This window comes from Flavobacterium seoulense (genome assembly GCF_000695795.1).
Taxonomy (GTDB): Bacteria; Bacteroidota; Bacteroidia; order Flavobacteriales; family Flavobacteriaceae; genus Flavobacterium; species Flavobacterium seoulense.
Window position 1 is genome coordinate 1 of record NZ_JNCA01000026.1, and the last position, 57,671, is coordinate 57,671.

The 57,671-nt window shown below is 34.0% G+C and carries 40 protein-coding genes, 1 tRNA gene and 1 pseudogene (1 of these 42 running past the window's edge); 24 read left to right on the top strand and 18 right to left on the bottom strand.

The features are described from left to right. A pseudogene (locus FEM21_RS13085) lies at positions 1–2,355 on the bottom strand (SprB repeat-containing protein); the annotation flags it as partial. A gap of 817 nt (positions 2,356–3,172) precedes the next feature. Then, on the bottom strand, positions 3,173–4,321 hold the full coding sequence (locus tag FEM21_RS16315; protein WP_152547411.1) for a tetratricopeptide repeat protein: 1,149 nt from the start codon (positions 4,319–4,321) through the stop codon (positions 3,173–3,175). A 757-nt stretch (positions 4,322–5,078) separates the two neighbouring features. Between FEM21_RS16315 and leuC the strand changes: the two genes are divergently transcribed. The 4 genes from leuC to leuB all read left to right on the top strand — a co-directional run bounded on the left by leuC (position 5,079) and on the right by leuB (position 9,953). Continuing rightward, positions 5,079–6,473, top strand: coding sequence for a 3-isopropylmalate dehydratase large subunit (gene leuC, locus FEM21_RS13095; RefSeq protein ID WP_035661116.1), 1,395 nt, complete (start codon positions 5,079–5,081; stop codon positions 6,471–6,473). Positions 6,474–6,599: 126 nt separating this feature from the next. Then, positions 6,600–7,196 carry a 3-isopropylmalate dehydratase small subunit gene (gene leuD / locus FEM21_RS13100; RefSeq protein WP_035661120.1) on the top strand — a complete coding sequence of 199 codons (597 nt, stop codon included), beginning with the start codon at positions 6,600–6,602 and terminating at the stop codon, positions 7,194–7,196. A 142-nt stretch (positions 7,197–7,338) separates the two neighbouring features. Beyond that, positions 7,339–8,862 (top strand): alpha-isopropylmalate synthase regulatory domain-containing protein, encoded by a 1,524-nt coding sequence (locus FEM21_RS13105; RefSeq protein ID WP_035661123.1) that lies wholly within the window; start codon positions 7,339–7,341, stop codon positions 8,860–8,862. Positions 8,863–8,897: 35 nt separating this feature from the next. Further along, positions 8,898–9,953 (top strand): 3-isopropylmalate dehydrogenase, encoded by a 1,056-nt coding sequence (leuB, locus tag FEM21_RS13110; RefSeq protein ID WP_035661126.1) that lies wholly within the window; start codon positions 8,898–8,900, stop codon positions 9,951–9,953. 96 nt (positions 9,954–10,049) lie between these two features. Here the strand turns inward: leuB and FEM21_RS13115 are convergent, their stop codons facing one another. Both FEM21_RS13115 and FEM21_RS13120 read right to left on the bottom strand, forming a co-directional pair. Next, positions 10,050–10,394 carry an RNA recognition motif domain-containing protein gene (locus FEM21_RS13115; protein WP_035661128.1) on the bottom strand — a complete coding sequence of 115 codons (345 nt, stop codon included), beginning with the start codon at positions 10,392–10,394 and terminating at the stop codon, positions 10,050–10,052. 157 nt (positions 10,395–10,551) lie between these two features. Continuing rightward, positions 10,552–11,031: a DUF6252 family protein gene (locus tag FEM21_RS13120; protein ID WP_035661130.1), complete on the bottom strand. Its 480-nt coding sequence runs from the start codon at positions 11,029–11,031 to the stop codon at positions 10,552–10,554. A gap of 197 nt (positions 11,032–11,228) precedes the next feature. On the opposite strand from FEM21_RS13120, the gene FEM21_RS13125 reads away from it, so the two are divergent. The 4 genes from FEM21_RS13125 (at position 11,229) to FEM21_RS13140 (ending at position 14,414) form a co-directional block, all read left to right on the top strand. Further along, positions 11,229–11,786, top strand: coding sequence for a 30S ribosomal protein S16 (locus FEM21_RS13125; RefSeq protein ID WP_035661133.1), 558 nt, complete (start codon positions 11,229–11,231; stop codon positions 11,784–11,786). 14 nt (positions 11,787–11,800) lie between these two features. Next, positions 11,801–12,325 (top strand): ribosome maturation factor RimM, encoded by a 525-nt coding sequence (gene rimM, locus FEM21_RS13130; RefSeq protein WP_035661136.1) that lies wholly within the window; start codon positions 11,801–11,803, stop codon positions 12,323–12,325. A gap of 78 nt (positions 12,326–12,403) precedes the next feature. Beyond that, complete coding sequence (locus FEM21_RS13135) at positions 12,404–13,111, top strand: tRNA1(Val) (adenine(37)-N6)-methyltransferase (protein ID WP_035661139.1); 708 nt, start codon at positions 12,404–12,406, stop codon at positions 13,109–13,111. Between the two features lie 124 nt (positions 13,112–13,235). Continuing rightward, entirely contained in the window at positions 13,236–14,414 is a 1,179-nt protein-coding gene (locus tag FEM21_RS13140; protein WP_035661141.1) for an acyl-CoA dehydrogenase family protein, read from the top strand. A gap of 159 nt (positions 14,415–14,573) precedes the next feature. Here FEM21_RS13140 and FEM21_RS13145 read toward each other — a convergent pair whose 3' ends face one another. From FEM21_RS13145 to FEM21_RS13170, 6 genes are all read right to left on the bottom strand, one after another. Beyond that, the gene (locus FEM21_RS13145) at positions 14,574–15,722 is read right to left on the bottom strand and encodes a cytochrome-c peroxidase (RefSeq protein ID WP_035661144.1); all 1,149 of its coding nucleotides are present in this window, start codon (positions 15,720–15,722) and stop codon (positions 14,574–14,576) included. A gap of 48 nt (positions 15,723–15,770) precedes the next feature. After that, on the bottom strand, positions 15,771–17,246 hold the full coding sequence (locus FEM21_RS13150) for a hypothetical protein (protein WP_035661146.1): 1,476 nt from the start codon (positions 17,244–17,246) through the stop codon (positions 15,771–15,773). After that, a complete protein-coding gene (locus tag FEM21_RS13155; RefSeq protein ID WP_035661150.1) occupies positions 17,233–18,717 on the bottom strand; it encodes a RagB/SusD family nutrient uptake outer membrane protein in 1,485 nt (494 codons plus the stop codon). Before FEM21_RS13155 ends, FEM21_RS13150 begins: the two co-directional genes overlap by 14 nt. Before the next feature lie 3 nt (positions 18,718–18,720). After that, positions 18,721–22,083 (bottom strand): SusC/RagA family TonB-linked outer membrane protein, encoded by a 3,363-nt coding sequence (locus FEM21_RS13160; protein WP_035661153.1) that lies wholly within the window; start codon positions 22,081–22,083, stop codon positions 18,721–18,723. A gap of 13 nt (positions 22,084–22,096) precedes the next feature. After that, the gene (locus tag FEM21_RS13165) at positions 22,097–23,200 is read right to left on the bottom strand and encodes a FecR family protein (protein ID WP_035661156.1); all 1,104 of its coding nucleotides are present in this window, start codon (positions 23,198–23,200) and stop codon (positions 22,097–22,099) included. A gap of 68 nt (positions 23,201–23,268) precedes the next feature. Further along, a complete protein-coding gene (locus FEM21_RS13170) occupies positions 23,269–23,868 on the bottom strand; it encodes an RNA polymerase sigma-70 factor (RefSeq protein WP_035661158.1) in 600 nt (199 codons plus the stop codon). Positions 23,869–24,066: 198 nt separating this feature from the next. Here FEM21_RS13170 and FEM21_RS13175 point away from each other — a divergent pair, with 198 nt between their 5' ends. From FEM21_RS13175 to FEM21_RS13210, 8 genes are all read left to right on the top strand, one after another. After that, on the top strand, positions 24,067–24,435 hold the full coding sequence (locus FEM21_RS13175) for an MmcQ/YjbR family DNA-binding protein (RefSeq protein WP_035661162.1): 369 nt from the start codon (positions 24,067–24,069) through the stop codon (positions 24,433–24,435). 112 nt (positions 24,436–24,547) lie between these two features. After that, positions 24,548–25,555 carry a LacI family DNA-binding transcriptional regulator gene (locus FEM21_RS13180; RefSeq protein ID WP_035661165.1) on the top strand — a complete coding sequence of 336 codons (1,008 nt, stop codon included), beginning with the start codon at positions 24,548–24,550 and terminating at the stop codon, positions 25,553–25,555. Between the two features lie 101 nt (positions 25,556–25,656). Then, the gene (locus FEM21_RS13185) at positions 25,657–26,799 is read left to right on the top strand and encodes an iron-containing alcohol dehydrogenase (protein WP_035661168.1); all 1,143 of its coding nucleotides are present in this window, start codon (positions 25,657–25,659) and stop codon (positions 26,797–26,799) included. Positions 26,800–26,806: 7 nt separating this feature from the next. Then, positions 26,807–27,733: a dihydrodipicolinate synthase family protein gene (locus FEM21_RS13190; protein WP_035661172.1), complete on the top strand. Its 927-nt coding sequence runs from the start codon at positions 26,807–26,809 to the stop codon at positions 27,731–27,733. Beyond that, a complete protein-coding gene (pdxA, locus tag FEM21_RS13195) occupies positions 27,733–28,773 on the top strand; it encodes a 4-hydroxythreonine-4-phosphate dehydrogenase PdxA (RefSeq protein ID WP_035661175.1) in 1,041 nt (346 codons plus the stop codon). Before FEM21_RS13190 ends, pdxA begins: the two co-directional genes overlap by 1 nt. A gap of 3 nt (positions 28,774–28,776) precedes the next feature. Next, the gene (locus tag FEM21_RS13200; protein WP_035661179.1) at positions 28,777–29,928 is read left to right on the top strand and encodes a four-carbon acid sugar kinase family protein; all 1,152 of its coding nucleotides are present in this window, start codon (positions 28,777–28,779) and stop codon (positions 29,926–29,928) included. 11 nt (positions 29,929–29,939) lie between these two features. Further along, positions 29,940–31,508 carry a sodium:solute symporter gene (locus FEM21_RS13205; protein WP_035661182.1) on the top strand — a complete coding sequence of 523 codons (1,569 nt, stop codon included), beginning with the start codon at positions 29,940–29,942 and terminating at the stop codon, positions 31,506–31,508. A 193-nt stretch (positions 31,509–31,701) separates the two neighbouring features. Continuing rightward, complete coding sequence (locus tag FEM21_RS13210) at positions 31,702–32,379, top strand: PH domain-containing protein (RefSeq protein ID WP_035661185.1); 678 nt, start codon at positions 31,702–31,704, stop codon at positions 32,377–32,379. A gap of 163 nt (positions 32,380–32,542) precedes the next feature. Here the strand turns inward: FEM21_RS13210 and FEM21_RS13215 are convergent, their stop codons facing one another. Both FEM21_RS13215 and FEM21_RS13220 read right to left on the bottom strand, forming a co-directional pair. Further along, complete coding sequence (locus FEM21_RS13215; protein ID WP_035661188.1) at positions 32,543–33,937, bottom strand: hypothetical protein; 1,395 nt, start codon at positions 33,935–33,937, stop codon at positions 32,543–32,545. 18 nt (positions 33,938–33,955) lie between these two features. Beyond that, the gene (locus FEM21_RS13220) at positions 33,956–36,232 is read right to left on the bottom strand and encodes a TonB-dependent receptor plug domain-containing protein (RefSeq protein WP_051627600.1); all 2,277 of its coding nucleotides are present in this window, start codon (positions 36,230–36,232) and stop codon (positions 33,956–33,958) included. 140 nt (positions 36,233–36,372) lie between these two features. Between FEM21_RS13220 and FEM21_RS13225 the strand changes: the two genes are divergently transcribed. From FEM21_RS13225 to FEM21_RS13245, 5 genes are all read left to right on the top strand, one after another. Further along, positions 36,373–37,446, top strand: a complete 1,074-nt coding sequence (locus FEM21_RS13225) for an AraC family transcriptional regulator (RefSeq protein ID WP_081824704.1) — start codon at positions 36,373–36,375, stop codon at positions 37,444–37,446. 142 nt (positions 37,447–37,588) lie between these two features. Further along, positions 37,589–40,399, top strand: a complete 2,811-nt coding sequence (locus FEM21_RS13230) for a TonB-dependent receptor (protein ID WP_035661192.1) — start codon at positions 37,589–37,591, stop codon at positions 40,397–40,399. 70 nt (positions 40,400–40,469) lie between these two features. Next, positions 40,470–41,528 carry a phytase gene (locus FEM21_RS13235; RefSeq protein WP_035661194.1) on the top strand — a complete coding sequence of 353 codons (1,059 nt, stop codon included), beginning with the start codon at positions 40,470–40,472 and terminating at the stop codon, positions 41,526–41,528. A 202-nt stretch (positions 41,529–41,730) separates the two neighbouring features. Next, complete coding sequence (locus FEM21_RS13240; RefSeq protein WP_035661197.1) at positions 41,731–42,084, top strand: type II toxin-antitoxin system RelE/ParE family toxin; 354 nt, start codon at positions 41,731–41,733, stop codon at positions 42,082–42,084. Further along, complete coding sequence (locus FEM21_RS13245) at positions 42,074–42,364, top strand: helix-turn-helix transcriptional regulator (RefSeq protein WP_035661259.1); 291 nt, start codon at positions 42,074–42,076, stop codon at positions 42,362–42,364. The genes FEM21_RS13240 and FEM21_RS13245 overlap by 11 nt, the downstream gene beginning before the upstream one ends. 120 nt (positions 42,365–42,484) lie before the next feature. Here FEM21_RS13245 and pckA read toward each other — a convergent pair whose 3' ends face one another. Next, the gene (gene pckA / locus FEM21_RS13250) at positions 42,485–44,074 is read right to left on the bottom strand and encodes a phosphoenolpyruvate carboxykinase (ATP) (RefSeq protein ID WP_035661200.1); all 1,590 of its coding nucleotides are present in this window, start codon (positions 44,072–44,074) and stop codon (positions 42,485–42,487) included. A 68-nt stretch (positions 44,075–44,142) separates the two neighbouring features. Beyond that, on the bottom strand, positions 44,143–44,535 hold the full coding sequence (locus FEM21_RS13255; protein ID WP_035661203.1) for a DUF423 domain-containing protein: 393 nt from the start codon (positions 44,533–44,535) through the stop codon (positions 44,143–44,145). 418 nt (positions 44,536–44,953) lie between these two features. Between FEM21_RS13255 and FEM21_RS13260 the strand changes: the two genes are divergently transcribed. Then, positions 44,954–46,312, top strand: coding sequence for a saccharopine dehydrogenase family protein (locus FEM21_RS13260; RefSeq protein WP_035661207.1), 1,359 nt, complete (start codon positions 44,954–44,956; stop codon positions 46,310–46,312). Positions 46,313–46,424: 112 nt separating this feature from the next. On the opposite strand, the gene FEM21_RS13265 is transcribed toward FEM21_RS13260, so the two are convergent. Beyond that, positions 46,425–47,813, bottom strand: a complete 1,389-nt coding sequence (locus FEM21_RS13265; protein ID WP_035661211.1) for a dipeptidase — start codon at positions 47,811–47,813, stop codon at positions 46,425–46,427. A 115-nt stretch (positions 47,814–47,928) separates the two neighbouring features. Here FEM21_RS13265 and FEM21_RS13270 point away from each other — a divergent pair. After that, positions 47,929–48,010: transfer RNA gene (locus tag FEM21_RS13270), tRNA-Leu, on the top strand. Between the two features lie 37 nt (positions 48,011–48,047). Here the strand turns inward: FEM21_RS13270 and FEM21_RS13275 are convergent. The 3 genes from FEM21_RS13275 to FEM21_RS13285 all read right to left on the bottom strand — a co-directional run bounded on the left by FEM21_RS13275 (position 48,048) and on the right by FEM21_RS13285 (position 54,495). Then, on the bottom strand, positions 48,048–49,043 hold the full coding sequence (locus FEM21_RS13275; RefSeq protein WP_051627601.1) for a family 43 glycosylhydrolase: 996 nt from the start codon (positions 49,041–49,043) through the stop codon (positions 48,048–48,050). A 145-nt stretch (positions 49,044–49,188) separates the two neighbouring features. Next, positions 49,189–51,291, bottom strand: coding sequence for a RagB/SusD family nutrient uptake outer membrane protein (locus tag FEM21_RS13280; RefSeq protein ID WP_051627602.1), 2,103 nt, complete (start codon positions 51,289–51,291; stop codon positions 49,189–49,191). A gap of 33 nt (positions 51,292–51,324) precedes the next feature. Next, complete coding sequence (locus FEM21_RS13285; protein WP_051627603.1) at positions 51,325–54,495, bottom strand: SusC/RagA family TonB-linked outer membrane protein; 3,171 nt, start codon at positions 54,493–54,495, stop codon at positions 51,325–51,327. A 551-nt stretch (positions 54,496–55,046) separates the two neighbouring features. Here FEM21_RS13285 and FEM21_RS13290 point away from each other — a divergent pair. Then, a protein-coding gene (locus FEM21_RS13290) for a glycosyl hydrolase (RefSeq protein WP_035661218.1) crosses the window boundary here: on the top strand, positions 55,047–57,671 show its 5' portion. Its footprint extends 114 nt past the window's final position; the window shows 2,625 of its 2,739 coding nt (coding positions 1–2,625); the start codon lies at positions 55,047–55,049; its stop codon lies beyond the right edge, outside the window.

The following is a 57,671-nucleotide window of genomic DNA, read 5'->3' on the forward strand; positions in this document are numbered from 1 at the left end:
ACCCTGACATCCATTAGCATCGGTTATTGTACAAGTATAAGTTCCTGCAGCTAAACCTGTAGCTGTAGCAGCAGTACCTCCTGACGGAGCCCAAGAATAGGTATAGGAAGGAGTTCCTCCTGTTGGAGAAACCGTTGCAGTACCATTCGAACCTCCATTACAAGAAACATCTGTTTTGCTTCCTGCTGTAGTGTTTAAAGCGGATGGTTGCGTAATTGTGAAAGACTTTGTGCCCTGACATCCGTTTGCATCAGTTACTGTTACAGTATAAGTTCCTGCTGCAAGTCCAGTTGCTGTAGCAGCAGTACCTCCTGATGGAGCCCAAGAATAGGTATACGATGGAGTTCCTCCTGTTGGAGAAACCGTTGCAGTACCATTCGAACCTCCATTACAAGAAACATCTGTTTTACTTCCTGCTGTAGTGTTTAAAGCGGATGGTTGCGTAATTGTGAAACTTCTTGTAGTTTGACAATTATTTGCATCAGTAACAGTACAAGTATATACACCTACTGCTAAACCAGTTGCTGTAGCAGCAGTACCTCCTGATGGAGCCCAAGAATAGGTATATCCTGGTGTACCTCCTGTTGGAGCAACTGTAGCTGTACCGTTTGAGCCTCCATTACAAGAAACATTTGTTTTTCCTCCTCCTGTAGCTGCACTTAAAGCAGAAGCGGGCTGATTAATTATTATTGTTTTAGTAATTTGACAACCAATGGCGTCCGTAATTGTTACAGTGTAAGTTCCTGCAGCTAGACCAGTTGCGATGGAAGCCGTACCTCCTGAAGGTGACCAACTGTAAGTATAAGAACCAATTCCTCCACTTGGAGAAACAGCAGCAGAACCAGTCGAATTCCCAAAACAAAGTACATCATTTTTTGCAGTAGATGAAGTAATATTAGAAACATTTAATGTTCCTGAATTAGAATTCGTTATACAAGAACCATCCTTAGCTACGCAACGATATAGATAACCATTCATGCTGGCAGTTGCTCCTGTAATTGTTAAAGTGTTTGTTGTGGCATTCGAATAAGTGCTACCATTAGTAATATTCGTAAAACCTGAACCCGAGTTTACCTGCCATTGATAAGCTGTTGCTCCTGTAGCTGTACTAGAAAATGTGGTATCGCTTCCAGCGCAAATAGATCGGTTAGAAGGGTTTCCGGTTATGGTAGGTGGTGTACATGAAGTAACATTTCTTAATATCCATATATTATAATTTGCAGTTCCCTCAGTATTATTAATCAAAAAACCCAAATTATCATTTGTATCATTAAAAGGAAGCACAGTCGCATATTCATCTAAACCAGAAAAACAGTTAGAAAGATCAGATATTAAGTTGCAGTCGAAGTCATATTTTTCAAGAAAAGATTTTGCTCCTAAACCAGGTCCATATCCGAGGTCATTATACACAGATGATAAATAAAAGCCAGTAGGAGTAACTACCGGTTTATAAATTGCTCCCCAGGAATAAAGTTGTCTAATTACTTTTTGGTCAACCGCAACTGAGCCATCCTCATTATAAACTTTCAATGCTAAACTTCTTGTTTCAGTCCCTGTTCCTGTTTGAATTTGATATGCTAATAAAAATTTATTATTAGGAAGTGCTACTATATTTGGAATTTTATCCACATGTTGTCCAGATATACCCGCAGTTGCTGCTGTAAAAGAATTAGCACCATTAACCTGAATAGGAGTTGTTGCATCATTATTGAAAATCATAGCCTTATAAACCAAACTGTAGTAATCAATCAAAATCATGAATTTACCATTTGAGTTCGCCGCTATTTTATAAGCATATTGAGACTGTCCTGTAAGTCCGGCAAGGCTTGTTAATGATATTTGATTAGTATCTACTGCTATACCTGTCTGAGTAAATCTTCTCATAGAATAATCTTGTCCACCCGTTGCCCAAGTAAAAACGATATTTCCATTTGATAACTGTTCAGATTCTACAAAACGATTCAATGAACCTGCAAGAGTATTTATTTTAGTTGGTCCTACAATTTGTATTCCAGAGGAATTAATTATTTTGAAATAAGCATCTGTGAATCCGGTTCCCGATGATGAGGAATACCAGTAAACCAATACATTTCCATTAGACAAACCTTTATAAATTACAGTGTCTGAATTATCATTCGTACTTGGACTGATTGAAGTGGAAAGCATATCGGATACACTCCCATTTTCATTTACAATCTTGTTTTTTGTTTCCCATGTATCTGTATCTAAGTAGCTTACTAGGATGTTGTTTCCCAATTTAGATACCTCAGGATAACCAGAATTCAGATTAGTAGTTTCAATATCAACTCTTGTCGTACCAATATCGGAGCATGTTTGTGCTACTATGTTTTGCATCGATATTAATAAGAAAAAGAAGAGCCATAAAAATAGTCTTATTTGGAGTTTAATTTTACTCATAAAATAGTATTAAATTTAAGTTTTGGTAATTTAAGTACTCCCTAAACTTCATAGTCATTACCTCTTACATAAAATTATTTAAAATATAAGTATTTTTTTATATAATTAATATGCAACAAGAGTCGTTAATTAAAAAAAGAAACACTCAAGCTAACATAAAATTATTATTAAAAAATAATTTCATTCAATGAATTAAATTCATAAAGAAGTAAAAAGTAGATTTAGGGATTTGATATTCTGCTTCATTAAGCAGCTATCTGTGAAGAGTATTTATTTAATCATAAGCAGTTGGTTTTAATTTGTTACATTAATTATAATATGAAAATAAAAGGACTATATGGTTAAAATGTTTAGCAATTTGTACATTTTAAATAATGATGACTAAATTAACAAAATATTAATAAGGGAATATGAAAGGTGGTTAATTTGATAAAAAAACACAAAACAAGCTTTATTGTTATATATAAAATATTTTTTAGCTACATTTAATTGTTTTTGTTGTTGAATTAGTAATTTTAATCATTTTATTTGAATTATATTTTGCTAAGAAAAATATTGTTAAACATGTTTTTCTGTCTAAGTATCTAAAAAAATATAAGATTCTATTCTACTTTTGTATTGATTTTTATGTGGTTTTTTTTTGATTTTATCTTACAGAATTTAAAAATTGACTAAGTGGTTTATGTAAGGGAAAAGAATTAATGTAGTATAACTTAGAAAGAAAAAAACATTTATTGTATTTGAAAAAAGAAAATTATTCCACCAATTTATTGAATTTTTCAATCATAGCATTCCCTTTTTGAAGGTTTCCGGTCTTTTTCAATGCTTCTCCGTAACGGTAATAGTAGATGGGTTCCAGTTCTGAGGTCATTGCGAATAATTCACCGTACCATTTTACGGCTTTGTCCATTTGGTTTTTAAAGAAGTAACTATTGGCCATTTCCTTGAACATGTAAGTTGATTTGTATCCTTTTTGAGCAACTCTTTCGTAAACATCAACAACGTTTATCGAAACGTAATTTTTTACTTCTGATTTAGGTTCTTCTTCTTTTGAAAGAGTTGGTTCTTCTGTTGTCGAATTGTTATTGTTAGTTGCTAATGAGGCTGTGTTGGTTTTCTTTTCTTCAGTTTTTTTGTTTTCAACTGGAACTGTGGTGATTTCTTTTGGTTTTTGAATTTCAGGAATTTTAGCTTTTGTATTGGAAACTACGATATCTTCAGTTTTTTGAATGTTTTCGCTCTTATTTATGACTCTGAAAGGATTATTTGGATCTAGATTTTGCGCGCTGTTAATTTTCTTTTTAGTAATTGACGCTGCAACAATATTTTTTACTTCTGATTTTTCGGTATTTTTTATATTATCCGTAATTCGGGAAGAGTTTATTGCTCTTTGATTTTTTTCAGGATTTGTATTCGAATTATCTGTACTCAGAATGTTTTTTTTCTTTGTATTGTTTGTTTCCTTTTCCTGAGAGGTTAATTTATCAATAGCCAATGCTAATGAAATTTTCTCCATTTTTGTGTTTTCGGGAATAACAATATTGCTATTATCAATTTTGATTTCTACAAGATGTGTTGGCTCTTGTGTTTTTGCAGAATCCTTTTGTAGATTTCTGGTTTCGATATAATAGCTTTTTTTTCTAAAGTTTTTGTCTTTATATATAGGTGTAATAATCCTGATATTATCAGGGCCTAAATTTACTTTACTGATAAGGCTTAGGTCTGACACAGTGTAATGTGTGGTGGTGCCGCCAAAAGTCATTTTTACAATCTCTTCCACTTTATAGTAGAGAACGTTTTTAGTTTCTATATTACTGTAGCCACTATTTGTCTGGCTATAACCGGTAAAGGAATATAGCGTACTCAAAATTATGAATAGTACTAGTGTAATGTTTTTTTTCATGATTATACTGTAAAAGTATTTTTATGCTTTTAACTTGTGTAGGTACTATTATCTGGGGCATTTGAGTTTTAATCGAACAAGTAGAAAATTATATTGTTTCTTGGGGAAAACAACTAATAATCAGTGTTGTGAGAATTGATTGAGAATTAAAGTACAAAGATAGTTCTCTTCTAAAAGAAATGAAAATATATTTCATTTAATCTGCTTATAATGATTGTTTTGAATTAGATGAAAATACTATTGATTGAAAGTTATTTAATATAAAATGATTATAAAGTAGCGTTTCAATTTGACTTTCTTATTCTTTTGGTTGTCGTAATATTTTATTGGAATAATGTTCCTTTAAAAAAAATATTCGATTCTGTTTTTTCGAAAAAAAAGAAGATAATATCAGAGGTTTAAATGGTAATAAAATCTTATTGATTTTTTTGTTTTTAAGTAAACATTTAATGTTTTGTTAAACAAAACAATGTAATTCTCTCAAAATGTATAAAAATTCATAAAATATAAATGAGATTCTATGTTGTTAAAAAAAGTAAGTTTTAGAGCGAAAATTAGAAATAAAAAACTAACTCTCTAAAACACAACTAAGAAAAATAAAAGAACATAATCTTATTAATATAGTTTGGGTATCGTATATAATCGATAATATTAATTGAATACATGATTTCATTTTTATACTTTTGCGTCCTTGTTACCACCTTGTTGCAAAATAGGGCAGTGCAAAAGACAGAAATACACTAAAAAAAACTAAAAAATGAGCAAGACATTATTTGACAAAGTATGGGATTCGCATGTTGTGCGTAAAATTGAAGACGGACCAGATGTGTTTTTTATTGATCGTCATTTCATTCACGAAGTAACAAGTCCTGTGGCTTTCTTAGGATTGAAATCAAGAGGCGTTTCAGTATTATATCCTGAACGTACATTTGCAACAGCCGATCACAATACACCTACTATTAACCAACACTTGCCTGTTGAAGATGCTTTATCTGCTAATCAGTTAAAAGCATTAGAAACTAACGCAGCTGAATATGGTATCTCTCACTGGGGATTAGGTCATCAAAAAAATGGAATTGTACACGTAGTAGGTCCTGAGAATGGAATTACTTTACCTGGTTCTACAATTGTATGTGGAGATTCACATACTTCTACTCATGGTGCTTTTGGTGCTATTGCTTTTGGAATTGGTACTTCTGAAGTAGAAATGGTTCTTTCTACTCAATGTATTATGCAGCCGAAACCTAAAAAAATGCGTATTAATGTAAACGGAAAATTAAGCAAAGGTGTGGGGCCAAAAGACGTTGCTCTTTATATTATTGCTCAATTAACAACATCTGGAGGAACAGGTTATTTTGCTGAATATGCAGGAAATGTATTCGAAGAAATGACTATGGAAGGTCGTATGACTGTTTGTAACTTAAGTATCGAAATGGGTGCTCGTGGAGGAATGATTGCTCCTGACCAAACTACATTTGATTTCTTAGAAGGAAGATTATACGCACCAAAAGGTGAAGCTTGGACAAAAGCAGTAGAATATTGGAAAACTTTAAAAACGGATCCGGATGCAGTATTTGACGCTGAGTTAAATATTAAAGCTGAGGATATCGAGCCAATGATTACTTACGGTACAAATCCTGGAATGGGAATTGGTATCACTAAACATATTCCATCTGCTAAAGAAGTAGAAGGAGGTGAGGAAACTTACAAAAAATCATTAGCTTACATGGGCTTTGAGGAAGATGATGTAATGATTGGTAAACCAATTGATTATGTTTTCTTAGGAAGTTGTACTAATGGTCGTATCGAAGATTTTAGAGCTTTTGCTGAAATTGTAAAAGGTCGTAAAAAAGCAGATAACGTTACTGCTTGGTTAGTTCCGGGTTCTCACGTTGTTGAAGCACAAATTAAAGAAGAAGGAATTTTAGATATTCTTACTGAAGCTGGATTTGTATTACGTCAGCCAGGTTGTTCAGCTTGTTTAGCGATGAATGATGACAAGGTACCTGCTGGAAAATATGCAGTAAGTACTTCTAACAGAAACTTTGAAGGTCGTCAAGGTCCTGGTTCAAGAACATTGTTGGCTTCTCCTATTATGGCAGCAGCAGCAGCAGTTACAGGAAAATTAACTGACCCAAGAGATTTGTTGTAATTGAATTTTAACAGCAATAACAATTTCAAAAAGAATTAAAAAATAAAAAGATTTTAATATTCATGATTTGTTTCTTTTAATAGATAATCTAAAATCTGAATTCTGAAATCTAAAATCTAAATTAAAATGGCATACGATAAATTTAATATACTTACCAGTAGTGCAGTGCCACTACCTATTGAGAACGTAGATACGGATCAAATTATTCCGGCTCGTTTCTTGAAAGCTACAAAACGTGAAGGTTTTGGAGATAATCTTTTCAGAGACTGGAGATACAATGGAGACGATACTCCAAAAACTGATTTCGTATTAAACAATCCAACTTACAGCGGAAAAATCCTTGTAGGTGGAAAAAACTTTGGTTCAGGTTCTTCTCGTGAGCATGCTGCATGGGCAGTTTATGATTACGGATTCCGCGCTGTAGTTTCTTCTTTCTTTGCTGATATCTTTAAAGGAAACTGTTTAAACATCGGAGTTTTACCGGTACAAGTTTCTCCTGAATTTTCAGAGAAAATCTTTGCTGCTATCGAAGCTGATCCTAAAACAGAATTAGAAATCAACTTACCAGAGCAAACAATTACTTTGTTAAGTACTGGCGAAAAAGAATCTTTTGATATCAACGGATATAAAAAGAACAATATGATCAATGGTTTTGATGATATTGATTATTTACAAAGTGTAAAAGAAGAAATTGTAAGTTTTGCTGACAAACTTCCTTACTAAAATATAATTACAATATATAAATGCAGCTGCTAAAACATTCTTCACTGAATTATTAGCAGCTGCTTTTACCGTTTATAAAACACACAATAAAATGATTTCAAAATACTGAAATCAGAACCTTTTTTTAGCATCAAAATTTATAATGGGAAAAAGAAAAATTGAAATAATGGATACGACACTTCGTGATGGTGAACAAACCTCAGGAGTATCATTTTCTGCTGCAGAAAAATTAACCATTGCCCAATTATTATTAGAAGAGTTACAGGTTGATCGCATCGAAATTGCTTCGGCTCGTGTAAGTGAGGGAGAATTTGAGGGTGTTAAAGGAATTATGAGCTGGGCAGAAGCTAAAGGCTATGCCGATAAAATAGAAGTATTAACTTTTGTTGATAAAGGGCTTTCTATTGAATGGATGAAAAAATCAGGAGCTAAGGTTCAAAATCTTTTGACTAAAGGTTCGCTTAATCATCTTACACATCAATTAAAAAAAACACCGGAACAACATTTCGCTGAAATTGGGGAAGCTATTGCCTTAGCAAATGAAAACGGAATTGCTACCAATGTGTATTTGGAAGATTGGAGTAATGGTATGCGTAATTCTTCGGAATACGTGCACCAATATTTGGATTTTATTAGTACACAAGGAGTAAAAAGAATATTACTTCCAGATACTTTAGGAGTACTTATTCCGTCTGAAACGTTTCAGTTTATTTCAGAGATAACTCAAAAACATCCAAATATTCATTTTGATTTCCATGCTCACAACGATTACGATTTAAGTGTTGCCAATGTTATGGAGGCTCTAAAAGCGGGTGTTCATGGATTGCACGTTACCGTAAACGGAATGGGAGAACGCGCCGGAAATGCGCCTTTAGCCAGTACAGTTGCTGTAATTAATGATTTTATGCCGGAAATTGAAATTGGTGTAAAAGAAACCTCTTTGTTTTCTGTTAGTAAATTGGTTGAAACTTTTACAGGATATAGAATTCCTGCTAACAAACCTATTGTAGGTGATAATGTTTTTACTCAAACGGCTGGTATTCATGCTGATGGAGACAATAAAAACAATTTGTATTTTAATGATTTACTTCCAGAGCGCTTTGGAAGAAAAAGAAAATATGCTTTAGGGAAAACTTCCGGAAAAGCAAATATTGAAAAAAATCTTCAGGAATTAGGATTGCAACTAAATCAGGAAGATTTAAAATTGGTTACCCAAAGAATTATCGAATTAGGCGATAAAAAAGAAACCGTAACTAAAGAAGATTTGCCTTATATCATTTCGGATGTACTGGATAGTCATACGTATCAGGAAAAAATAACAGTTGAGTCGTATTTATTATCTCATGCAAAAGGAATGCGTCCTTCAACAACGATTTGTTTGAAAATTGATGGGCAAATTATTGAAGAACACGCTCAGGGAGATGGTCAGTTTGATGCTTTTATGAATGCTTTGACAAAAATTTATAAGACTAAAAAAATGACTTTACCTAAACTTACTGATTATGCAGTAAGAATTCCTCCGGGAAGTAGTTCAGATGCTTTATGCGAAACCATTATTACCTGGGTAAACGATGGAAAAGAATTTAAAACCAGAGGTTTAGATTCTGACCAAACAGTAGCAGCTATTATTGCAACCCAAAAAATGTTGAATGTAATCGCAGTTTAAATTAGAAAATAATAAATTAATATAAATATAAAATAATGAAGTTAAATATCGCACTTTTAGCAGGGGACGGAATCGGACCGGAAGTAATTGATCAGGCAGTAAAAGTATCAGATGCAGTTGCACAAAAATTTGGACACGAAATCACTTGGAAACCAGCTTTAACAGGAGCTGCTGCCATTGATGCAGTAGGTGAGCCTTATCCGGATTCAACACATGAAGTTTGTAAAAATGCTGATGCAGTTCTTTTTGGAGCTATTGGTCACCCTAAATACGATAATGATCCTTCTGCGCCTGTAAGACCAGAACAAGGTTTGTTAAAAATGCGTAAAAAATTAGGATTGTTTGCTAATGTACGTCCTACATTTACATTCCCTTCTTTATTAGATAAATCTCCATTAAAAAGAGAAAGAATCGAAGGAACTGATTTAGTTTTCTTAAGAGAATTAACAGGCGGAATTTACTTTGGTGAAAAAGGAAGAAAAGATAACGGAGATACTGCTTACGATAACTGTGTTTACACAAGAGAAGAAGTACAGCGTTTAGCTAAAAAAGGTTTCGAATTAGCAATGACACGTTCTAAAAAATTATGTTGTGTTGATAAAGCTAATGTTTTAGAAACATCACGTTTATGGAGAGAAACTGTTCAGGCAATGGAAAAAGATTATCCAGAAGTTGAAGTAAGCTACGAATTTGTTGATGCAGTTGCTATGCGTTTAGTTCAATGGCCAAACTCTTATGACGTATTGATTACTGAAAACTTATTTGGAGATATCTTAACTGACGAGGCCTCTGTAATTTCAGGATCTATGGGATTAATGCCATCTGCATCTATGGGAGCTGAAGTATCTTTATTCGAACCTATCCACGGTTCTTACCCACAAGCAACAGGATTAAACATTGCTAACCCAATGGCTACTGTTTTATCTGCTGCTATGATGTTTGAAAACTTCGGATTAGCTGAAGAAGGAAAAGCAATGAGAGATGCTGTAAACAAAGCTTTAGAAGCTGGAGTTGTTACTGAAGATTTAGCTAATGGAGGTAAAGCTTACGGAACTAAAGAAGTTGGTGACTGGTTAGCTGCTAATATCTAAAAATAAAATCCACTTTTAGTTCCCTCGGGCGGAGGGAGAGGAAATAAAAAAGGGGACAATGTAAATTGTCCCCTTTTTGTATATAAAGAAAAAATATTAATATCCTCCTCTGTTTCCACGGTCTCCACCACGGTTGTTACCATAACCACCACGAGAATCTCCACCACGGTTGTTATTGTAACTTCTTCTTTCGCCTTCTGGTTTTGGCTCAGATTTGTTAACCACAATTGTGCGTCCTGAAACGACAGCTCCGTTCAATTCATCAATTGCTTTTTGAGCTTCTGCGTCATTTGGCATTTCAACAAAACCAAATCCTTTGCTTCTTCCAGTAAATTTATCAGTAATAATCTTAACTGAATCTACTGCTCCGTAAGCCTCAAAAGACTCTCTTAAATCTGCTTCCTCAATACTGAATGGAAGGCTTCCAACAAAAATATTCATATATACTTATTTATAATAGTTCTCACAAATGTAGTCTTATTTTCTTATAACGCACTATAAATAAGCTTATTTATATTGTTATTAAAAAGGAACTCTAAATTAATTTTCGAAACAGAATAAAATAATTTAGAAACCTATGCATTACGCAGGTTTTGGCTTAATTGATTGTAACGGGGATTTTGTAAAAGACTCCATTTTGAAAGTTTAAAGTAGGCGCTGCTAAAGGATCGTTAAAAGTATTTTCTAAATTAAATTTAAAAGTTCCTGAAATAGTTTTGTCCACCTGATTGTATTCGGTAATTACAATTTGACCGTCGCCAACTCCAAAACCAGATGAATAAGTAATACTTTCTTTAGTAATAGGGTCAGTATAAACATAGCTTGCAGTACTGGTTGGAGTTGTGCCAATAAAATAAGTTCCCTGCGCAGCCGAACTTGTTTTTAAAGTAACAATTTCTGTTGCAGTATAAGCTTCCATGACTAATGTTCCTCCCGAATTGACTCTTGCTGTAGTTTGTGTGGCTCTCCAAAAAACATTGTCTTTTGTTCCCTGAAAAGAAGGATTATTGAACTTTACATTTTCCTCACAGGAAAATAAAGAAAAAAGTACTGCTAACAACAAAAGAAGCTTTTTCATAATAAATAAGAAATTTATAAACAAAAATAAACTATTATAGCTAAAATCATTTGGTTGCTTCAAAAAAAGAGTTTAAAAAGGAGCTAAATAATTATATATCAAAATACTAAATTAATGTTGGACGTGTGAAAAAATAATCTATCTTTGCAGCCTTAATTAATCGAGGTCGTGTACCTCAAAATTTAATCATAAAGATTATGTCAGTAAAAATTAGATTACAAAGACACGGTAAAAAACAAAAACCGTTTTACTGGGTTGTAGCAGCAGATGCTCGCTCAAAAAGAGATGGTAAATACTTAGAGAAAATCGGTACTTACAATCCAAACACAAACCCTGCAACTATCGAATTAAACTTAGATAGCGCTGTAAAATGGTTACACAATGGTGCTCAGCCAACTGATACTGCTAAAGCAATTCTTTCTTACAAAGGAGCTTTATTGAAACACCACCTTGATGGAGGAGTTCGTAAAGGTGCTTTGACTCAAGAGCAAGCTGATGCAAAATTAGCTGCTTGGTTAGAGGCTAAAGCTGGAAAAGTTGATGCTAAAAAAGACGGTTTATCAAAAGCGCAAGCTGATGCTAGAGCTAAAGCTTTAAAAGCAGAACAAGAAGTAAACGCTAAACGTATCGCTGCTGCTGCACAAGCTGAAGCTGATGCTATTGCTGCTGCAACTCCTGCTGTAGAAGAAGAAACTGAAGTTGTTGCTGAAGAAGCTGCTACTGAAGAAGAAAACAACGAAGAAGCTCAAGCTTAATTTTATCAGCGAAAATGCGTAAAGAAGATTGTTTCTATTTAGGTAAAATCGCTAAAAAATTTAGTTTCAAAGGAGAAATCTTGGCTTATTTAGACACAGATGAACCTGAGTTATACGAAAACTTGGAATCAGTGTTTGTTGAACGCAACAAACACTTGGTTCCTTTTTTTATTGAAAGTAGTTCAATGCACAAAAATGATTTTCTCAGAATGCGTTTTGAAGATGTAACTACTGAGGAAGAAGCTGAAGCTTTGTTAGGAAGTGATTTATATCTTCCATTAAAAATGTTACCGAAACTTTCCGGTAATAAATTCTATTTTCACGAAGTAATAGGTTTTGAAGTAGAAGACAAACGTTTAGGAATTGTTGGTGAAATTCAGTCTATCAACGATACTACTGCACAGCCACTTTTTGAAGTTTTAAAAGACGGTACCGAAATCCTGATTCCAATGATTGACCATTTCCTGATCAAAGTTGATCGTGAAAACAAAAAAATCATCATGGATTTACCTGAAGGGTTAGTAGAGATGTATCTTTAGTAAAAAGGTTTAATCGGTTATTTGTTTATTCGGTAAATCGATGAAAATCTGAAATCAAATTTTCAATCTGAAATCTTTATGTTTTCATTCAAACAATTCTCTATTCATCAGGATCGATGTGCTATGAAAGTAGGGACCGATGGTGTTTTACTTGGTGCCTGGACTCCTATAAATAATAATCCGTTTAGTATTTTAGATATTGGAACCGGAACCGGAATTATTGCTTTGATGCTGGCTCAGCGAAGTGGTGCTGAACAAATTGATGCTTTAGAAATCGATGAAGAAGGTTATGAACAAGCCACAGATAATTTTGAAAATTCTCCTTGGAATGATCGCTTGTTTTGTTTTCACGCAGGTTTAGACGAATTTGTGGAAGAACCAGAAGATGAGTATGATGTAATCGTTTCTAATCCTCCCTTTTTTTCTGAGGATTATAAATCGAATAGTGAGCAACGGGATTTGGCACGTTTTCAGGATGCCATGCCTTTTGACGAACTCATTGAAGCTGCAGATTTATTGCTATCAGAAAACGGTATTTTCTCCGTAATTATTCCTTTCAAAGAAGAAGAGAAGTTTTTGGCTCTTGCCAATGAATACGAATTATATCCGTTAAAAATTACCCGGGTAAAAGGAACTCCAGCTTCTGAAATTAAACGCAGTCTTTTGGCTTTTAGCCGAAATGAAATTACAGATTTCCTTGTTGATGAATTAATTATCGAAACCGAAAGACATATTTATACTCCGGAATATATCGCTTTGACGAAAGATTTCTATTTGAAGATGTAATCGATAAACTTTTCATTTTATCAAAATTTAACTCCTTTTTTCATCATTGGTTAACTTGCTTTGTGTAAATTTATGATATGCCTTACAATTAGGTACATTATTAAATTCCATAAAAGCAGTAATCATGAAACCAGATTTATTCCAAGCTCCGGATTATTACAACTTAGACGAATTATTGACGGACGAACATAAACTAGTTCGAGATGCCGCACGCGAGTGGGTCAAACGTGAAGTTTCTCCTATCATCGAAGATTATGCTCAAAAAGCGGAATTTCCTAAACAAATCATTAAAGGTTTGGCTGATATTGGTGCTTTTGGACCTTATATTCCCACTGAATATGGCGGTGCCGGATTGGACCAAATTTCGTATGGCTTGATTATGCAGGAAATTGAAAGAGGTGATTCGGGTGTGCGTTCTACGGCTTCGGTGCAGTCTTCGTTAGTAATGTATCCTATTTGGAAATATGGCAGCGAAGAACAACGTTTGAAATATTTACCCAAACTGGCTTCGGGAGAATGGATGGGCTGTTTTGGCCTGACCGAACCTAATTATGGTTCTGATCCCGGAAGTATGATTACTCATTTTAAGGATAAGGGCGATCATTATTTGTTAAATGGTGCTAAAATGTGGATTTCGAATGCGCCTTTTGCAGATATTGCGGTGGTTTGGGCAAAAGATGAAAACGAAAGAATTCATGGTTTAATTGTAGAACGTGGCATGGAAGGTTTTTCGACTCCTGAAACACATAATAAATGGTCACTTCGTGCTTCGGCGACAGGTGAATTGATTTTTGATAATGTCAAGGTACCAAAAGAGAATTTGTTGCCAAATAAATCCGGATTAGGTGCACCGTTAGGCTGTCTGGATTCCGCTCGATACGGAATTGCCTGGGGCGCTATTGGAGCTGCAATGGATTGTTATGACACGGCTTTACGTTATGCGAAGGAACGAATTCAATTTGATAAACCCATTGCCGGAATGCAGCTGCAACAGAAAAAATTAGCCGAAATGATTACCGAAATTACTAAAGCTCAATTACTAACCTGGCGATTAGGAGTTTTGAGAAACGAAGGAAAAGCCACTTCGGCACAAATATCGATGGCAAAAAGAAATAATGTCAATATGGCGATTCAAATTGCTCGTGAAGCAAGACAAATATTAGGCGGAATGGGAATTTCGGGCGAATATTCGATTATGCGTCACATGATGAATCTGGAATCGGTGATTACTTATGAAGGAACTCACGATATTCATTTATTGATTACCGGAATGGATATTACCGGAATTTCGGCCTTTAAATAGAATAATACCATCTACTATTTAGTATTACAGGAATCTAAAATAGTGCATTTTTATTGAACCATTAAGAGATTTAAGTTCATTAAGCTCTTAATGGTTCAAGATTTCAAAAACAGTTTTTACTTTTAGCTACATATTATAAAAGCTAAAAAAAGGCATCAACTATTTAGGAAGTTCAGGAATCATGATTCTTCTTGTAGGTGTGCTTAATGTTTCGATAAAAGCTAATAAATCACTCATTTCTTCTTTGCTTAAATTTAGTTTTTTAAGTAAAGGGTCTGGTTTTGGAATTAGAGAATCTCGTACTGTCCCTAAATATTTTTTCTGAATAGGTGCTGGATTTCCTAAATTATACAATTCTACAACATCCAGCAAAGTTGGGAAATGACCATGATGCATCCACGGTTTTGTATTGACAACTTCTCTCAAAGTTGGGGTTCTAAATTTACCAATGTCTTTTACATCTTTAGTAACATTATAGCGTCCAAAATCTTCATTTTTGGTACCAAATAAAGTCTGCCCGTCATTATGAAACTGATTGTCGCTAAAATAAGGCGTGTTGTGACAATTGATACATTGGGCTTTGGTTCTAAACAAATGTAAACCTTTTACCTGAGCATCGGTAAATGCTTCTGATTTTCCGCTAACGAAATTGTCAAATTTGCTTTTTGGACTGTTTATTGATCTTTCGAAAGTTGCAATGGCATACTGAATGCGCTCGAGAGATACTTTTTTATCTCCAAAAGCAGCTTCAAAAAGCGGTCTGTAGCCTTTTATTTTAGCAATTTTATCTACAGCAATGGTTAGTTTTTCATTCATTTCCAATGGATCACTTACCGGAAATTGCGCCTGATCTTCTAAACTTTTAGCACGACCATCCCAAAATAAAGAAGTAGCGTAAGCGGAATTCAGAATGGTCATTGAATTACGTTTTCCTGTTTGGCGATCGTGACCAAAAGAGCGTGTTAAATTATCCGTCCAGCCTAATTCAGGATTATGACAGGAAGCACAGGCAATTTGTCCGCTACGGGATAATCTTGGATCAAAAAATAAAAGTTTCCCTAAACTTTCCTTTTTCTTAGAATACGGATTATAATCAGGATAGGGAACAGCAGGCAGCACTCCAATATCCTGAAATTTAGATTTATCGATACTCTCATGTAATTCAGCAGCAGGCCATTTTGATGAATCACCACTGGAATATACTTTTCGTAATTCCTGAATATCAATATAGTCTGGTTGTTCTACACTTTTATAAGCGGTTAAACTTATTAGGAATAAAATTAGAAAAGCTATGTTTTTTAATTTCATAATTAGAAATTCATTTTTTAATATTCTTGTAAGTTCTTGAGTTTTTTATCAAAGATTAATTGGTTCAGGTTTTGGACAATTAATATTTAAAGGTGTTGGTTTGGTATAAGCTTTATAATTATACATTCGGTATTGCGTAGAAACAGTACCTTTAAAAAGAGCTTCATTTGTTAATTTTAATTCAAAAGCAATTTCAAATAAACCTGGACTGGTTTCCTTATAGGTTCCTTCGCCTTCGATGGCAATTATATGGTTCTTTTCTTTGCTTATACCAATTGTTATATCTTGTGGAATTACAAGGACTTTTCCACTAGTTTTGCTATTTCCATTTTCAGGGAAAAATTCTAAAGCAGAAGTAATATTAAATCCTGGAGAGATGTCTGCTTTAGAATTAGCACCGGTAATCCATCTTTTTAGAGCAAAAGAATTAACTGTGTTGTCTCCTGTAGCTGTATTGAAACCTATTTTGAAAGCATCAATATAAACATCGTCAGAAGTATCTGCTGTATTTTGTCCACTATATTGAATAGCATTTTCAGCATCTTTATCAACTATAACAGGAAATGTTAAAGTAGTAGAAGGTTGCCAAGCACATGTACCACTTTTATCAAACCATTGTTCAAGATAGGTTAGATAGAAAGGCGTTGCAAGATTAGAAAAATTTGAAGCAGGATTTGTTTGAATATCACGTGGTATTTTTGTAGGTTTTACAATTCGTAAAATAGAATTCCCGGCTTTTGTATAGTTTACATTATCAATTAGTCCTATTTTAGTTTCATATCTAAAATCATCATTTTTAAGGTTTTCTAAAAGAGTTAAGTGATAGGTTATTGAGTTTCTGTTGTCTCCATAATCATCATGTGTCAATGAATAATCAAATCCGTTTGAAAAATTAAAAATAGGAAGGTTTTCAATTTCAGATGGAATAAATCCATTAGAAAAATTGACTTTGAAATCGATTTTTTCACCTACTTCACCTTTCAAGGTCAATTGATTTACAGGAAAAGAATAGGTCGTTTTTAAATCACCTAAGTTAATAGTGAAATTATCATTTGCAGCTGAAGTGTTCAAATTTCCAATATGAATATTAGAATCCGAAACACCTTCCAGTTTTAATGTAATTGAATCTTTTTTAGTCCATCTTTTATCAAAAGAAACAAAAATAGTATCCGTTAGTTTATTTCCTCCAAACAATAATTCGTTAGTTGGCTCAATACTAAAAACATTTGTGTCTCCTGAAGTTACTGTACTAAAATTAACCCGAACATCTTCTTTTAAAGTTGGCGAACTTAAAGCAACAGGGATTTTTAAAGTTTTAATCGATTTATTTTCATAAGTAGTTACGGGAATACGAGTGGTACTTACAGCCGGATACTCTAAAGGAACGCCTGCTGATGTAGTTAAAAAATTAAAACGAACAAAAGGATCTACACTTTTCGTATCTAATTTATAATCATCTTTAGAGCAAGAAACAATTATTGCTATAACAATACTTAATACGGATATAATTTTAATACGATTCATTTTTTTCTAAGTTTGGATTAACATTAAGATTGGCGCGAGGTATTGGCAATACAAATTTTAAAGACGGATATGTCATGTTGCAGCTAAGGGAAATACAGCCATCATTTCGAGAAACACTTTTATGATTTCTGGCTATATCAAAGAATAAATGTCCTTCAAAACACAATTCTTTTCTTCGCTCTAAAAACACTACTTCGGCAAGATTATTTGTATCGTTTAATAATGTGGCATTAGCTCTCGCTCTAATAGTGTTAATGTCTGATTTTGCCTGCTCTAAATTAGGGTTGTCTAATCCTAAGGCTGCTTCGGCACGAATTAAATACTGCTCACTTAATCTAAAAGCAACATATCCTGGATTTCCTTGAAATTTTTTAGTGAAATAATAATTTCGGGGATCTTTTTTCGAATCGATTAAAGTGGAAATCGATTGTGTTAAAAACAACTGTTTTCTAATATCGTTCGTTTCATATAGATCCAATAAATCTTGTGAGGCTACATATCTTCCATAAACAGTTGAAGAAGTATAACCAAAAAAAGTTGATAAAGATCCTCCAACTGTTCCATCATTACCTTTAGGAATACTAAATTCTAACAGAATTTCGGAAATAGGAAGGTCTGGTTTTTCCCATTCTGAAATATAATTAGCCGAATTTACTAAGCTCACTCCCGAATTTGTAATTACATCATTGGCAGTTTCATAGGCATTTTTATAATCTTTTTTAGATAAATAGACTCTTGCCAGTAAAGCTTTTGTATTGGTTTTGTTAAAAAAAGAATAAACAGGACCACTTAAAACTAAATTATCTGAATATAAACTTAAAGCATCAGTTATGTCTTTTATAATTAAGGAATAAGTATTTGCAGCTGTTTCGCGGGCAGGATATTGAATTCCTTTAGTGATTGATTGTGTGTTGTAAACAATTCCCTTATGAGAAGCATCAGAGGTATAGCCATAATTCTGGCTATATACTTCGCTCAATAAAAAATGTGTATAAGCTCTAATGCTTAAAGCTTCGGCTTTAAGTTGATTTTTTTCTTCTTGGGTTGCATCAGTTAAGGCATCAGTAAACTCTAAAATTAAATTGGCTTGATTGATGATGTCATAACTTTCACTGTAAAAAATAGCATAATTTGAAGCATCTGATTGATCATCAAAAGAATAAACATTTGCTATATTGGTAGGAATATTAATTTGTCCTAAAGAACTTGAAGTTGTTGAAGGTGTAAATTTTATATTACCACCTTGTAAATCAGCATAAACTGCAAAACGTTCTCCTCTTACATTAACTTCTACATCAGAATATAAACCATTTAAAGCAGTCATTACACCTTGTTTGGTTCCCAGCTGTTCCGTAATTGATACTTGTGTTCCCGGCTCTTGTTCCAGGAAATCACTACAAGATTGCAATAATCCAATCAAAATAAATAAGACGGAAAATGAAATTAGGGTTTTATTATTGAAATTTTTCATCTTTTAAAAACGGGTATTAATTCCGCATGAAATAGTTCTAGCCTGCGGATAGTTGAAACTAAATTCTCGTATGCCATTCATTCCTGATGGGCTTTTTTCTCTGTACCAATACAATAGATTCGATACATCGGCAAAAATGGTGACTGTATCAAAAAATGTTTTCTTTATAGGAAGATTATAACTTAAATTAACATTGCTGATTTTTATATAAGTAGCATCATAAACATATTTACTCATATTAGCTAAGAGCGTATTATTAGAAGGAGCTGGCTGAGATACCATGTCTCCTGGATTTCTCCAATAATCAAAAGCATTAACCGACATATTTCTGTTTGATGTATTTCTAGATTTAGAAATTATTTCATCTGAGATTAATCGGTCTCCACCCCATTGAAAAGCACCGGTAATCGATAAGCTAATACTATTATTAAATGAAAAACGATTACTAAAACCTCCATTTGCTTTTGGTTGTGTATTGCCAATTGGTACCCAGTCAGCTTTGGTAAATAGTTCGTTGTAAGTTGCTGCATCATAAACCTGACCGTCTTTTCTAATTAAATCACGTCCTGTTGCCGGATCTACACCTACCCAGTTTACTCCCCAAATAGTGGTAGTGCTGAAGCCTATTTTTTGAGCCAGAGCTAAATTTGCTTCAGAATAATCGCTTCCTAAGCCTACTAAATCAGTTACTTTATTATCTACAGTAGCAATGTTAAAAGAAGAAGTCCATTTGAATTTTCCTTTTTGAAACCATTTAATTCTGGTTGAAAATTCAAATCCTTTATTGTACATACTCGATGCATTTAACTGAACGGAACTATATCCGTTTTCTGTTGGAATATCACGAGAAGCAATCAAATCAGACAAACTATCATAGTAATATTCTAACGAAAGTTCTACAGTATTAAAAACATTAAAATCTAATCCGGTATTGAACTTTAGATTTTTTTCCCAACTTAAATTTCCGTTTGGAGCTACGCTTGGTCTTGCGTCTAAGTAGCCATTATATCCATTTTGAGAGATAGTATATAATCCTTTAGATCGATAAGAACCAATTCTGGAATTACCCGTTGATCCATAACTAATTTTAAACTTTAAGAAATCTACCCAGGAACTTGTATTAAGAAAATCTTCGTTACTAAGTATCCATGCTAAACCAACTCCACTATTTAAAGCTACATTAGAATCTGTTCCAAAAACAGAACTTTCATCGCGTCTAATATTAGCCAGGGCGTAATATCTTTTTTTATAATTGTAGTTTACCTGAGCAAATGCAGAAACTCTGGAAGCATTGCTTATTTCAGCTCCTCTTACTTGTCTTCCTAAAGTTTCATCTATATTAGGAGTTTCCGGATTATCATCTTGTAATGATTCCTCAACATTATGAATCACATTTGGGTTTACAAAACCTGATGCCGATGCATAATTAAATTTGCCTTTTTCTTCAGAAAGTTCAAATCCTAAAACTCCATCAATTTTATTATTCTTATTAATTTCTTTGTCAAATAAAACTTGTCCTTGCCAGTTCCATCTGGTTGAGTTCCTGTTATTAAAAAGCCTTCTTCCTGAGTTTGGATAAGTAACTCCGTCTAATACAAATGTTCCGTTGTTTTGTCCACTTTCATTTTCACCCGAAAACCAACGATCCTGTTCTTTATCTACATAATCTAAACCAAATAAGGTTGAAAATTTAATGTTCTTATTTAGTTCATAGCCTAAATTAAAACTTCCTAAAATGCTCGATGTAGTAGTTCTGTTTCTATTTTGTTCAATGGCAGCTAATGGGTTTCCTCCTGTGTTACCACCAGAGACTCCTACATTAGAATAACTTCCATCTTCGTTATAAGGAGAAATAGTTGGTATATAAACAAAATCATAAAACGTATTTGGGGCATCTTTTTTAATGAAACTTGGGTTTAGAGATAAATTTACATTCCACTTCGAATGGTTGTATCCTAAATTAATCCCTGCATTAAGCTGTTTTGTTGTATTACCCACTTGAGGTTCATCAATATTTAAATAACCTAAATTAGTACGATAAGAAAATTTTGAACCTGCTCCTGAAACACTAAAATTATATTTATTATAAATTCCCGTTTTGTTTAATAAGTCAAACCAATTAGTATTTACTCCATTATAAGGAAGTAATGCTGTACCCGGAGAAGTATTTTTTAAATAATCATTTCTAAGTTCAGTATATTGTTCTCCGCTTAAATATTTAATTTGATTAACAGCTGAAGAAATTCCCAATTGATTAGAAAATGTAAATTTGGTTTTTCCTTGTTTTCCTTTTTTAGTTGTAATTAAAATAACACCATTAGCTCCATCCGCTCCATAAATACCTACTGCCGCAGCATCTTTAAGAACAGTGAAGTCTTCAATATTATCAGTAGAAATCATAGCCAGAGGATTCGATAATCCTTCTGCCAGTCGCCCGCCATCAAAATAGGGATGATCAATTCCTGATTGTTCACTCATAATTACACCATCAATAATAATCAATGGTTGGGTAGATGTTCCTAAAATAGAATTGGTTAGTGATTTTAAAGTTCCCTGTCCACGAATGTTAATTTTTACAGGCCCACCAACTCCGGAAGTGTTTTCGATTAAAACACCTGCAATTTGTCCTTCAAGCATTTTGTCAATACTTTCAGATGCTTGTTGAACCGGAATATCTTTAGCATTTATAGTAGAAATACTTCCTACGATTTCTTCTTTTAATTTTTTAGTTCCATAAGAAGAAGTAATTACCACCTGATCTAATTCGTCTATAGCTTCTTCAAGATAAAATACAAATTCGGTTTTGTTTTCTACTTTTTGAGTCTGCGTTTGCATTCCCAGATATTCTACTTCCAGTTCAATAGAATTGCTGTTGTTTCCTTCTAAATCATATATAAATTTTCCATTAGCATCAGTAATGGCTCCCATTCGCGTACCTTTTATACGAACGGTTGCTGCAGCAAGAGGCAGTTTGCTTTTCGCACTAAATACAGTTCCTCTTAGATATCTTTCTTTATTTTGAGACTGTGATTTTACGGTTTCAGCTGAAGTTGTATTGGTTAATAAAACCTGCTTTTTTTGAATGTAAAACGAAATGTTTTTTCCCTTTAACAACTGCGTTAATACAGTTTCTAATGTGGCGTTGGAAACATTAACATCTGCTAATTGATCAGCATCAATTTTTCGAGCATTATAAATGATTCTAAAATCAGTTTGCTCTTCAATCGATTTGATAATTAGACTTATAGGTTTGTTTTTTACATGTAATGTAATGTTTTTAGTTTGCGAAAATCCTTTAAAATTAGATATAAGCAGGGCTAAGAAAAACAATGTTTTCCTCAAATGAAAAGGTATAAAAGAAGTCATATTTTAACTAGGGTTATGGAAGATTTGTAATTCTGATAGTGTTTTTATTAATAGAATAATTAAAGGGTGTGTCACGTTTTAGAAGTTCTAAAATGTTTTCGACACTTGATTCGCTAATTTTAATAGTACCAGTGAAATTCTGTCTGGCCAAATCAGAATTTTCATTGATAATTTCAACGTCGTAGGTACGTTGGATTATTTTAGCAATTGTAGAAAATGGGGTATCTTTAAAAGCAAGTTCTCCTTGTATCCAGGCGGTATAAAAACCTGTATCGATTACTTTTGTTGTAATTGTTTTCGAATTGTTGTGCCAAGTCGCCATTTGGTCTGGCTTTAATATGATGGCATTCGATTCATTTTTAGTTTCAAACATTTGAATGCTTCCTTCAACAAGCGTACTATTTACAGTTGGATTTTCAGGATAAGCACTTACATTGAATTTTGTTCCCAGAACTTTAATGTCAACCTGATTAGCGTTTACAATAAAAGGATGTTCTTTGTCTTTAGCAACTTCAAAAAAAGCTTCTCCGGTTAAGTAAACAGTTCTTTTTCCTTTGATTCCAAATTGCTCCGGATAGCGTAATGTACTTCCCGAGTTGATATTTACAATAGTTCCGTCAGAAAGTGTCAGTTTGAATCTTTTTCCGTAAGGCACTTTAAGCGTGTTGTAAACTATTTTATCATCATTTACTTTACCGAAATAAATAATTTGATTAGGGAATTTTTTTGCTACTAAATCACCATTAGCATTCAATAATTGTGTTTCGTTGTTCTCAACAAAATATTCTGATTGTCCATTGCCTAATTCTAAGACGATTTCTTTTGACAGTTTTGTTTTTTCATTGAAATCGAAAGCTAGTTTGGCTAATCCTGCAAAAACTAAAAATACAGCGGCATATTTAAAACAAGAAATAAAGTTTCTTTTTCGCTGGATCTTAATTACAGGAGCAGCATCGCTTGTAGTTGTTTTTGAAAGCGAAGCTAGTGCCCAGGTTTTTTTAGCATTTATAAAATACTTTTTATTCTCTTCTGAGGCTTCAATCCATTCAAAAAGTCTTTGCACTTCTTGTTCTGTAGCTTCGTTAGACAGGTATTTATAAATTAAATCAGATATCATATTTTGAGTTTTTTATAAGGGCTCTTTAGTAAGTACACCTGAACCCTAAAAAACCCTATGTTCTATTTTTAATTATTATAAATAAAAAGTAAAATTAGAGTCAGATAGTCCGATAAACTATTTCTTAAAAGCTTCAAAGCCTTTGTCATATGGGCTTCTACAGCTTTTAGAGTAACTTGCATTTCTTCGGCTATTTCTACATTTTTTTTCTGTTCGAAACGTTTTTTTATAAAAACTTCTCGTGTTTTAGGCGGAAGATTACTTATCGAACCGTTAATTAAATGCTCTAATTCGGAAATTTCTAAAGTATCAAATGAAATCGAATTCAGGATTTCTGTATCTAATTCTTTTTCTTTTTGATTAAGAATATCATCTTTAAAACGATCTTTAACTTTATTATGCCTGATGATATTTAGGCATTTAGATTTGGTATAAGTATATAAAAAAGAAGTAATTCCGTTAATGGATTCAATGGTATCTCTGTTTTCCCATAGGTGCAAAAAAGCTTCCTGAGTTACATTTTCGGCTTCTTCCTTGTCATAAATAAATGAAATACTAAAAGCCTGAATTTTTTTAAAATAACAATCATAAAAATAGGCAAACGCTCCCTGATCTCCTTTTTTGAAAGATTCAAAGTGTATTGATTCAAGGTCGTTTTTTATTATCATTGAAGTAAAATACTTTGGATAGAGATAAGCTATTTAAAAGTGCTGCAAATATAAATGTTATTTAAATTAGTTCTAAATTATTGATTGTTTTTTACATTCTAAAAAGCAATCATAAGCTTTTAGTAGTATTTTTGTTATTATCATTATATGTTTAAAAATTAATTTTAGGTACATTCGATAATCTGTAAAAGCGAAAATATGAATTTAGAAACTTTTTATGAATATTGTCTTTCGAAAAAAGGAGTGACTGAACATTTCCCTTTTGATCAGGATACTTTAGTTTTTAAAGTTGGAGCTAAGATGTTTGCTTTGTCATCACTAAAGCAATGGGAACTGGGAAATCCGTCAGTGAATTTAAAATGTAATCCTGATTTAGCTAAAGAATGGAGGGCTGAATTTGAAGCGATACAGCCAAGTTTTCATATGAATAAAAATCATTGGAATACTGTTACAATAAATAATAGTATTTCAGATTCATTTTTGAAGCAAATGATCGACCTCTCTTATGATTTGGTTTTTAATAGTTTGACTAAAAAAAACCAGCAAGAGATTTTAAATTTAGATTGATTTTATTCTTTTTAAGTTAATTTTTGTAATACTCTAAAATAAAAGTTAATAAAGTTTGTAAGTTAAAATTTAATTCATCATATTTGTGATGTAAACGTTTACATTTATCATTTTGTCAAATCTAAAAGCAGTCGCTGAACATTCTAAGGTTTCTATAGCCACAGTATCTAGGGTCATTAATAACGATCCTAAGGTAAGCAAAGAGACTATGCTTAAAGTTCAGGCTTCGATAACTGCTTTAGAATATAAACCCAATCGCGTTGCACAACGTTTAAGAAGTACTAAAAGCAAAACAAAATTGCTGGGCTTAGTAATTCCTGATATTCAAAATCCATTTTTCGTTGATGTTGTTAGAGGTGTCGAAGATTACGCTTATCAAAACAATTTTGCTGTTATGATTGGCAATTTTGGACAGGACGAGAAAAAAGAAAAATTATATCTTGACATTTTACAATCAGAGAATATTGACGGATTAATTGTTGCTCCAATTCACGGAAGAGATAAAGGAGTTGAAAATCTGGTTAAAAAAAATATTGCAGTTGTTTGTATAGACAGGGGATTGACAGAAGTTGATGTTGATATTGTAAAGGTAGATAATGATGAAGGTGCTTTTAAAGCTATTGATCATCTTTTAAGTATTGGACATAGACGTATTGCGTTTATTTCGGGAAATTTTAAAATTCCAACTTATATTGATCGTTTGGCCGGTTATAAAAGAGCATTAAGTAAATACGGAGTTCCATTTGACGAGAGTCTAATTTTTGTAAGAAATACTGATTATAAAAGTGGATTTGAACTTGCTAATAGGATTCTGGATTTAGAAGAACGCCCATCGGCTATTTTTTCAGGAAATAATCTATTGACATTAGGAGCTCTGGAAGCAATTCATGGCAGAAATATAAATATTCCGGAAGAAATTTCGATTGTAGGATTTGATGATATGCCATGGTCCATTTCGTTAAATCCGCCATTAACAGCCGTACGTCAGCCAGGTTTTGATATGGGACGAAAAGCAGCCGAAATGCTGTATGAGCGAATTTTAAATCCTAGTAATAAAAAAGAAAAAGTAATATTAGATACTGAGTTAATGCTCAGAAAATCAACTACTCCTATTGAGTAGTTTTTTTTAACCCAAAAATGTAAACGTTTACATTTATGGGTCAGAAGTAAAAAAAATGGTCATTTATTTGGTTTGTAGCGGTTTATGTAAAAAGGAAACGAATGAAAGAAATTGTGATTTTAAATCCTAATCGTGTTGTTTTTGGGGAGGGAAGCATTCAGCGGTTTGTAAGCGATTTTATAGAAAAAGGATATAAGCGGATGTTTTTAGTAACTATTACTGAGATACAGGATGCTTTAAAACCTTTTCTGGAAAGTTTACAATCGGAAGGAATTGCAATTGAAATGGATTTATCCATAGTAAAAGAACCCACATTTGAGGATTTTAGTAAAGTTTTAGAAAAAGCAAAGACTTTTAATGCTGACAGTATTGTTGGTATTGGAGGTGGAAGTGTGCTGGATGTGGCTAAATTAGTTGCTGCTCAGTTAAAAAATACACAAACTTTAGAAGAAATAAAAGGAATTGGAAATCTTAAAGAAAGACAAACTTATGTGGTTTGTGTTCCTACAACTTCGGGAACCGGAAGCGAAGTTTCTCCCAATGCCATTTTTGTTAATGATCAAGGAGAAAAAGTAGGTGTTATAAGTCCGTATCTGGTTGCAGATGCTGCCTATATCGATCCTCTTTTGACGATTTCTATGCCAAAAGACGTTACAGCAGCAACAGGAATCGATGCCTTAACGCATTGTTTAGAAGCTTATACCAATAAATTTTCGCATCCTTTTGTCGATTTATATGCCCTGGAAGGCGTACGCTTAATTGCAAAATATTTAAAAAGAGCCTGCGATAATGGAAATGATATAGCAGCAAGAACTCAGGTTGCATTAGGAAGTTTGTATGGCGGAATGTGCCTGGGTCCTGTAAATACTGCTGCCGTACATGCTTTGTCTTATCCCTTAGGTGTTGAATATCATATTTCGCACGGACTGTCAAATGCATTGTTACTGCCTCATGTAATGGAATTTAATATCGAAACTAATCCCGATAAATACGAACGTATTGCTGAGGTTTTAGGTGCTGAAAAGAAAAACAATTCGAAAGAAACAGCCTTAGAAGGAGTAGAAATATTAAAAAAATTGATTGTCGATTGTGGATTGCCAATTTCTTTGAGTCAGACCGCAGTAAAAGAAGAATCAATTGCTAAATTAGCCGAGGAAGCCGTGAAAGTGCAGCGATTATTGAAAAATAATATAAGAGAAATTGCTGTAGACGATGCGGTTGCAATTTATAAATCAGCTTTTTAGTAAATAAATGAAAAATAGTAAAAAATATCACGGAGTTGTTGTGCCAATGGTTACGCCTTTTGGTACGGATTTGAATATTGATTTAAACGCAGTAACTGTTCTTGTAAATCATTTAATTGATGGAGGCTGTCATCCATTTGTACTGGGAACAACCGGAGAATCGAGTTCTGTTTCTTTCGAAAATAAAATAGCATTAGTTAAAAAAACAGTTGAAGTTGCTAAAGGAAAAGCTACCATTTATGCTGGAATTGCCGGGAATTGTTTTCAGGAATCTTTAGATCAGGCAAAGGCGTTTACTGATTTAGGAGTTGATGTTCTTGTGGCTCACGTTCCGTATTATTATCCGTTAAGTCAAAACCATATTTTAAATTATTTTAATCAGTTAGCATCGGCGGTGTCGTTGCCGCTTATTGTTTATAATATGCCAATGACGACTAATATGTCTATTGATTTAGAAATTGCCGACCAGTTGAGTCAACATCCTAATATTGTTGGTTACAAAGAATCTGAAAGAGGAGAAGAAAGAATGGAAAAAGCAATCAGTCTTTGGAAAAACAGATCAGATTTTTCTTATTTATTGGGTTGGGCAGCTAAATCGTATGAAGCTATGTTGCTTGGAGCTGACGGATTAGTGCCAAGTACAGGAAATTTAACACCGCAATTGTACCATACGATTTATCAAAGTGTTTTTGATGGAAACAATGCTTTGGCACAAAAAGCACAAGTAAAAAGTGATGCTATTTCGAAAATATATCAGGAGAATCAAATTTTGTGCAACTCAATTCCAATTTTGAAATATTTATTATCAAAATATAATTTGATTACCAAAGAAGTTTTATTGCCAATGATTGCTGTAAATGCAGCAGAAGAAAAATTGGCAACAGAAAAAATAAACAATTACGGAAGCAATCTAAAAAGCCTGAACAGTATATAATGAAGAATGTAAAGCCAATTTTAGGGATAACAATGGGAGATCCTGCAAGTATAGGACCCGAAGTTGCTGTAAAGGCATTGTTAGACCCTAAAGTTTATGAAGTGAGCCGACCTGTTTTGGTAGGTGAAGCTGCTGTTTTCGAGCAAGCAATTCAGTTTTGTGGATTGGATTTAAAAGTAAACCGAATTTCGAAAATTGCCGACGCTAAATTTGAAAAAGGATTTGCTGATGTTTTTGATTTGAATTTAATGAATATCGCCGATTTAAAGTTGGGCGAAATTACAGCCGAAGCAGGGGATGTGGCTTTTAAAACAGTAGTTAAAAATATCGAATTGGCTCTCGCTGGAGAAATTGAAGGAACAGTTACGGGGCCTATTCATAAAGAATCGATTCAAAAAGCAGGGCATGTTTTTGCAGGTCATACGGAGATTTATGCTCATTATACCAATACTAAAAAATACGGAATGTTATTGGTGGAAGAAAATCTAAGAGTTATTCATGTTTCAACCCATGTTTCTTTGAGACAGGCTTGTGATTTGGTCAAAAAAGACAGGATTCTGGAATGTATTTCTCTTATTGACGAAGCGTGTAAAAAGTTAGGAATTACAAAACCTAAAATTGGTGTCGCAGGATTAAATCCGCATGCGAGTGATGGAGGTCTTTTTGGTTATGAAGAAGAGCAGGAAATTTATCCGGCGGTTCAGGAAGCACTAAAAAAAGGATTTAATGTTGAAGGCCCCATTCCTGCCGATACTTTATTCTCAAAAGCAGTAGGCGGAATGTATGATGGCTGTGTGGCGATGTACCACGACCAGGGGCATATTCCGTTTAAAACGGTAGGTTTTAATTGGGATCAGTCCAAAGGAAGAATGAAAAGCGTAAAAGGTGTAAATATAACATTGGGTTTGCCTATTATTCGAACATCAGTAGATCATGGAACAGCTATGGAAATTGCCGGACAAGGTATTGCAAGTCCAGATGCGATGGTTCTTGCGATAGAATATGCAGCAAGATTGCACAAGAATAAAAATAATAATTAGTAAATGATAGCGGTTATATCAGATGACTTTACAGGAGCTGCCGAGATAGGCGGGATTGGTATTCGTAACGGATTTTCGGTTACGATAGATACCAGCGTAAATTCAAATTACGACTGTGAAGTTTTAGTAATCGCTACTAATACAAGATCCTTGGATAAAACGGAAGCTCAGAAGCAAATCCAGCAAGTTACCAAAGAATTATTGGCACTAAAGCCTGATTTTATTTATAAAAAAACAGATTCCTTACTCAGGGGAAAAGTTGGAGACGAATTGACTGCCCAACTAGAAATATCCGCAAAGAAAAAAGTGTTATTAGTTCCTGCTAATCCTTTGTTGAAACGAACAGTGGTAAATGGTATTTATTATATTAATGAAATTCCGTTAATGGAATCTAATTTTTTTAATAATGATTTTGCTAAAGGGACAACTTCAAGTGTATTAGATATGATTGGGAAGGATTATAAAGAACAATCATTTTCAGTTTCACTCGGACAGGAATTACCTAACAAAGGTTTTATAATTGGCAATACTCCAACTAATGAAGATTTAATGGGATGGGCTAATCTTCTTGATGAAACAATGCTTCCGGCGGGAGGTGCAGGCTTTTTTGATGCGATTTTGAAAAAAATTAAATCAGAACAAAAAAAAGAATTATCTTCCCTCGTATTTGGAAAAAAAGCTTTGTATCTATGCGGGAGTAATTATCAGCCTAGCAGGGCAGTAGTGAAGAGGGCTAAAGAAAACGGAGCTTCGGTTTCTTATATGCCAAGTACCATTTTTAATAATATTGATTATGAAAATGTGATACAAAAATGGGCCAATGAAATTGTGAAAATTATTCAGAAAAAAGATAAAGTTGTTATAGCTATTGACGAATTAGAATGTAAAGATGTAGAAAACGTTTCTAATAAAATTAGTTATATATTTGGAGTGTTGATAAAAAAGATACTCGAAAAAGTAACTTTGGAAGAGTTATTGATAGAAGGAGGGGCAACGGCTTATTCTATAATTGAACATCTGGGATATAAAAAGTTCTATCCGGAACAGGAACTATCTCAGGGTGTTATAAGGATGGAAATTGAGCAAACAACTAAAATGCATCTAACATTAAAGCCAGGAAGCTATCAATGGACTGATTCGGTCTGGAAATTTTAAAACTATAAAGCATGAATGAATCTTCGTTACACTTTATTGACTATTTGATAATAATCATATCATTATTAGTTACGTTAGGAGTGGGAGTAAGATATTCTGGAAAAAATACTAATACACAACAATATTTTGCAGCAGGAGGGAATATTCCTGCCTGGGCTATTGGAATGTCCATTTTTGCAACATTAATTAGTAGTGTAACATTTTTAGCTTATCCGGGTGAGGGTTATAATTCCAATTGGATATTGCTTATCCAGGGTTTTATGGTACCTGTTGTGCTTTTTTTCTCCATACGGTTTATTGTGCCTTTGTATCGAAATGTAATTGGGTTAAGTGCCTATGAATATTTCGAAAAAAGATTCGGCTATCTTGCAAGAGTTTATGGTTCAATAGGGTTTATTTTCGCTCATTTTTCTAAAATGGGCTCGGTATTATTCTTATTGTCATTAGCCTTAAATTCTATGACAGGAATCGATTCGATGACTATTCTTTGGGTCATCGGAATTTCGATTATATTGATTACACTTTTAGGAGGAATGGAAGCTGTAATTTGGTTAGACGTTATTCAGGGATTTTTACTTATTTTAGGAGGATTATTAGCAATAGGAGTTATTATTTTTAAAACTGATGGCGGACTCGGAGCGATTTTAAATCATGCCATTAATCAGGATAAAATAGGATTTGGACCCTATGATTTCGATTTTGTAAACCTTACTTTTTGGGTAATGTGTGTTAATGGAATATTTTATGCTATTCAAAAATATGGAGCCGATCAAACTATTGTGCAGCGTTATCTTACCGCAAAATCCGATAAAGAAGCTATAAGAGGATCTATAATAGGAATAGCCATTACAGTGCCTATATGGGCTTTGTTTATGTTTATAGGGACAGCCTTGTTTTCGTTTTATGCCATCAATAATTTAGATTTACCAGTTGGAATAGACCCGGATGCCGTTTTTCCGTTTTTTATAACAACACAATTACCGCCAGGATTAGTTGGACTAATATTATCGGCACTTATTGCTGCTGGAATTTCCAGTTTAGATGCCGATTTGAATTCTCTCGCAGCTGTAGGAGTAGATGATTATTATAAACGATTGAATCCAAATAGTTCAGGAAGACAACAGCTTAATTTTGGTAAATTATTAGTTGTTATTGCAGGTTTGGGAGCCATTTCTATTGCTACTATTTATATAAAATTAGATGATGAAATAGGGATATTATCTACCGTTTTTATGCTATATGCCATTTTTTCCGGTGGAATTGCAGGAATGTTGTTATTAGGACTTTTTGTGAATCGTGCTAATAAACAAGGGCTGTATATAGGTATTATAGCTTGTGTAATCTTTACAAGTTATGCTTTGTTGACTTCGACTTTTACAGATCATGGAACTCATAGAGAACTTCTTTTAGATTTAGGTTTTTATAATTTTACACAGCATAAATACATGTTAGGCGTGTATAGTCATATTATATTGTTTTTTGTAGGCTGGGGGGCTAGTTATTTTTTTCCAAAAGCTGAGGTGCCTAATAATCTTACGTATTATGGCTATTTAGATAAAAAAAGAAAAGGGTTAATATAACTTTAATAATGAAAGTAAAAATCAAAAGTCTTAGTTATTTGGAATAAAATAGCTAAGACTTTTTTGTGTATTTTTATCAAAATAATTAGAAATTAAAGTTAGAATAATTAACTTCTATTTATGAAATTTGATTTTACTTTTGTGTTGTAAAACAAATGATTATCCAGTCAGTAAAAATAATATTAGCTAAATAATGAAAGATCAAATAAAGAAATTTTTAAACGAAGAGCAAGATCCAAAAGCCATTGAAAAAATCACTTCAAAGCTGAATGATTTGTTGATGAAAAATGAAGAAATAGGTTATATTGGTGTCCAAAAAAAACCGGCAATTACAGTTTTTCCGGATAGTATTGTTTTAACCAATAAAAGAATTATTATCTGTCAGCCTAAGAATTTAGGATTATCAATGGATTTTGTTGATTATACCTGGGATCAGATAGAAGGTACTTTTGTAAAAGAAAACATTTTGGGTTCAGAGTTTTCTTTTTCAACTAAAACAGATATTACGGTTTCTATTGATTATATTCCAAAAATTCAGGCTAGAAAGATTTATACTTTTGCTAAGGAACAATTGGATTTATTAAAAAACACAGCTGTTTCTAATACAACTATAATTCCTGAAGAAGTTTCCATTATTGAAGACGAAATTGAAGAGGTAGAAACCGAAGAAGTAAATGATTTTGCCGAAATTCTTCCGACAACTCCGCCTGTATTTGTAGCTAACGAAGCTTCAAAAGACAATGATCTAAAAGGTTTGTCGCAGGATGAGCTTTTTGAGAAATTACAAAACTATAAAAAACTCCTTGATAACGGATTAATTTTACAAGGCGAATACGACGCTTTCAAAAAAGAAATTCTGAGTTTGATGTAAGGAATAGTCAACTTTTTAGGACGATAAAAATTAAAAACCCCGGCAAGTTCTCAATTTGTCGGGGTTTTAGTGTTATGATAAATAAATAGGGAGAAATTAAATCAGATTGCACTAAAATAATTTCGGATTAGCAGCTGTTTCCCTAACTCAGCCTGCTTTTTTATTAGTAAGCTCCTAAGAAGAAACTTCCTGTAGCAGTTTTTAATTTTGCTCCTTTTTTAATTTCTTTTGTTTTAGTATTTATGATATAAATATTACCATCTTTTCCTGAAGGAGTTAACGGAAGATATACATTGTCTCCAACAAGACCTATGTTTTGGAATTGACCAAATGTAGAAGCTAATGCTGCGTCTGTTTCAATTTCTGTAGTTAATTTAGTTGCAGTTTTATCATTTAAATTTATTAAAGCAACGTACCCACCTGTAGCACTTGATGTTGTGTATAATACTACAGCAAGTCCATCTTTAATATATCTCCATGCTTTAATTTGAGCTCCAGTAATACTTAAAGCAGTATTTAAATTAAAGTGGTAATTTTGATCATATTCACCAGTTGCTTTACTAATACGTAAGATATCTGGACCAGAAGTAGCGGTTGCTTGGTAAAGATTTCCATCAGTACCAACATATTGTGTTAATGTACGGTATCCTAAATTGTCAATCTTACTGTTATTAGAAATAATAATTTTAGCATTTGTTAATCTTGGATAATCTACTACATAAGTAACAGTACCTAAATCTCTTACTTCAGTAGATAATTGCCATCCATTTATAGCACCACTAGTTGTATTTGTAGTTACTGTACCATTAACGTTATGTCTTCTAATACCTAAACCAATATAAAGTTTAGTTTTATCTTGATTCAATACAGGTACATCAGCTCTCCATACATGATATCCTTTAGCTTCTAATTCAGTTCCAAGTTCGATATTGATACTACCTGTATTTGTAATGGCAGTACTATTTAAATCGATATTGGCAATTTTTATTGTACCTTTTGGATGACGGTATTTATAATTAGGTGCTGTTCCTGTGTAAGGATCTAATGCTTCACCGAAAGAAACTCCAACACCAATACCTTCAGCTGCTTTTACCCAGCGTGGAGATGTTCCTAAAATTGTTGCAGTATTTAATTCAAACCCTACTTCTTCATATTTACCTTCACCATTTACTTTGTATTTATTAAATACTCCACCTTCTGTTCCAGTATATTGTATGTTGTATAAGAATTTACCATCTTCCGAAGCTTGAACACGAGCAGTACGACTTGATTTTAGGGCAAAACCATTTACATATTTTTCACCTTCCATTTTAAAAAGATCAACTTCATAATTTGGATCAGCTGCATTTTCTTGAGTTATAGCATAAGCACGAGTGCCTCCGTTTCCTGCAGTTCCACCAGCATCTGGAAAAGATCCAGTTAAAGTAATCCAACGAGTTCCATCATCTCCACCATTGTTTCCAGAATCGTTGTTGTTATCATCATTATTACAGCTTCCTAATGTCAGACCTGCAATAACAGTACTCAATAATGCTATTCTAAATAGATTTTTTTTCATGATATTAATTTAATTTGATTATAAAAATTTACTAAAAGTGTAATTTAATTTGAAGTAGATACCTCTACCTGGTTTTTGTATTTGAAAATTATCATATACTTCTGCATTAAGTATGTTTTTTACGTCTATACTAGCAACTAATTTTTGAGCAGGGAAACGATAACTTAATCCTAAATCATGTGAAAACTGAGTTGGTGTTATAGAAAATTGAGGTTGCCCTCTAACGGTGAAATATTCGCCTACATATCCAGCATTATAGTAAGTGCTTAATGTCGATTTCTTCTGAAAAAGATTCTTAAAAGTATATTGCATATTCATGTTCATCGTAAAAAAAGGCTCGTTAATTACCTGATGATTATAATATCTATTTGGTCTCCCTTTTTCATCGAATTCACTTTTATCAAGATTATTGAATTTTGAAATATTAAAAGAAGTGTTTAATCGATTATTATAGATGTAAATAATTTCAGCTTCAAATCCTCTTGCCTGTGTTCTTTGAAGATTTACATATCTTGAAACTTGTATATCTGCACCTGATTCATCTTTAATATCTGCATCAGCTACAGTCTGGATAGTAATTTTATCATAACCATTACGCCAAAATGCATTAGCATAAAGAGATATTTTGTGTTTACCAAAATTTGATGGATTCCAACGAAATCCTAAATTGTAATTGATATATCTTTCTCCTTTCAGTTGGAGATTAGGTAATATGTTTCTAGAAGGATCACCAAAAAGTTGAATTTCATCTGGCATTATGTATGAGTTTTCTGTTGACCCAATAAGAAATACATCAGAAATTACATTATAAGATATTGTACCGCCATAGCCAAAATTGCTGTCAGTGGTAGAATTAATCTCTTCAGCAATAGAATTTACTCCATCTGTAGTTATGATTCTTTTGCGTAAATCGTTGGTACGATTGATTGTATACTTTCCTAAAATATTAGTTTTTAATTTTCTATTGAAAGTTTCCGCCTCATAATTCATTGAAATAATATTTTTATAAATATCACTTTCTGTAGCTAAATCACTAGCACCAGGTGTCAATAAATCCTCTTCTATTCTGCTAGTTCCTTCAATTTTATGATTCAGAGAGGCCCTATGACCATCGGTAATCATATATCCCAGATTAGTACGGGCATTAATTACCTTTCTATCTATATTTGAGATAACTTTTTTTCCTTGCTGTCCTCCATCTTTTGTACGTAATTGTACAATTTCTTCATTTACAATGGCTTCTCTTATTTTACCATTCCAATTGTAGGCCCAACCTACGGTATCCTGTAAATAGGTACTGCGTTCGCTTCGTGCTGCAATAACACTTAAGGTTAAATCTTTTGTTAAGAAATTTTTCTTGTTATAGTTTAGTATAAATGCATGAGCTTCAGTTTCATTAAATCGACCTACATAAGGTACCGACATTGTGATTCCGTGTGGGATTTCAGTATAATTGCTCGATCCGTTATACCCAATAAAAAATTGATCAGCCCATTTAGTGTCAGTGAAACCTACTTCAAAACGTCCTGCTATGTTTTTATAAGTATTGTTAAATCGTTTAACCTTATAATTTCTTATAATTTGCTGGAATTCATTTACATATGTTGATGAGTGACCCCAGGTTTCATAGCTGTTGTCTGTATAGATGTAAGCACCTGAACCTCTAAAAGAAAGACCTGATTTTTTTTCACGAAGCATTACACTAAGATCAGATTGAAACGTATTGAATGAACCATAAGAAACAGCAGCTGTTGCATTGTTTTGTGATACATCTTTTTTCAATACTACATTGATAGCACCGCCTACATAATCTCCTGTCAAATGAGAAGGTAATACACCTTTGTACACTTCTATACGTTCAATCATAGAAGGAGGTATGTTATTTAAGTTGAAAGATTGTCCAAAAGTTGAAACTTCTATTCCATCTAAAAATATTCCAACAGTACTTCCGGACATTCCATTAAGGTTGTATTCAACATTAGAACCTATTCCTCCGTTTTGTCTTACACGTACACCTACTGATCGGTCTAATAATTCGTTAGTGGTTAGGTTTCTTAACGATGCTTCTTTAGTTTCTATAATGGCTACTGCAAATCCGGAAGTTTCAACTTTTTGCTTTTTTGATTTTCCTTTAACGCTTACATCGTGTAGTTCTTCTGCTTCTTCAGGATCTTTTTTCGCTGGTTTTTCTTTTTTCTGTTCTTTTTGTGCTTTTTCATTATTTTTTGTTTCCTGTGAAAAAACAGAAACTGAAAGCAGGAAAAATAACACGTAATAAGGTAGTTTTGTGTTCATTACTAGGATAATATGTTTTTTTATTAAAAAACTATACTTAATTAGATTTATTATAAATAAATTTGTGCAAAAATAGTCTCTCAATAGATGAAAGAGATAGGGAAAAACGGATTATTACTTTGTAAAAACGGATTATTATTGTGAAATTTAAATCGAGTATTGTAGGACGGGAAAATCCCATTACAGTAATAGAAACTGATTGGGATTACAATCAGAAAAGTCATTTTGTTGAAGAAAAGACCGCTATAAAAGAGGATGATGTAGAGCAAATCACGATTAATAACCTGATTGCTGAGGGAATTTTGATTGTTGATACAAAGATGTTTTTCGCACAAGAACAAATCATTAAAACAGAGATGATTGGGGAAGCAATAGTAATGAACTTTATTTTTTCCAACAATTTAGAATCTCATATTGATCAGGTGGAGGAAGATGAATATTCTATTGAGAACACTCATAATATCTTATATGCTTCCAGACTGAATGCAACGTTTAAAATTCCGGCCTTAGAAGAAATAAATTATCTGTCTATTATTTTGTCTCCTGAGTTTTATTCGAAAATGATTAATGAAGATTGGGGAATTCATAAAAAATTCTCTAAAAATATCATCGAGAAAAAAACAGGTTATTTAACTCCTAAATATGCTCCATTCAATTCAGGAATACAATGGATTATTCACGAAATAAAAAAATGTACTTACGAAGGTTCGATGAAAAAAATGTATTTGGAAGCCAAAATCAAAGAATTGCTGATTTTTCAATTGGATTCTTTGATCGAAAAACCTAAAAATACAGAACAAATAGGAGAGGAAGATTTAAGTAAGTTGATGAAAGCCAAATTAATTTTGGAAAAAAACTTTACTAATGCACCATCGCTTCCGGAACTTGCGAGATTAATTTCGCTGAATGAATTCAAATTAAAGAAAGGTTTCAAGACTTGTTTTAAAACTACAATTAAAAGTTATGTAACTCAACTAAGAATGGAATATGCTAAGGACTTATTTAAAAATGAGACTTCAAACGTAGGTGAGGTGGCTTATAAATGCGGTTATAAAGATGTATCTCACTTTTCGGCGGCATTTAAATTTTTCTATGGATTTACTCCGGCGAGTTTCAGGAAAATCAATATTGGTACAAAAATATACCTTTTATACTGGAACTTTTTTGATACTTTTTATTTAGATATTCTTTCTTTCGAATGTTATTTAGTGTAGTTTTTTAAATACAAAATGTTAGCTTATTGTTATTAAAACACAATTCGTTCTGGGGATTGATAACAATAGCTTAATTTTTTTCAGGGTTTTAGTTAATGCTTGAGGTTTAGTTTTGCCTCAAAATTTAATTAAAATAAACACAATGAGAAAAAATTATTTTGTAATGTTATTTTTTTTACTGGCTCTGGTAGGTTATGCCCAAAATGGCGTAATATCAGGAAAAGTATTAGATGCGGTAGATAAAATGCCATTACCAGGTGCAATGCTTCAGTTAGAAGGAATGAATAAATATACCGTTTCTGACTACAATGGGCGTTATGAATTCTTAAATGTTCAGGAAGGTTCTTATACCGTAAAAGTTACTTATATAGGATATGCTGCTGGTTCAACTACACTTACAGTAAGCAAGGGAACAAACTCAGTTCATAATTTTGCGCTTGTAACTTCAGGAACAGAATTAAACGAAGTGGTTGTTGGTGATATATTAAAAGGACAAGCCAAAGCTTTAAATCAACAAAAACATAATAAAAATATTGGAAACGTAATTTCTTCAGACCAGGTAGGACGTTTTCCGGATGCTAATATTGGGGATGCCTTAAAACGTGTTCCTGGTGTTACTATGCAAAATGACCAGGGTGAAGCAAGAAACATCATCATTAGAGGTTTAGCTCCATCATTAAACTCTGTTACATTAAATGGAGACAGAATTCCATCTGCAGAAGGAGATAACAGAAATGTACAAATGGACTTGATTCCATCGGATATGATTTCGACTATCGAAGTGAATAAAACATTAACATCAGATATGGATGCTGATGCTATTGGAGGATCAGTAAACTTAATTACAAGAGCGACTCCTAATGGGGAAAGAATCTCGGCTACAGTAGCAGGAGGTTATTTACCTATTCGTGACAAAGCTTCTTACACTGCAGGTTTAGTTTATGGTAACCGTTTTTTCAATGACAAATTAGGAGCTGTTTTTAGTGGCTCTTATAATAATGTAGATTACGGTTCAGATAACGTAGAAAACGAATGGGTAAAAGATGATTTTGGTAACGAATTCATTCAGGCTGCCGAAATTAGAAAATACGATGTACAACGTATTCGTAGAAGTACTTCGCTTGCATTAGATTATAAATTTGATGATAACAATACCATTTTTGCTAATGCTATTTACAACTGGAGAGATGATAGAGAAAACCGTTTCAGAACAACGTATGATGATATCGAAGCGATTTACAATGGTGAAAATATTGTAGGTTTTGAAGGTCGTGCAAGACGTCAAACTAAAGGTGGTATTGACAACAACAGAAATAAAAACAGAAGGTTAGAAAGACAAACGGTTCAAAACTATTCATTACGTGGTGAGCATTTGATTAATTCGAAATTAGATTTAGATTGGTCTGCTAATTATTCTAAAGCAAGAGAATACCGTCCGGAAGAGCGTTATATCGAGTACCGTCAAAAAGGAGTGGATATTTTTCAGGATTTTTCAGAAAGCAAATTTCCTTTAGTAACTTCAGGTGGAGAAGCATTAAATCTGTTAGCATTTGATTCGGCTTCTGAAAATACCGATGATACTTCAGAAAGTGAATTTGGAGCCAAAGTAAATATCCGTATTCCTTTTACTATTATTCCTGAAGAAAAAGGAAGATTCAGAACAGGTCTTAGACTTCGTATGAAAGAAAAAATGAGAAATAATAACTTCTTTACTTACGAACCAACAAATAGCAATATGGATTTGTTGTCTAATGTTCCAACTAGCTTTTTTGACGGGAAAGGATACAATCCGGGAGATAAATATGTACCGGGAACTTTTGCTTCAGCAAGTTTCTTAGGAAATTTAGATTTGAACAATGCTTCATTATTCGACAAAACATCAGATCCGGCTGAATTCTTAGCTGTAAATTACAATGCAAAAGAAAATATCTATGCCGCTTATGTAAGATGGGATCAGGATTTTAATGATAAATTATCAATGGTGTTAGGTTTCCGTTCAGAAACTACTCATATCAATTACACAGGAAATCGTGTATTGGACGAAGAAGAATTAGAAGGAGAAATCACTACAAAAAATAATTATACTAATCTTTTACCAAGTATTTCATTCCAGTACAATGCTACACCAGATTTGATTTTAAGAGCTGCTGCAACTACAGCTTTAGCAAGACCTAATTATTATGCTTTGGCTCCGTTTGTAAACAACATTGCTGCCGATAGAGAAATTACTGCTGGAAATCCCGATCTTGATGCTACTTACTCTTACAACTATGATTTCATGGCTGAGAATTATTTCAAATCCGTTGGTTTGATTTCTGGAGGTGTTTTCTACAAAAGATTAAATGATTTCATTTACAACTATAGCGATAACCAATATACTACTGCTAAGTTTGCTGCTGATTTCCCAAATCAGGCTAACCCAATCCCAACAGGTCAAAACTGGTCATTTGTACAGTCAAGAAACGGAAAAAGCGTAGATGTTTACGGATTTGAAGTTGCTTTCCAACGTCAGTTAGATTTCTTCGAAAGTAAATTTTTAAAAGGATTTGGAATTTATTTGAACTATACTTACACAAAATCAGAGGCTAAAGGAATTGCTGATGAGAGTGGAAACGAAAGAACAAATGTTAGTCTTCCGGGAACTGCACCACACATGTTCAATGGTTCATTGTCTTGGGAAAACAAACGTTTCTCTGCAAGGGTTTCAACAAATTTTGCTGCTGATTATTTAGACGAATTAGGAGCTGACAGCTATCAGGATAGTTATTATGACAAGCAATTTTTCTTAGATGCTAATGCGGCTTACAAAATTACGCCACACATTCGTCTTTTTGCCGAAGCAAATAACTTGACAAACCAGCCGTTACGTTACTACCAAGGTTTAGCAGCTAATACAAAACAAGTAGAATACTATCAGGCACGTTTTAATTTCGGATTGAAATTTGACTTTTAGTACTAAACAAAAATAGAATTAACTTAGCAACAGGACATTTTTTGTCCTGTTGTTACATATATAATAATCAATGAAAAATAGACATATCGTTGCGGCTGTAATTGCAGCATTAACATTAAATTCTTGTGGAAGTTCTTTAGCACCTATTCGAAAAGACGCTTTAAAACCGGATGTTGTTACCCAGAAATTACCTCATGATACAGATGATCCTTCGATCTGGATTCATCCTATAGATGCGACAAAAAGCATTATTGTAGGAACAGATAAAGATACTGATGGCGGATTGTATGCGTTTGATTTGGCGGGAAAAATCATCAAGAAATCCATTCCGTTACAAAGACCTAACAATGTTGATATCGCTTACGGATTAGTAATCAATGGTAAAAAAGTAGATGTTGCCGTAACTACCGAACGTGAAACAAATAGCATTCGTATTTTTAGTTTACCTGATCTAGAACCAATAGACAACGGCGGAATTCCGGTTTTTGAAGGAGAAGAAATGCGCGGACCAATGGGGATTGCATTGTACACTCGCCCAAGCGACAAAAAGATTTTTGCTGTTGTAGGTCGAAAAAACGGTCCTTCAGGAAGTTATTTATGGCAGTACGAATTGACCGATGCAGGCAACGGAAAAGCAGGTGCAACGATAGTGCGTAAATTTGGTAACTACAGCGGTAAAAAAGAAATCGAAGCCATTGCTGTGGATAACGAATTAGGGACTATTTTATATTGCGATGAGCAATTTGGAATTAGAAAGTATATTGCTGATCCGGCTGCTAAAAACGATAATGAATTAGCGCTTTTTGGTCAAAAAGACTTTAAGGCAGACAATGAAGGAATTGCTATTTACAAAAAATCAGCAACCGAAGGTTATATTTTGGTATCTAACCAGCAAGCCAATACTTTTATGGTGTATCCAAGAGAAGGAGCAAATGGAAACTCAAATGAATATCCATTATTAGCCGAAATTCCAACTTCAACCATTGAATGCGATGGTGCCGATGTAACCAATGTAAGCTTAGGTGGGCAATTTAAAAACGGACTTTTTGTAGCTATGAGCAACGGAATGACGTTTCATTATTACAACTGGGACAGCATTCAGCAACTGATTGATCAGGCTAAGAAGTAATTTTTATTTCTACACAAACAAACTCTATACTCAATCCTTCTAGAGTTTCAAACTCTGAAAGGGTTTTCTAACTAAACTCTACCATCGCCTCTTTTAGCAATAAAAGAGGCGATTTTTTTATTACTCTCTCTTCTGTTGGGTAGTATTAAAAAATGATGTAAATAAAATTGTGGAATAGTGACTTTTAAGTTACTTTTGTAAAATGAAAGTGCGAGAAGTTATAGCTTATAAAAATTATTTTGAAGATTTTCTTATGGCACAACCGAGGAAAGTTCAGGATAAGATATTTAAAATTATTGAAGCTATTGAAACTCTTGAACGTGTCCCTTCTAATTATTTGAAATCGATGGAAGGAACAAATGGACTTTATGAAGCAAGAATACAGTTGGCTTCAAACATTTGGAGAGTTTTTTGTTTTTTCGATAATGGAAAATTGGTAATTCTTCTCAATGGTTTTCAGAAGAAAACGCAAAAGACGCCAAAAAATGAGCTTGAAAAAGCATTACGATTAATGAATCAGTATTATCAAGAAAAATCAAATGAAAATGGAAACTAAAAGCTGGAAAGAAATTAAAGATAATGTTTACGGAAAAAAAGGAACCGAAAGACGTGATGAACTCGAAAGAGATTTTAGTGGTTTCAAAATAGGTTTGCAATTAAAAAAAGCACGTGAAGAAAAACATTTAACACAATCGGAGCTTGGAGAACTTGTCGACAAGAAACGAGAATATATTTCTAGAATTGAAAATAACGGAAGTAATTTGACGCTAAAAACCTTGTATGATATCGTTGAAAAAGGATTAGGCGGAAAGGTTACAATTCAGATTGAAATATAAATAAGGTTTAATAAATTATTCCCGCCCATGCGCAAATCCTTTCGCTTTCGCCTGATAAAAACACAAAACAAAACCCGACAACTATCAATTGTCGGGTTTTGTGGTTTTATAAATATAGGTTTACACTTGAGGTGCTCCGGCTAAGATTTCGTCATTCGCATAGCTTTCAAATTTTACAAAATTAGCTTTGAATTTTTCAGCCAGTTCGATTGCTTTTACATCATATAAACCTTTGTCTTTCCAGGTGTTTCTTGGGTTTAAAATTTCGGCAGGTACTTCAGGGCAGGAATTTGGAATAGCAATTTTAAAAACAGCGTGATTTTGGTAATCGACTGTGTCTAATTCTCCGTTTAAAGCAGCCGTAATCATAGCACGGGTGTATTTTAACTTCATTCGGTTTCCAGTACCGTAAGCACCGCCAGTCCATCCGGTGTTAATCAGCCAAACTTTTACACCAGCATCCTGCATTTTTTTGCTTAGCATTTCGGCATATCTTGTAGGATGCAAAGGCATGAATGGCGCGCCAAAACAAGCCGAGAAATTAGGCTGAGGTTCGTTGATTCCTGCTTCGGTTCCTGCAATTTTTGCAGTGTAACCCGAAATAAAATGATAGGCTGCCTGACCCGGAGTCAATCTTGCAATAGGAGGCAGGATTCCAAAAGAATCCGCCGTCAGGAAAAATATATTCTTTGGGTTTTGACCTATAGAACCCGGCTGAATATTATCGATATGCTCAATTGGATAACTTACGCGGGTATTTGGCGTAAGCGAAATATCAGTATAATCGACTTCGTTGCTGCCTTGTTTGAAAACGATATTTTCTAAAAGCGCACCTTTTTTAACCGCTCTAAAAATATCAGGTTCGTTTTCTTCGCTTAGGTTGACCACTTTGGCATAACATCCGCCTTCGAAATTAAAAACAGTATTCTCGCTCGTCCAACCGTGCTCATCGTCACCAATTAATTTTCTATTTGGATCAGCCGAAAGTGTTGTTTTTCCTGTTCCTGATAAACCAAAGAAAATGGCTGTTTCTCCGTCTTCGCCTACATTGGCACTACAATGCATTGGTAATGCATTTTCGAAAACCGGAAGAATAAAGTTCAAGGCCGAGAATATTCCTTTTTTCATTTCGCCCGTATAACCCGTTCCGCCAATGATGATGGCTTTTTTGGTGAAATTTAATATCGCAAAATTCTCCTGACGTGTTCCGTCTGTTTTTGGATCAGCTAAGAAACTTGGAGCACAAATTAAAGTCCAGTCGGCTATAAAATGAGCTAATTCTTTTTCTTCGGGTCTTAGAAACATATTGTAGCAAAATAAATTGGCCCAGGGAGTTTCGGTAATGACACGAACATTTAATCTGTAATTTGAATCGGAACATACATAAGCATCTCTTACAAAGATTTCCTTATTCGATAAATAGGCCGTTATTTTTGAATACAAAGCATCAAATTTTTCCGCTTCGAATGGAATATTAATTTCTCCCCACCAAACTTCGTTTTCAGAAATACTGTCTTTTACAATAAAGCGATCCTGAGGCGAACGACCCGAAAATTTCCCGGTATTGATTGCTAAAGCTCCTGTTGAAGTTTCAAGACCTTCTGCACGATCCAGTGTCAATTGGTGTAATTGGTCTGGCGTTAATTGGTAATGAATTTTGACGTTTTTAATTCCGATAGTATCTAGTGAAAAGGGCTTATTGTCGTTCATAAGAAAGCAGGTTTAGTAGTTTTTAGTTTCTATAAAATAGAATGTGATTGTGATTCTTTTTCGAATATTTAATTAGCATCCGATTTTTTTAGAGCATTAAAGAATAAAACTGCCCAGGCACTAATGAGTAAAAATCCACCAATAGGTGTTACGGGACCAACGAACCTAAAGTCAATAGGAGTGAGGTCATTTGTTGCTAATAAATAAATAGAACCTGAAAAAAGAATTACTCCCGAAAGCACTAAATTGGATATGATTTTTTTAGTTTTCGAATTCAAAGCAGGAATAATGCCAACGAACAATAAAAATAGAGCATGGTAAATTTGGTAACGAACTCCTGTTTCAAAAGTGTTCAATTGTTCGATGTTCAATACTTTTTTTAGCGCATGAGCTCCAAAAGCACCCAGAATTATAGCAATCATTCCTAATAAAGCCGCGGTCGAAATTATTTTTTTATCCATTTTTGTTCTGTTTAGGTTCTATACAAAAGTATTCGAAATCATAACAAACTAAAAGCTTTTTAAGGGATAGTTTGCCTTTTATTGTGCTAAATTTTTGTGAATTTTATTCAAGAAAGGATTTGTTTTACCGCAAAGTAGGCAAAGTTTTTTCGCAAAGATTCGCAAAAGTTCCACAGAGTCGCACAAAGGTTTTTTAGATAAAAATAATTTAGAAACATAGAGATTAATCACATTGACCGAGCCACAACTTTAAAACAAAGTATTTATTCGTTTTTTTAGCTTTTAAAAATGATTCAACCGCAAATTTGCAAATTTTTTTTGCCATATTTTAATTTGCGAATTTGCGGTTATTTTATTTAGTGGCTAGCGTTTGCCTTAGCCCAAACATTTCCTTATTTTTGAGTTATATTTTCTAGTTATGAGAAATATTTTAATCATAGGTGCAGGTCGATCCGCTTCTTCGCTGATACAATATCTTCTGAATAAATCTCAGGAAGAACAATTGCATCTTACTATTGCCGATTTGTCTCTGGAGTTAGCACAAAAGAAAACCAATAATCATCCTAATGCAACAGCACTTGCATTGGATATTTATAATAAAGACGAAAGAAGGGCAGCGATTGAAAAAGCAGCAATTGTAATCTCAATGTTACCGGCGCATTTGCATATCGAAATTGCCAGAGATTGCCTGTATTTCAAAAAAAATCTGGTTACGGCATCGTATATTAGTGATGCCATGCAGGAACTTGATGCTGAGGTAAAGGAAAACAAACTCATTTTTATGAACGAAGTGGGATTAGATCCCGGAATCGACCACATGAGTGCCATGAAAGTAATTGACGAAATTAGAGAGCAGGGTGGAAAAATGTTGCTGTTCGAATCTTTTTGTGGCGGACTCGTAGCACCAGAATCTGATAACAATCTTTGGAATTATAAATTTACCTGGGCACCGCGAAATGTAGTTTTGGCAGGACAGGGCGGTGTGGCCAAATTTATTCAGGAAGGAACTTACAAGTATATTCCCTATGATTCCTTGTTTCGAAGAACCGAATTTTTAGAAGTAGAAGGTTACGGACGTTTTGAGGCTTATTCGAACAGAGATTCGTTAAAATACAGAAGTATTTATGGTCTAGATGATGTGCTAACTTTGTTTAGAGGAACCATTCGAAGAGTAGGTTTTTCCAAAGCCTGGAATATGTTTGTGCAATTGGGAATGACCGACGACTCTTATGTGATGGAAGATTCCGAAAATATGAGTTACCGCCAGTTTATCAATTCGTTTTTGCCTTATCATCCCACAGATTCAGTGGAAATAAAAACCCGTTTCCTGCTCAAAATCGATCAGGACGATATTATGTGGGACAAATTGTTGGAATTGGATTTGTTCAACGATAAAAAAATGGTCGGACTCAAAAATGCTACTCCGGCTCAAATTCTGGAAAAAATCCTCAACGATAGTTGGACACTGCAGCCCGAAGACAAAGACATGATTGTGATGTATCATAAATTTGGCTACCAGATTAATGGCGAAAAAGTACAAATGGATTCCCAAATGGTTTGCATAGGACAAGATCAAACTTATACCGCTATGGCAAAAACCGTAGGCTTACCTGTTGCTATGGCGACCTTGTTAATCCTAAACGGAAAAATAAAAACTACAGGCGTCCAATTGCCAATCAATAAAGAAGTGTATTTACCCGTTTTAGAAGAATTAGAAAAATACGGCGTAGTTTTTAAAGAACAAATGTTGCCGTATTTAGGGTATAAGTATAGTTAATTTTATATAATCAAAAATCCGTTTACTCTTGTGGAATAAACGGATTTTTTTATGTTTTTAAACTTAGAGAACTTTGCGAAAAACTTTGTGTCTTTTGCGGTTAAAATTTAAATTACTTCGACAACTCCACAAAATATTTATAAAACAACGGAATAGTTTCAATGCCTTTCAGGTAATTGAAAATCCCGAAATGTTCATTAGGCGAATGAATGGCATCGCTGTCGAGTCCAAATCCCATTAGGATAGTTTTGCTCTTTAGTTCTTTTTCGAATAAGGAAACAATAGGGATGCTGCCTCCTGAGCGAACAGGAATAGGAGCGATACCAAAAGTTTCGGAATAAGCTAAGTGAGCGGCTTTGTAACCAATGCTGTCAATAGGGGTTACATAACCCTGACCGCCGTGGTGTGGTGTTACTTTTACGGTTACGGCTTTTGGAGCAATAGCTGTGAAATGCGTGCTGAACAATTGGGTGATTTCTTCCCAATCTTGATTAGGAACTAACCGCATCGAAATTTTGGCGAAAGCCTTAGACGGAATCACGGTTTTGGCTCCCTGTCCGGTGTAGCCGCCCCAAATTCCGTTAACGTCTAAAGTGGGACGGATAGCGTTTCTTTCGTTGGTAACATAGCCTTCCTCGCCATAAACGTCATTTAAATCCAGTGCTTTTTTGTAATCTTCTATATCAAAAGGAGCTTTGGCCATTTCGGTTCTTTCTTCCAAAGATAAATCTTCGACCTTGTCATAAAATCCCGGGATGGTAATGCGGTTGTTCTCGTCGTGAAGCGAAGCAATCATTTTGCTCAAAATATTAATCGGATTGGCTACGGCTCCGCCATACAATCCCGAATGTAAATCGCGGTTAGGGCCTGTAACTTCGACTTCAACATAGCTCAAGCCTCGCAATCCTGTGGTGATGGAGGGTTGCTGGTTCGAAATCATTCCGGTATCAGAAATCAGGATGACATCGTTTTTTAGTTTTTCGGTATTGTTTTCGACAAAGCTTTTCAGGTTTACGCTGCCCACTTCTTCTTCGCCTTCAATCATGAATTTTACATTACAAGGCAAAGTATTGCTCTGGATCATGTATTCGAAAGCTTTGACGTGCATATACATCTGACCTTTGTCATCGCAGGCACCACGGGCAAAAATAGCTCCTTCGGGATGAATTTCGGTTTTTTTGATAACGGGTTCAAATGGGGGTGAAGTCCAGAGTTCAATTGGGTCAGGAGGTTGCACATCGTAATGACCGTACACTAAAACGGTTGGCAAATTAGGGTCAATGATTTTTTCGCCATATACAATGGGATAGCCGTTCGTTTCACATATTTCAACCTTGTCGCATCCGGCTTTTTCAAGACTTAGTTTCACGGCTTCGGAGGTGTTAATCACATCCTGAAAATAAGTAGTATCTGCACTTACAGACGGAATCTTCAATAATTCGATTAATTCGTTGATAAAACGATCTTTATTTTGTTGTATATAGTTTTTAATGTCTTTCATTGATTTGGACGTATTTTGATACTTTCAAAAATACAAAAAACGGAATAATAATTTTTTTTTAATTTTTTCCTTTGAATATTGGAAAGTATGCTTATATTTGCACCCACAATAGCGCGCGGATATGGCGAAATTGGTAGACGTGCCAGACTTAGGATCTGGTGCCGCAAGGCGTGTAGGTTCGAGTCCTATTATCCGCACAAAAAAAGCTTCTCAATCGAGAAGCTTTTTTTATATCTATTTGTTTGGATTGAGGTTGATATTCACAGTCTTATCTCGATTGCAGATAATTTCTCCATCTTTATATTCTAATTCGGCTACCTGAATAGAAGTTCTGCGGGTTTCATAATTGTCAATTCCTTTGTTTGTAGGGATTCGTCCCGGATGTGTAAAATAAAATATATAAGCTTTGTCTCCCTGAACAATTACGTCGGCATGCCCCCCAATGACTTTATCATCTTGTCCTGTTCCTGGTTCTTGCAGAATGTTTTTTTCTTGTCGTTTCCAGTTGGTAAAATCATCTGAAGAAAAAACTCCTAATCCTCTCCAAGTATCTATAATCATCCAGTTTTTGTTTTTCCATCTAAAAACTTTAGGGCCTTCGCCACGGTCTTTTACTACTTTTTGTCCACTATCAGTCCAATTGTATAAATCTTTACTATCGGCATAATAAACTGATTTTCCATCATTTTCATTATTGTAATACATACGCCAATTTCCATTGTCTAAGCGGAATACTGCAGCGTCAATACATCTTTCTGAAGCCAGTTTTAATTGAGATTGAAATTTCCAATCAATTAGGTTTTTGCTTGTAAGGTGGATAATATAACGTGGATGACGCCAGTCTTCAAAAATACTAGGAACAATGGTCAGGTACATATGATAAATTCCTTTGTGTTCTATAATATCAGGTGCCCAATAAGTAACATCTTTTAGTTTATAATCGATTTTGCAATCGGTTTTATAAGTCCATTTTGCACCATCTTTGGATTCGGCAATGCCAATGGGTGTTCCGTGAACCCAGCTCACACCTTTGCTTTCAATATTCGTCCTGCGATTAGTATAAAACATAAACCATTTTTTCTCTTTTTTATTCCATATCAATGTAGGATCAGCAGCTCCGTCATATATTGGGTCTCGGTATAAAGGTTTGCTGGCTGTCTGGCTTTCCTGAGCGTTAGTATTTGTAAAGGCTGATGCAAATGTTAGCAAGATGAATATTATTTTTTTCATTCGATAAATAAGGTTGATTTGTTTCCAAAGATAAATTTTTCATTTTACGTTTCTATCCTGTCGTATTCTGTTTTTGAGTTGTGTAATAAAAAAAGTGCCATGACAATTTAGTCATGGCACTTTGAAATAGTAAGCTTGATAAATTTTAGTTAATGTAACCCGGATTTTGCCATGCTTTTTTCTGTTCGTCTGTCAAGTTTGAACCATCATCATTTAATAAGCCATCAATAAAGGTTTGAGGTATAGGACGAAGTTCATGTTTGTTAGCAGTAATTCCAGTTGCTTCTGGATTATATGCTCTTGTACGTGTTATTAAAGTTCCTGTACGAGATAAGGTTTCCCAACGTTGCCATTCTCCTAATAATTCACGTGTACGTTCGTTAAGAATAAAATGTAAAGCACGTTGGTAAGGAGATGATGCACCAACTCTTGCGATCACAGCTTCATCTTCTGCTGGCAAAATAGCAGGGAATGAAGTTAATTGTAAATTAGATGCTGCAGTAGTAACAGCAATAGTTGGGTTAGATAAATAATAGGTATTCATATTCAAATTAGAGTTGATGTAATTTGTTGCATTTGCTCCTGTGTTTAAAGCATTGGTTTCAAACGCTTGTGAGCCATCTCTATAATATGATCTGTTTTCTCCATTTTTCCATTGAGCACGTGCACGAATGATGTTAATGTCACCCATGGCTTCATTGAATTTACCTTGTCGAGCATAGCATTCTGCTCTAACTAAATAAGTTTCTCCAAGACGTGCCATGGTCACATCACGACGAGAATCTCCTCTTTCTGCCTGACGGGATCCATCATCTACTTTATTAACTCCAGCAAAGAAGTTACAAATAGGTTGATTTTTAAAATTAGGAGCTACATAAACTCCGTTTTGATACAATACTAATGAATTAGGTGCATATTGACCAACTTTAGTTGTTAAAGATCCTGTTGTTGCTGTTTGGCGAGATCCTACTGTCCATGCAGGTAGGCGACTATTGTTGTCTCTCCATGTTGGATTTTGTACTGCGGCACCAAAAGTAAATCCATTATAAGTTGCATCGTTTTTAGTATTTAAAATCATTACAATCCCAGGATCTCCTAATTGAACACCGTTAGTATTAGGAGCAACAATAGTATTGGCTCCATAAACGGTTTTGAATGTTTTCCACATACGAGAATCATTTACGTGATCATAGATGCCATAACTGTATTCGGTAGGACGAAGACGTTGAAAGTCCATAGAACCAATCCATACACCACGTCTAACCCAACCCCCTGAAAAACTTGAAAATTGTGGTGCAAAATAGTTGTAAGTACGGTTTCCAAAACGTCCAGAAGTACTTGCATCAGCATTATGACCTGCTGCCATTAAGATTTCATTTTGCTGTTCAGCAGCTGAATCTACTCCAGTCCAGTTACCATATAAATCAATATAGTTGCTAGTTAAAGGTCCACGAGCATTGATTGCATAGGTACAAGCATCAATAGCTTCATTTAAATCCGCTTCTTTGTATGCGCTATTCCAAGTATCGTTACGTTCTGAAGAACGGAATAATAATGCTTTAGCCAGAAAATGTGCTGCGGTAGCTTTGGTCCAGGTAATACCTTTTCCATAAGTGAAAATTTCGCCTTGAAAAAGATTATATGCATTACGAAAATCTGAGATTACCTGTTCCCAACATTGTTCATCAGTCGAACGGGTAAAGTTACGCACAATCCCTTTAGCTGGTTCTGTTTGTAAAACCACTCCACCGTATTGAGCAGTAAGGCGGTAATAATTGTAACCGCGTAAAAAATAAGCATGAGCCAAGCAACGGTTTCTGATTTCTAAATTTGAAATTTTACTAGCATTAGCTATAATTGTATTTGCAGAAGCTATACCATAATACATTTGATCCCAAAGAGCTTCTGGACCTGTAGCATTTCCATTAGCTGCACCTAAGGCAGGAGTTGCTCTAAAAGGAGCTAAACGACTATCATAAGTATTCCACATTTGATTGGTTAAGTCATTTGCATTGGTAAACTCATCGGTACCATAAAGTGTAATTCCGTAAGCCCATTCAAATCCAAAATGCCATCTAATATTACCGTAAAGTGATAATGTTAATGCTTCAAGTCCTTCAGGAGTTTCAAAATAATCTGTTGAATAACGATTTGTTTGCTCTTCGTCTAGAAAATCTTTTGAGCAGGAATTAAAAGTTAGTCCTGCTAGAATTAGAATTCCTATTCCTATATTTTTAAATTTATTCATCTTGCTATATTTAAATATTATAACTTTTTTGTATTAAAAACCAACTTCAATTCCCATTACGAAACTACGGTTGAAGTAAGTGGCATTAGTGTCAAAATCATACCAGTCAACAGATTGGTATATACTACCTGGATTTACTGCCTGAGCATATAATTTTAGATTAGCTAAACCAATAGTAGAAGTGAAATCTTTTGGAAAATTGTATCCTAAAGAAATATTACGAATCTTTACGAAAGAAGCTTTTGTGAATCCAAGAAGTCCTGAATAAGGGTCTCTTGAACCAGCTGAAGCCTGTCCTAAAACTGGTTTTTGAAATTCTGCATTTGGATTGTCAGGAGTCCAGTAGTCTACTTGACGTTGGTTGCTAGTTCCTGTCAATGCTTCTCCACCTAAAGAAGCAGTGTAGCCCATGCGCCCATAAATATTTGCTGATAATTCAAAACCTTTGTAATTAAAAGTATTATTCCATCCCATTGTCCAGTTTGGATTACTGTTGCCTATGATTGTTCTGTCTTCAATAGTCATTTGGTAATCCCCATTTTGATCTTTAGGGCGAACACTACCTGGAGTAAATTGGTAAGCGTTAGGATTACTTGCAGTAGCGACAGCATTCCATTTAGCCATTTCAGCTAAGTCTTCTGGAGTGTTTTGCCAAATTCCTAAATTGTCAAACCCATAACGTACATTGATTTGTTGACCTATAAACCAAGTATTATCAACCATATCATTTTTTCCATAAGCTAATTCTTCAATTTTGTCTTTTTGCCAAGCTCCGTTGATATTAGTTTCCCAAGTAAATCCACTTTCAGTTTGAACTGGAATAAAGTTAAGTGTGGCTTCAATACCACGGTTACTAGTCTTACCAACGTTAGCAATTGTACTAGGGTAACCTGTTAAAGGTGGTATTAAAACTTCCATTAATAAATCATTTGTAAACGATTTATAAAGTTCAATTGTACCGCTAATTCTGTTTTTAAGGAAGCCAAAATCAATTCCAAGGTTGTATTGGGTTGTTTTTTCCCATCCTAATGCTGGATTAGGCATTGAAATTAAGCTGTTTGTGTAATAAGGCTCATTGGTCGTATAGCCGATTTGATTAGATAATCCGTTAAAAGGAAGTAAAATACTTCTGATTGGTCCTTTTGATGAATATGGAGCAACAGATGAGTTACCTACTGTACCGAAACCTAAACGGAACTTTAAATTATCAACCCAATTTATGTCTTTCATGAATTCTTCCTGATCCACACGCCAAGCTAAGGCAGCTGATGGAAAAACATCCCATTTGTAGCCATCCGCTAATTGTGAAGCTCCATCCCAACGAGCTGAAACTGTTAATAGGTAACGGTTGTCAAAACCATAATTGAAACGAGCCATATATGATGTAAGCTGACGTTGAATAAGATCTGATCCAATGCTTACACTGTTGTTCGGATTGGTTACATCTATATCGTTTAAAGCATTCCATAAGAAAGAAGATTTAGCAATATTACTTGCGCTTATAGATGAATTTTCAATATCCCAAGAAGAAGCTGTTTGAAGTAAAGTAGCCCCTATTTTATGTTTGTTAAAAGTACGATCGTAAGAAATCATATTGTCTAAAGTCCAAGAGAAATCACGAGCATTTCTAAGGCGTGCTAAGTTTCTTCCGGCAGTACCGTTTGAATTAATTCTGTGTGAAGATGTACCGTCAATGTAAACTCCTTCTCTCCAGTGACGGAAATCTGGACCAAAATTAAATTTATAAGTAAGACCTTGAAGCGGTTCCCATATTTTGCCAATATCAAAAGTCGCTGAAATATTACCTAAAGCACGCATAGTTTGAGATAATTGAGTGCTTTTTTCCCATTCGTTCATGATAGTGTAAACGCCACTTTCTCCTCCAGGGTTAATAATTAAATTGCCATTTGCATCATAAGGTGTAGCAATATTAAAAACTGATTTAGCTGCTCCGTATATAGCATTAGGTACTGAGCCGCTTCTTCCTCCTAAGGTTGACATTCCAAAATCTTGTTCGCTCCAAGAAACATTTAATGAAGCATTTAGCTTAAACCAATCTGTAGCGGTAATATTTGTAGATAATTTAGTGGTGTAACGAGTGTAATCTTGTCCTCTTTGTGTTCCTTTATTACTTAAATAGCCAAAAGAAGCATAACTGTTTATTTTTTCAGAACCACCGCTAGCGCTAATTACGTGCTCGTTCATGATTCCTGTTTGGGTTACAAATTTAGTCCAATCTGTATTGGTAACTTTAGAAGGATCCCATGTGCCACTTTCCCAGCCTTTAAGTACATTGTCTCTGGTAGCCTGTCCATCTAAGGCACTATCAAAAAGAACAGTATCATTAGCTAGAGTAGGAGAGTTAGGGTGTGGAGCAGCTGGATTACTATTATATTGTGCCCATCTTTTGAATTGAATGAAATCTGCTGCACTCATTGAAGGTGCGCGATCTACTATATCGGTTGTGCTTAATGTTGCTGAATAATTTAAAGTAAATCTTCCAGATTTACCTTGTTTAGTAGTTACAATGATAACTCCATTTGCTCCACGAGAACCATAAATGGCAGTAGCTGATGCATCTTTAAGGACGTCGATAGATTCAATGTCGCGTGGATTTAAAGTTTCAATAGCAGAAGATGAAAATAAAGGTACTCCATCTACTACATAAAGAGGCTCACTACTAGCGTTTAGAGAACGTTGTCCACGAATACGAACACTTCCTAACTGACCAGGTCTTTCATTAGTGGTAATGTCTACACCGGCTGCCTTACCTTGTAAAGCTTCCATTGCATTACTTACAGGTCGATTATTTAGTTCTTCTGCACTTACTCGGGTAATGGCTCCAGTTAAATCTGATTTCTTTTGAGTTCCATACCCAACTACTACAACTTCTTCTAGTTGAGATTGTGTTGGTACTAATGAAATGTTGTAGTTGTTTGCTTCAGTTACTTTTTCTTCTACGGTTTTGTAGCCTAAATAAGTGAAAACGATTACATCGCCTGGTTTAGCTGAAATGGAATAATTTCCATCCATGTCTGTTGTACTTCCTTTAGTTGTTCCTTTAATGACTAAAGAAGCTCCAGGAACTGGTAGTCCTGACTCGTCAATGATTTTTCCTTTTATTAATTTTTCCTGAGCATAGGTGGTAGTACTTAAAAAGAGTACTAATATAAAGCTCAACAAATAAAAAAGTTTGTTTTTCATAGTTAACTTGTTATTACGGTTAGCATTTTTTTCAAATTTAAAAATTTGGATATTTTTAACTATCCTGTTGTGTCTGTAGTTTAGATTTATGTATTTAACTATTTGATTTTTAGTGAATTGATTTTTGTTTTATTGTTTGTTTGTTTGTTTTAAAATATGTATTACTCAATATTTTATGTTAATTTTGTATTTTAAATTAATAATTAGTTGTTTTTATTATTTTTTGTGTTTTTTAATGTTAAAAAAAATATTATTTTCTAAAATTGAAATATTTTAGTGTGTTTTTAGTCAGATGATGGCTGGTTTAGTGTTAAAGTAAATTGAATTCTAAAAGAAAATCGACAATAAATTAACTTTTGTATTTTAACGGAATAATTCTTGTAGGTAAAGCATTAAATTTTTAAAAATTATCCAAAAATATAAACAGGATGGTGCAGGATGCTTTCCAGGCTATTATTTAGTATTTTTCGCAGGCAAAATTTATAATCTTTATTTATAGTTTTGCTTATTCTATTTATAAGGAGAAAATAAAACGTTTTAATATAATATCAATGAAAATTAAATTCAATTATCTTCCATTTGTTGTCGGAATGCTTTCGGTTATCAATGTGAGTGCTCAGGAAAACAAATCAGGTTCGGTTTGGCCGGAAACTAAAAACGTAAGTAAACCATGGGCACGCTGGTGGTGGATGGGAAATGCAGTAGATAAGCCAAATATTAAATCAAGTTTAATTGATTTTGAAAAAGTGGGTATTGGAGGAGTTGAAATTACGCCTATTTATGGAGTAAAAGGACAAGAGAATAATTTTATTGATTATTTGTCGCCAAAATATATGGAAATGCTGGGCTACACAGTGAAAATTGCCGATAGTTTAGGTTTACAGGTCGATATGGTTTTGGGAACAGGTTGGCCTTACGGCGGACCTCAGGTTACGCTTCCTCATGCTGCAACTAAATTAGTTGTAGAAAAATATGAGGTTAAGAAAAACGAACAATTTAATAAAGAAATAAAAGCAGATCCTGCAAAAGAGAAAGTTCCGGCGCAATTGTTATCGGTTTCGGCTTATGGCGCTGATGGTTCTTATACTGATTTGACTTCTTTGTTAAAAGGAAATGTACTTAACTGGAAAGCTAAAAAAGCAGATTACACACTTTATGCTGTCTTTGCCGGAAAAACAGGTCAGCAGGTTAAACGTGCTGCTCCAGGTGGAAAAGGTTACACTTTAGATCATTATTCAGAAGAAGCGCTTAATGCTTATGTAGTTCCTTTTGATAAGGCATTAGTAGGATTTGAAGGGAAATTGAGAGCTATTTTTAATGATAGTTATGAAGTTTACGGGACTGATTTTACTCCGCTTTTTCTACAGGAATTTGAAAAACGTCGTGGATATGATTTGAAAAAATATCTGCCACAGTTGTTGAGTAAAGAAGATTCTGAAATGGGAAACAGAGTAAAGAGCGATTATAGAGAAACAATTTCGGATTTATTGCTGCATAAATTTGATTTGCCTTGGACTAAATGGGCGAATGCTAAAAATTATAAAACTAAATTACAAGCACATGGTTCGCCTGGAAATCTAATCGATTTATATGCTTCTTCAGATATTCCTGAATGTGAAACTTTTGGTTCAATGCCTTATGATATTCCGGGTTTTCGAAGAGAAAAAGAAGATATTAGAGAAGGTGATGCTGATCCTGTGATGTTGAAATTTTCTTCTTCAGCAGCACATATTTCAGGTAAACCATTAACATCTTCAGAAAGTTTTACCTGGTTGAGAGATCATTTTAAGACTGCTTTATCACAATGTAAACCGGAAGTGGAAGATTTAATGCTGAATGGAATTAATCATGTATTTCTTCATGGTTCCACTTATTCGCCTAAAGAAGCGCAATGGCCAGGATGGAAATTTTATGCTTCGGTAAATTTTAATGCGACAAATTCAATTTGGGAAGATGCTTCAGGATTGTTCAACTACATTGCTAATTGTCAGTCAATGTTGCAGGCAGGAAAGCCAGACAATGAAACTTTATTGTATTATCCTATTTATGATACCTGGGCAAAAAGCTTAGAAGGGAATTTATTTTTCCAATTCAAGATTCACTCATTGAAAGAATGGTTGCACGGAACTTCATTTTATGAAACTACTAAAAAATTAATGGCTAATGGTTATGGGGTTGATTTTATTTCGGATGCTTTTATTGCTCAGGCAAAAGTTGAAAACGGAATACTTGTGTTGCCTGGAGGTAAATACAAATCATTAGTGGTGCCAAATTGCGATAAAATGCCATTGGCTACTTTAGAAAAATTGATCGAATTGAAAAAATCAGGAGCCTCAATTATTTTCGAAGGATTGCCAGAATCGGTTCCGGGACTTAAAGATTATGAAGTTCAAAATACAAAATTAACGACATTACTTTCAGATAATAAATCTATTGTAACTCCGGTTAATGATTTGTTTAAAGCATTACAATCAGCTAATATTCAATCAGAAGATTTAGTAAAAACAGGATTGAAATTCATAAAAAGAGATATCAATGGAGAAAAAATTTATTATTTGGTAAATCATACACCTAAAACAATTGAAGGGTTTATTCCTTTGGCTATAGCCAACAAAGAAGTATTGATTTTAGATCCTTTGAATAGAAATGTAGGTAATGCGATAGTGAAAAAAGAAGGTCAAACTACTTTAGTGAAACTTCGTATCGAATCCGGAAAATCATTGATTTTAAAAACTGAAAGTACAGCTTCTGAAAAACCTTGGAACTACTATCAAAACGCATCGGAACCAATTGTTTTAAAAGGCGACTGGAAATTGACTTTTGAAAAAGGAGGACCAACTTTACCAGCTCCTGCAAAAGTAAGTTCGTTAGAATCATGGACTAAAATTAGTCCTGAAACGGAAGCTTTTTCAGGAACAGCATTGTACACTTTACAATTTGATGCGCCAAAAGTAGCTGCTGATAACTGGCAATTAAACTTAGGTGATGTTAGAGAAAGTGCTAAGATTTGGTTAAACGGAGCATATATCGGAGATGCCTGGTCAGTGCCTTTTACGATCAATTTAGGAAAGTTGAAAAAAGGTAAAAACGAATTAAAAGTTCAGGTGACAAATCTTTCGGCTAATAGAGTGATTGATATGGAGAAGAAAGGTCAGGAATGGAAGATTTTTTACGAA

What these genes read in the sequence shown, in the direction of transcription:
- FEM21_RS13205 (WP_035661182.1), top strand. Translation starts at nt 29,940, where the DNA reads ATGAATGAATCTTCGTTACACTTTATTGACTATTTGATAATAATCATA.
- FEM21_RS13260 (WP_035661207.1), top strand. Translation starts at nt 44,954, where the DNA reads ATGAGAAATATTTTAATCATAGGTGCAGGTCGATCCGCTTCTTCGCTG.
- FEM21_RS13285 (WP_051627603.1), bottom strand. Translation starts at nt 54,495, where the DNA reads ATGAAAAACAAACTTTTTTATTTGTTGAGCTTTATATTAGTACTCTTT.
- FEM21_RS13105 (WP_035661123.1), top strand. Translation starts at nt 7,339, where the DNA reads ATGGGAAAAAGAAAAATTGAAATAATGGATACGACACTTCGTGATGGT.
- FEM21_RS13230 (WP_035661192.1), top strand. Translation starts at nt 37,589, where the DNA reads ATGAGAAAAAATTATTTTGTAATGTTATTTTTTTTACTGGCTCTGGTA.
- FEM21_RS13155 (WP_035661150.1), bottom strand. Translation starts at nt 18,717, where the DNA reads ATGAAAAATTTCAATAATAAAACCCTAATTTCATTTTCCGTCTTATTT.
- FEM21_RS16315 (WP_152547411.1), bottom strand. Translation starts at nt 4,321, where the DNA reads ATGAAAAAAAACATTACACTAGTACTATTCATAATTTTGAGTACGCTA.
- FEM21_RS13280 (WP_051627602.1), bottom strand. Translation starts at nt 51,291, where the DNA reads ATGAATAAATTTAAAAATATAGGAATAGGAATTCTAATTCTAGCAGGA.
- FEM21_RS13265 (WP_035661211.1), bottom strand. Translation starts at nt 47,813, where the DNA reads ATGAAAGACATTAAAAACTATATACAACAAAATAAAGATCGTTTTATC.
- FEM21_RS13275 (WP_051627601.1), bottom strand. Translation starts at nt 49,043, where the DNA reads ATGAAAAAAATAATATTCATCTTGCTAACATTTGCATCAGCCTTTACA.
- FEM21_RS13200 (WP_035661179.1), top strand. Translation starts at nt 28,777, where the DNA reads ATGATAGCGGTTATATCAGATGACTTTACAGGAGCTGCCGAGATAGGC.
- FEM21_RS13165 (WP_035661156.1), bottom strand. Translation starts at nt 23,200, where the DNA reads ATGATATCTGATTTAATTTATAAATACCTGTCTAACGAAGCTACAGAA.
- FEM21_RS13220 (WP_051627600.1), bottom strand. Translation starts at nt 36,232, where the DNA reads ATGAACACAAAACTACCTTATTACGTGTTATTTTTCCTGCTTTCAGTT.
- FEM21_RS13150 (WP_035661146.1), bottom strand. Translation starts at nt 17,246, where the DNA reads ATGAATCGTATTAAAATTATATCCGTATTAAGTATTGTTATAGCAATA.
- leuC (WP_035661116.1), top strand. Translation starts at nt 5,079, where the DNA reads ATGAGCAAGACATTATTTGACAAAGTATGGGATTCGCATGTTGTGCGT.
- FEM21_RS13175 (WP_035661162.1), top strand. Translation starts at nt 24,067, where the DNA reads ATGAATTTAGAAACTTTTTATGAATATTGTCTTTCGAAAAAAGGAGTG.
- FEM21_RS13235 (WP_035661194.1), top strand. Translation starts at nt 40,470, where the DNA reads ATGAAAAATAGACATATCGTTGCGGCTGTAATTGCAGCATTAACATTA.
- FEM21_RS13215 (WP_035661188.1), bottom strand. Translation starts at nt 33,937, where the DNA reads ATGAAAAAAAATCTATTTAGAATAGCATTATTGAGTACTGTTATTGCA.
- FEM21_RS13245 (WP_035661259.1), top strand. Translation starts at nt 42,074, where the DNA reads ATGGAAACTAAAAGCTGGAAAGAAATTAAAGATAATGTTTACGGAAAA.
- FEM21_RS13115 (WP_035661128.1), bottom strand. Translation starts at nt 10,394, where the DNA reads ATGAATATTTTTGTTGGAAGCCTTCCATTCAGTATTGAGGAAGCAGAT.
- leuD (WP_035661120.1), top strand. Translation starts at nt 6,600, where the DNA reads ATGGCATACGATAAATTTAATATACTTACCAGTAGTGCAGTGCCACTA.
- FEM21_RS13125 (WP_035661133.1), top strand. Translation starts at nt 11,229, where the DNA reads ATGTCAGTAAAAATTAGATTACAAAGACACGGTAAAAAACAAAAACCG.
- FEM21_RS13185 (WP_035661168.1), top strand. Translation starts at nt 25,657, where the DNA reads ATGAAAGAAATTGTGATTTTAAATCCTAATCGTGTTGTTTTTGGGGAG.
- FEM21_RS13255 (WP_035661203.1), bottom strand. Translation starts at nt 44,535, where the DNA reads ATGGATAAAAAAATAATTTCGACCGCGGCTTTATTAGGAATGATTGCT.
- FEM21_RS13145 (WP_035661144.1), bottom strand. Translation starts at nt 15,722, where the DNA reads ATGAAATTAAAAAACATAGCTTTTCTAATTTTATTCCTAATAAGTTTA.
- FEM21_RS13120 (WP_035661130.1), bottom strand. Translation starts at nt 11,031, where the DNA reads ATGAAAAAGCTTCTTTTGTTGTTAGCAGTACTTTTTTCTTTATTTTCC.
- pdxA (WP_035661175.1), top strand. Translation starts at nt 27,733, where the DNA reads ATGAAGAATGTAAAGCCAATTTTAGGGATAACAATGGGAGATCCTGCA.
- leuB (WP_035661126.1), top strand. Translation starts at nt 8,898, where the DNA reads ATGAAGTTAAATATCGCACTTTTAGCAGGGGACGGAATCGGACCGGAA.
- FEM21_RS13160 (WP_035661153.1), bottom strand. Translation starts at nt 22,083, where the DNA reads ATGACTTCTTTTATACCTTTTCATTTGAGGAAAACATTGTTTTTCTTA.
- FEM21_RS13190 (WP_035661172.1), top strand. Translation starts at nt 26,807, where the DNA reads ATGAAAAATAGTAAAAAATATCACGGAGTTGTTGTGCCAATGGTTACG.
- FEM21_RS13210 (WP_035661185.1), top strand. Translation starts at nt 31,702, where the DNA reads ATGAAAGATCAAATAAAGAAATTTTTAAACGAAGAGCAAGATCCAAAA.
- FEM21_RS13240 (WP_035661197.1), top strand. Translation starts at nt 41,731, where the DNA reads ATGAAAGTGCGAGAAGTTATAGCTTATAAAAATTATTTTGAAGATTTT.
- FEM21_RS13170 (WP_035661158.1), bottom strand. Translation starts at nt 23,868, where the DNA reads ATGATAATAAAAAACGACCTTGAATCAATACACTTTGAATCTTTCAAA.
- pckA (WP_035661200.1), bottom strand. Translation starts at nt 44,074, where the DNA reads ATGAACGACAATAAGCCCTTTTCACTAGATACTATCGGAATTAAAAAC.
- rimM (WP_035661136.1), top strand. Translation starts at nt 11,801, where the DNA reads ATGCGTAAAGAAGATTGTTTCTATTTAGGTAAAATCGCTAAAAAATTT.
- FEM21_RS13135 (WP_035661139.1), top strand. Translation starts at nt 12,404, where the DNA reads ATGTTTTCATTCAAACAATTCTCTATTCATCAGGATCGATGTGCTATG.
- FEM21_RS13140 (WP_035661141.1), top strand. Translation starts at nt 13,236, where the DNA reads ATGAAACCAGATTTATTCCAAGCTCCGGATTATTACAACTTAGACGAA.